Annotated in this window: 52 protein-coding genes and 1 rRNA gene (1 of these 53 running past the window's edge); 26 read left to right on the forward strand and 27 right to left on the reverse strand. The window is 41.8% G+C overall.

Annotated features, from left to right (window positions below; genetic code table 11):
- The 3 genes from rrf to trhA form a co-directional block, all read left to right on the forward strand.
- Positions 1-75 (forward strand): 5S ribosomal RNA (gene rrf, locus WAA86_RS15360); the annotation flags it as partial.
- A 298-nt stretch (positions 76-373) separates the two neighbouring features.
- Positions 374-1,486, forward strand: coding sequence for an amidohydrolase family protein (locus WAA86_RS05450; RefSeq protein WP_443217573.1), 1,113 nt, complete (start codon positions 374-376; stop codon positions 1,484-1,486).
- Positions 1,486-2,136 carry a PAQR family membrane homeostasis protein TrhA gene (trhA, locus tag WAA86_RS05455; RefSeq protein WP_337299981.1) on the forward strand — a complete coding sequence of 217 codons (651 nt, stop codon included), beginning with the start codon at positions 1,486-1,488 and terminating at the stop codon, positions 2,134-2,136. The genes WAA86_RS05450 and trhA overlap by 1 nt, the downstream gene beginning before the upstream one ends.
- Here the strand turns inward: trhA and WAA86_RS05460 are convergent.
- Positions 2,133-2,561: a DUF4268 domain-containing protein gene (locus tag WAA86_RS05460; RefSeq protein WP_337299982.1), complete on the reverse strand. Its 429-nt coding sequence runs from the start codon at positions 2,559-2,561 to the stop codon at positions 2,133-2,135. The two genes, trhA and WAA86_RS05460, sit on opposite strands and share 4 nt — an antisense overlap.
- Positions 2,562-3,233 carry a ZIP family metal transporter gene (locus tag WAA86_RS05465; protein ID WP_337299983.1) on the reverse strand — a complete coding sequence of 224 codons (672 nt, stop codon included), beginning with the start codon at positions 3,231-3,233 and terminating at the stop codon, positions 2,562-2,564.
- Positions 3,234-3,322: 89 nt separating this feature from the next.
- Between WAA86_RS05465 and WAA86_RS05470 the strand changes: the two genes are divergently transcribed.
- Positions 3,323-4,486 carry a THUMP domain-containing class I SAM-dependent RNA methyltransferase gene (locus tag WAA86_RS05470; protein ID WP_337299984.1) on the forward strand — a complete coding sequence of 388 codons (1,164 nt, stop codon included), beginning with the start codon at positions 3,323-3,325 and terminating at the stop codon, positions 4,484-4,486.
- Positions 4,487-4,488: 2 nt separating this feature from the next.
- The gene (locus WAA86_RS05475) at positions 4,489-4,719 is read left to right on the forward strand and encodes a hypothetical protein (RefSeq protein ID WP_337299985.1); all 231 of its coding nucleotides are present in this window, start codon (positions 4,489-4,491) and stop codon (positions 4,717-4,719) included.
- A gap of 1 nt (position 4,720) precedes the next feature.
- Here WAA86_RS05475 and WAA86_RS05480 read toward each other — a convergent pair whose 3' ends face one another.
- Genes WAA86_RS05480 through rlmD form a run of 3 tightly spaced genes read right to left on the reverse strand, consistent with a single transcriptional unit; the run spans position 4,721 to position 7,398 of the window.
- Positions 4,721-5,467 carry a DUF6048 family protein gene (locus tag WAA86_RS05480; protein ID WP_337299986.1) on the reverse strand — a complete coding sequence of 249 codons (747 nt, stop codon included), beginning with the start codon at positions 5,465-5,467 and terminating at the stop codon, positions 4,721-4,723.
- Positions 5,448-5,954: a DUF6452 family protein gene (locus WAA86_RS05485; RefSeq protein ID WP_337299987.1), complete on the reverse strand. Its 507-nt coding sequence runs from the start codon at positions 5,952-5,954 to the stop codon at positions 5,448-5,450. The genes WAA86_RS05480 and WAA86_RS05485 overlap by 20 nt, the downstream gene beginning before the upstream one ends.
- A 31-nt stretch (positions 5,955-5,985) precedes the next feature.
- A complete protein-coding gene (gene rlmD, locus WAA86_RS05490) occupies positions 5,986-7,398 on the reverse strand; it encodes a 23S rRNA (uracil(1939)-C(5))-methyltransferase RlmD (protein ID WP_337299988.1) in 1,413 nt (470 codons plus the stop codon).
- Positions 7,399-7,812: 414 nt separating this feature from the next.
- On the opposite strand from rlmD, the gene rocD reads away from it, so the two are divergent.
- The gene (rocD, locus tag WAA86_RS05495) at positions 7,813-9,099 is read left to right on the forward strand and encodes an ornithine--oxo-acid transaminase (RefSeq protein ID WP_337299989.1); all 1,287 of its coding nucleotides are present in this window, start codon (positions 7,813-7,815) and stop codon (positions 9,097-9,099) included.
- 84 nt (positions 9,100-9,183) lie between these two features.
- Here rocD and WAA86_RS05500 read toward each other — a convergent pair whose 3' ends face one another.
- From WAA86_RS05500 to WAA86_RS05510, 3 genes are all read right to left on the reverse strand, one after another.
- Positions 9,184-10,512 carry a carboxypeptidase-like regulatory domain-containing protein gene (locus WAA86_RS05500; RefSeq protein WP_337299990.1) on the reverse strand — a complete coding sequence of 443 codons (1,329 nt, stop codon included), beginning with the start codon at positions 10,510-10,512 and terminating at the stop codon, positions 9,184-9,186.
- 196 nt (positions 10,513-10,708) lie between these two features.
- The gene (locus WAA86_RS05505) at positions 10,709-11,275 is read right to left on the reverse strand and encodes a PepSY domain-containing protein (protein WP_337299991.1); all 567 of its coding nucleotides are present in this window, start codon (positions 11,273-11,275) and stop codon (positions 10,709-10,711) included.
- A 44-nt stretch (positions 11,276-11,319) separates the two neighbouring features.
- Positions 11,320-13,767, reverse strand: coding sequence for a M14 family zinc carboxypeptidase (locus tag WAA86_RS05510; protein ID WP_337299992.1), 2,448 nt, complete (start codon positions 13,765-13,767; stop codon positions 11,320-11,322).
- Positions 13,768-13,894: 127 nt separating this feature from the next.
- On the opposite strand from WAA86_RS05510, the gene bshC reads away from it, so the two are divergent.
- Positions 13,895-15,502, forward strand: a complete 1,608-nt coding sequence (bshC, locus tag WAA86_RS05515) for a bacillithiol biosynthesis cysteine-adding enzyme BshC (protein WP_337299993.1) — start codon at positions 13,895-13,897, stop codon at positions 15,500-15,502.
- Between the two features lie 38 nt (positions 15,503-15,540).
- Here bshC and WAA86_RS05520 read toward each other — a convergent pair whose 3' ends face one another.
- A complete protein-coding gene (locus WAA86_RS05520; protein WP_337299994.1) occupies positions 15,541-16,086 on the reverse strand; it encodes a pyridoxamine 5'-phosphate oxidase family protein in 546 nt (181 codons plus the stop codon).
- A 266-nt stretch (positions 16,087-16,352) separates the two neighbouring features.
- Between WAA86_RS05520 and WAA86_RS05525 the strand changes: the two genes are divergently transcribed.
- From WAA86_RS05525 to WAA86_RS05535, 3 genes are all read left to right on the forward strand, one after another.
- Positions 16,353-17,723 (forward strand): pyridoxal phosphate-dependent decarboxylase family protein, encoded by a 1,371-nt coding sequence (locus WAA86_RS05525; RefSeq protein WP_337299995.1) that lies wholly within the window; start codon positions 16,353-16,355, stop codon positions 17,721-17,723.
- Between the two features lie 74 nt (positions 17,724-17,797).
- Positions 17,798-19,330, forward strand: a complete 1,533-nt coding sequence (guaA, locus tag WAA86_RS05530) for a glutamine-hydrolyzing GMP synthase (protein ID WP_337299996.1) — start codon at positions 17,798-17,800, stop codon at positions 19,328-19,330.
- 44 nt (positions 19,331-19,374) lie between these two features.
- The gene (locus WAA86_RS05535; RefSeq protein ID WP_337299997.1) at positions 19,375-21,486 is read left to right on the forward strand and encodes an amino acid ABC transporter substrate-binding protein; all 2,112 of its coding nucleotides are present in this window, start codon (positions 19,375-19,377) and stop codon (positions 21,484-21,486) included.
- A gap of 82 nt (positions 21,487-21,568) precedes the next feature.
- Here WAA86_RS05535 and WAA86_RS05540 read toward each other — a convergent pair whose 3' ends face one another.
- A complete protein-coding gene (locus tag WAA86_RS05540) occupies positions 21,569-22,435 on the reverse strand; it encodes a hydroxypyruvate isomerase family protein (RefSeq protein WP_337299998.1) in 867 nt (288 codons plus the stop codon).
- Positions 22,436-22,484: 49 nt separating this feature from the next.
- On the opposite strand from WAA86_RS05540, the gene WAA86_RS05545 reads away from it, so the two are divergent.
- From WAA86_RS05545 to yidC, 3 genes are all read left to right on the forward strand, one after another.
- The gene (locus WAA86_RS05545) at positions 22,485-22,721 is read left to right on the forward strand and encodes a DUF3820 family protein (RefSeq protein ID WP_337299999.1); all 237 of its coding nucleotides are present in this window, start codon (positions 22,485-22,487) and stop codon (positions 22,719-22,721) included.
- Between the two features lie 60 nt (positions 22,722-22,781).
- Positions 22,782-24,398 carry a CTP synthase gene (locus WAA86_RS05550; protein ID WP_337300000.1) on the forward strand — a complete coding sequence of 539 codons (1,617 nt, stop codon included), beginning with the start codon at positions 22,782-22,784 and terminating at the stop codon, positions 24,396-24,398.
- A gap of 106 nt (positions 24,399-24,504) precedes the next feature.
- On the forward strand, positions 24,505-26,352 hold the full coding sequence (gene yidC, locus WAA86_RS05555; protein WP_337300001.1) for a membrane protein insertase YidC: 1,848 nt from the start codon (positions 24,505-24,507) through the stop codon (positions 26,350-26,352).
- Between the two features lie 397 nt (positions 26,353-26,749).
- Here the strand turns inward: yidC and WAA86_RS05560 are convergent, their stop codons facing one another.
- Positions 26,750-27,796, reverse strand: coding sequence for a fasciclin domain-containing protein (locus tag WAA86_RS05560; protein WP_337300002.1), 1,047 nt, complete (start codon positions 27,794-27,796; stop codon positions 26,750-26,752).
- A 312-nt stretch (positions 27,797-28,108) separates the two neighbouring features.
- Here WAA86_RS05560 and mnmA point away from each other — a divergent pair, with 312 nt between their 5' ends.
- From mnmA to WAA86_RS05575, 3 genes are read left to right on the forward strand one after another with little or no spacing between them, the layout of a single operon-like run.
- Positions 28,109-29,344 carry a tRNA 2-thiouridine(34) synthase MnmA gene (gene mnmA, locus WAA86_RS05565; RefSeq protein WP_337300003.1) on the forward strand — a complete coding sequence of 412 codons (1,236 nt, stop codon included), beginning with the start codon at positions 28,109-28,111 and terminating at the stop codon, positions 29,342-29,344.
- A 1-nt stretch (position 29,345) separates the two neighbouring features.
- A complete protein-coding gene (locus tag WAA86_RS05570; RefSeq protein WP_337300004.1) occupies positions 29,346-30,995 on the forward strand; it encodes a S8 family serine peptidase in 1,650 nt (549 codons plus the stop codon).
- Positions 30,995-31,936 carry an NAD(P)H-dependent flavin oxidoreductase gene (locus WAA86_RS05575; RefSeq protein WP_337300005.1) on the forward strand — a complete coding sequence of 314 codons (942 nt, stop codon included), beginning with the start codon at positions 30,995-30,997 and terminating at the stop codon, positions 31,934-31,936. The genes WAA86_RS05570 and WAA86_RS05575 overlap by 1 nt, the downstream gene beginning before the upstream one ends.
- Before the next feature lie 35 nt (positions 31,937-31,971).
- Here WAA86_RS05575 and WAA86_RS05580 read toward each other — a convergent pair whose 3' ends face one another.
- On the reverse strand, positions 31,972-33,285 hold the full coding sequence (locus WAA86_RS05580) for a Zn-dependent hydrolase (protein ID WP_337300006.1): 1,314 nt from the start codon (positions 33,283-33,285) through the stop codon (positions 31,972-31,974).
- Between the two features lie 171 nt (positions 33,286-33,456).
- Here WAA86_RS05580 and WAA86_RS05585 point away from each other — a divergent pair, with 171 nt between their 5' ends.
- The gene (locus WAA86_RS05585) at positions 33,457-34,509 is read left to right on the forward strand and encodes a GMP reductase (RefSeq protein ID WP_337300007.1); all 1,053 of its coding nucleotides are present in this window, start codon (positions 33,457-33,459) and stop codon (positions 34,507-34,509) included.
- 86 nt (positions 34,510-34,595) lie between these two features.
- Here WAA86_RS05585 and WAA86_RS05590 read toward each other — a convergent pair whose 3' ends face one another.
- The 5 genes from WAA86_RS05590 to WAA86_RS05610 all read right to left on the reverse strand — a co-directional run bounded on the left by WAA86_RS05590 (position 34,596) and on the right by WAA86_RS05610 (position 39,397).
- The gene (locus tag WAA86_RS05590; RefSeq protein ID WP_337300008.1) at positions 34,596-36,272 is read right to left on the reverse strand and encodes a sensor histidine kinase; all 1,677 of its coding nucleotides are present in this window, start codon (positions 36,270-36,272) and stop codon (positions 34,596-34,598) included.
- Positions 36,273-36,423: 151 nt separating this feature from the next.
- Positions 36,424-37,005 carry a tRNA-(ms[2]io[6]A)-hydroxylase gene (locus tag WAA86_RS05595; RefSeq protein WP_337300009.1) on the reverse strand — a complete coding sequence of 194 codons (582 nt, stop codon included), beginning with the start codon at positions 37,003-37,005 and terminating at the stop codon, positions 36,424-36,426.
- A 115-nt stretch (positions 37,006-37,120) separates the two neighbouring features.
- Positions 37,121-37,663, reverse strand: coding sequence for a DinB family protein (locus tag WAA86_RS05600; protein ID WP_337300010.1), 543 nt, complete (start codon positions 37,661-37,663; stop codon positions 37,121-37,123).
- A gap of 38 nt (positions 37,664-37,701) precedes the next feature.
- The gene (locus WAA86_RS05605; protein WP_337300011.1) at positions 37,702-38,106 is read right to left on the reverse strand and encodes a hypothetical protein; all 405 of its coding nucleotides are present in this window, start codon (positions 38,104-38,106) and stop codon (positions 37,702-37,704) included.
- 58 nt (positions 38,107-38,164) lie between these two features.
- A complete protein-coding gene (locus WAA86_RS05610; RefSeq protein ID WP_337300012.1) occupies positions 38,165-39,397 on the reverse strand; it encodes a pyridoxal phosphate-dependent aminotransferase in 1,233 nt (410 codons plus the stop codon).
- A 277-nt stretch (positions 39,398-39,674) separates the two neighbouring features.
- On the opposite strand from WAA86_RS05610, the gene WAA86_RS05615 reads away from it, so the two are divergent.
- The gene (locus tag WAA86_RS05615; protein WP_337300013.1) at positions 39,675-40,283 is read left to right on the forward strand and encodes a trimeric intracellular cation channel family protein; all 609 of its coding nucleotides are present in this window, start codon (positions 39,675-39,677) and stop codon (positions 40,281-40,283) included.
- On the opposite strand, the gene WAA86_RS05620 is transcribed toward WAA86_RS05615, so the two are convergent.
- Positions 40,276-40,998 carry a peptidylprolyl isomerase gene (locus WAA86_RS05620; RefSeq protein WP_337300014.1) on the reverse strand — a complete coding sequence of 241 codons (723 nt, stop codon included), beginning with the start codon at positions 40,996-40,998 and terminating at the stop codon, positions 40,276-40,278. The genes WAA86_RS05615 and WAA86_RS05620 overlap by 8 nt on opposite strands.
- Here WAA86_RS05620 and WAA86_RS05625 point away from each other — a divergent pair.
- The gene (locus WAA86_RS05625; RefSeq protein WP_337300015.1) at positions 40,997-41,638 is read left to right on the forward strand and encodes an NUDIX hydrolase; all 642 of its coding nucleotides are present in this window, start codon (positions 40,997-40,999) and stop codon (positions 41,636-41,638) included. The genes WAA86_RS05620 and WAA86_RS05625 overlap by 2 nt on opposite strands.
- A 39-nt stretch (positions 41,639-41,677) precedes the next feature.
- Complete coding sequence (locus tag WAA86_RS05630; RefSeq protein WP_337300016.1) at positions 41,678-42,481, forward strand: lysophospholipid acyltransferase family protein; 804 nt, start codon at positions 41,678-41,680, stop codon at positions 42,479-42,481.
- Here WAA86_RS05630 and WAA86_RS05635 read toward each other — a convergent pair.
- The 3 genes from WAA86_RS05635 to WAA86_RS05645 all read right to left on the reverse strand — a co-directional run bounded on the left by WAA86_RS05635 (position 42,478) and on the right by WAA86_RS05645 (position 45,164).
- The gene (locus tag WAA86_RS05635) at positions 42,478-43,119 is read right to left on the reverse strand and encodes a hypothetical protein (protein ID WP_443217574.1); all 642 of its coding nucleotides are present in this window, start codon (positions 43,117-43,119) and stop codon (positions 42,478-42,480) included. The two genes, WAA86_RS05630 and WAA86_RS05635, sit on opposite strands and share 4 nt — an antisense overlap.
- A gap of 7 nt (positions 43,120-43,126) precedes the next feature.
- Positions 43,127-43,621 (reverse strand): RNA polymerase sigma factor, encoded by a 495-nt coding sequence (locus tag WAA86_RS05640; RefSeq protein ID WP_062053298.1) that lies wholly within the window; start codon positions 43,619-43,621, stop codon positions 43,127-43,129.
- A gap of 115 nt (positions 43,622-43,736) precedes the next feature.
- A complete protein-coding gene (locus WAA86_RS05645; RefSeq protein ID WP_337300018.1) occupies positions 43,737-45,164 on the reverse strand; it encodes an amidohydrolase in 1,428 nt (475 codons plus the stop codon).
- A gap of 103 nt (positions 45,165-45,267) precedes the next feature.
- Here WAA86_RS05645 and WAA86_RS05650 point away from each other — a divergent pair, with 103 nt between their 5' ends.
- The gene (locus WAA86_RS05650) at positions 45,268-46,560 is read left to right on the forward strand and encodes an NAD(P)/FAD-dependent oxidoreductase (RefSeq protein ID WP_337300315.1); all 1,293 of its coding nucleotides are present in this window, start codon (positions 45,268-45,270) and stop codon (positions 46,558-46,560) included.
- A 36-nt stretch (positions 46,561-46,596) separates the two neighbouring features.
- On the opposite strand, the gene xerD is transcribed toward WAA86_RS05650, so the two are convergent.
- Complete coding sequence (xerD, locus tag WAA86_RS05655; RefSeq protein ID WP_337300019.1) at positions 46,597-47,493, reverse strand: site-specific tyrosine recombinase XerD; 897 nt, start codon at positions 47,491-47,493, stop codon at positions 46,597-46,599.
- Between the two features lie 169 nt (positions 47,494-47,662).
- Here xerD and WAA86_RS05660 point away from each other — a divergent pair, with 169 nt between their 5' ends.
- Both WAA86_RS05660 and aroQ read left to right on the forward strand, forming a co-directional pair.
- The gene (locus tag WAA86_RS05660; RefSeq protein ID WP_337300020.1) at positions 47,663-48,196 is read left to right on the forward strand and encodes a DUF3575 domain-containing protein; all 534 of its coding nucleotides are present in this window, start codon (positions 47,663-47,665) and stop codon (positions 48,194-48,196) included.
- Positions 48,197-48,286: 90 nt separating this feature from the next.
- On the forward strand, positions 48,287-48,715 hold the full coding sequence (gene aroQ, locus WAA86_RS05665) for a type II 3-dehydroquinate dehydratase (RefSeq protein WP_337300021.1): 429 nt from the start codon (positions 48,287-48,289) through the stop codon (positions 48,713-48,715).
- On the opposite strand, the gene WAA86_RS05670 is transcribed toward aroQ, so the two are convergent.
- From WAA86_RS05670 to WAA86_RS05690, 5 genes are all read right to left on the reverse strand, one after another.
- Positions 48,698-48,979, reverse strand: a complete 282-nt coding sequence (locus WAA86_RS05670) for a DUF3817 domain-containing protein (protein ID WP_337300022.1) — start codon at positions 48,977-48,979, stop codon at positions 48,698-48,700. The genes aroQ and WAA86_RS05670 overlap by 18 nt on opposite strands.
- Before the next feature lie 82 nt (positions 48,980-49,061).
- Positions 49,062-50,453: a dihydrolipoyl dehydrogenase gene (gene lpdA / locus WAA86_RS05675; protein WP_337300023.1), complete on the reverse strand. Its 1,392-nt coding sequence runs from the start codon at positions 50,451-50,453 to the stop codon at positions 49,062-49,064.
- Positions 50,454-50,710: 257 nt separating this feature from the next.
- Entirely contained in the window at positions 50,711-51,115 is a 405-nt protein-coding gene (gene msrB, locus WAA86_RS05680; RefSeq protein WP_337300024.1) for a peptide-methionine (R)-S-oxide reductase MsrB, read from the reverse strand.
- Positions 51,116-51,245: 130 nt separating this feature from the next.
- Positions 51,246-51,746: a peptide-methionine (R)-S-oxide reductase MsrB gene (gene msrB / locus WAA86_RS05685; RefSeq protein WP_337300025.1), complete on the reverse strand. Its 501-nt coding sequence runs from the start codon at positions 51,744-51,746 to the stop codon at positions 51,246-51,248.
- Between the two features lie 165 nt (positions 51,747-51,911).
- Positions 51,912-52,466: a collagen-like protein gene (locus tag WAA86_RS05690; RefSeq protein ID WP_337300026.1), complete on the reverse strand. Its 555-nt coding sequence runs from the start codon at positions 52,464-52,466 to the stop codon at positions 51,912-51,914.
- A 185-nt stretch (positions 52,467-52,651) separates the two neighbouring features.
- Between WAA86_RS05690 and glgB the strand changes: the two genes are divergently transcribed.
- From glgB to WAA86_RS05705, 3 genes are all read left to right on the forward strand, one after another.
- Positions 52,652-54,547, forward strand: a complete 1,896-nt coding sequence (glgB, locus tag WAA86_RS05695; protein WP_337300027.1) for a 1,4-alpha-glucan branching protein GlgB — start codon at positions 52,652-52,654, stop codon at positions 54,545-54,547.
- A gap of 99 nt (positions 54,548-54,646) precedes the next feature.
- Positions 54,647-57,046: a glycoside hydrolase family 31 protein gene (locus tag WAA86_RS05700; RefSeq protein WP_337300028.1), complete on the forward strand. Its 2,400-nt coding sequence runs from the start codon at positions 54,647-54,649 to the stop codon at positions 57,044-57,046.
- A gap of 40 nt (positions 57,047-57,086) precedes the next feature.
- Positions 57,087-57,671, forward strand: partial view of a M48 family metallopeptidase gene (locus WAA86_RS05705; protein ID WP_337300029.1) — the 5' portion only. It continues 225 nt past the right edge of the window; 585 of the gene's 810 nt are visible here — the first part of the coding sequence; the start codon lies at positions 57,087-57,089; the stop codon falls past the right edge of the window.

The raw sequence follows: 57,671 nt of genomic DNA on the forward strand, positions 1-57,671 counted from the left end.
TCCGAACAGGGAAGTTAAGCCCATCAGCGCCGATGGTACTGCTATACCAAGTGGGAGAGTAGGTCGCCGCCTTTTTTTGAGAATCCCGATCACATTTGTGGTCGGGATTTTTTTTTGTCCTATATTTAGGTATCACAATACCGTTCCAATGAACAGAAAACTCTTTTTCTTCCTAGTAATCTTTACTTCCCTTTTGTCTACAGCACAAGAAAAACAACTCAAAGCTCTGGTGGGGGGTACCCTCATCGATGGTTTTGGTTCCGATCCCATAAAAAACAGCGTAGTTGTGATTGAAGGCGAAAAGATTGTCGCCGTGGGAACCATGGCAGATACACCCATACCCGCCCATGCAGAAATAATTTCTACAGAAGGTATGACAGTACTTCCGGGGTTGTGGGATATGCATGTGCATACCATGATAAATGGTCATGCAGATTACGATTATTGGGACAGGACGTATCCGCCTTTGCTAAAAGATGTGATCATGCCCTCTTCCGCACATCAGCTCCTGATGGCGGGGGTCACCAGTGCAAGGGATCTGGGAGGTCCCCTAGAGGAAAGTATAGCAGTTCGTGATGCGATCAATAGAGGTGAAATTCCAGGTGCTACCCTATATGTTTCGGGTCCATTTATACAGCATAAGCCTTATCCGGGTACAGAAGATTTTAGATGGGGAGTGAACAATCCAGAAGACGGCAGGGCAAAGATCAGAAAGCTTGCCAAGGCTGGTGTAGATATGGTCAAATTGATAGACCATGACCAGATGACCATGGCCGTATTGGAAGCCGTCGTTGATGAGGCCCATAAAAACAACTTAAAAGTGGTGGCCCATGGCCATAGGCCCAATGAAATTAGAAGGGGCCTGCAAGTAGGTGTAGATTGTTTTGAACACACAGGACTGTCCTCAGCCCCCGAATATCCAGAAGATATCATTGTACAGATCAAAGAACGGACCGCTCAAATGAATTTGGGTCCTTTATTTTGGTGTCCAACCGTAGAAGGACTTTATAATTATGAGTATGTCAGGGACAATCCCGAAAAGTTGGACAACGATTCATGGCATTTAGGTTTGCCAGATAGCGTTGTCGTTGATATAAAGAACAGTATTGCGCATCCGGACCGTTTGCCATACTTTCAATTGACTCCTGTGAGAAGGCCAACCTTAAAAACTAAAATCAAGCAATTGATGGATGCTGGTGTGGTGTTGATGATAGGTACGGATAGCGGTATACCCATGAAGTTCCATAGTCAATCTACATGGAACGAATTGGATGTTTGGGTCAATGAATTCGGCATAGACCCCATGTACGCCATCAGGGCTGCAACCTATTGGCCTGCATTATGGATGGGAGTGGCCGATGAAGTAGGAACCATTACCCCGGGAAAATATGCAGATATCATTGCCGTGGACGGTGATGTTCTACGCTATATCAGCTTGTTGCAAGATGTTGATTTGGTGATAAAACACGGGAAACGCTATAAATAGTGGAAGGTAATAGCGATGCAACAAAGAATGTAGCTATAGCAAAAGTGGAAAGGCTCCATGCCTATTCCCATGCTCTTGGTGTATTTCTGGGATTGGTAGGTGCTGTTTTGCTGTTGTTCAAGAATAACGGTAAAACCCAATTTGCGACCCTTGCCATATTAATATATAGCTTCACGGTGATCCTATTGTTTTCTGCTTCTACCATGTATCATTATGTCACTAATTTGGAACTGAAAAGAAGACTCCGGATTGTAGACCATGTGAGCATTTACTTTTTAATTGCTGGGACCTATACGCCTGTAGCCCTTATATCCCTAGCCGAGGGCAATGGATTTTTGATCTTTTATGTGGTTTGGGGCATAGCAGCAATTGGCACTCTCTTTAAAGTATTCTATACCGGAAAGTTCGAATTGCTCTCCCTATTTCTCTACTTGGCCATGGGATGGCTTATTGTTTTGGATTACCCAGGGTTATTGGCGAATACTACGCCCATGGGAATTGATCTTCTCATTTCTGGTGGTGCATTTTATACCATTGGAATATTATTCTATGCCATAAGAAAGATACCCTACAACCATCTTATTTGGCACTTGTTTGTATTGGGCGGTGCCATCAGCCATTGGCTTTTTATCTATTTGGATGTGGTTTAGCTGATCAGAATATCCTCGTATTCTTCAAAAAATGCTTCAAATTGTAGCATTTTTTTATTTAAAAAGACCATGGTCTCTTGCCAGCTATTTTTATTGTGAATGGAAACGCCCTCCAAAACCACATAAATTCTGGATATTTCTTTTTGATTGTCGAGGATATAAGAGTCGTTGAAAATGGCATCCGGAAGATATTCCTCAATCAGAATAGATTTTAAGGAAAGTAGCTTTTCCCATAGTTCTATCCTTTTTTCCAAATCATGGTGATCCAAATCCAAGGAAACCATGGCAGATTTGGTGTCAAAATGAAATTTAAAGGCAAAATCCTTGACCCTGGTATTGTACAAGATCCATTTTCTTGGAAATGACTTTCCAAAGGATATCCAAAAGTCCTCCCGTAATTTACGTGATGCTTCCTTGCTAAACATTTATAAGAGATAGGCTATGGCGATCCCTATAATGATCACCACTAATTTTCGTAAATTAAACTTATGTCCCTCTGATGTCTCAAAAAGTATAACTGTTGAGATATGCAGGAAGATACCTATGACCACAGCCGAAATTGGTGCGTAGTACTCCTCAATAAATTGCATATTGGCGGCCATAAGGCTGCCCAGAGGCGTCATAATGGCAAACAGTACAATAAAAAAAATGGCATTGCTCATCTTGATCTTGGAATTGATCAAAAAGATGCTCAGAATGATGGCGATGGGTACTTTGTGCACCAGGATGCCATAGAGTATATTATGATGCTTTTCAATGGGAATCCCTTCCAAAAGGGAATGCAGCGATAGACTGATGAATAGCAGCCATGGGAAATTTGTTTTCTCCGTATCAAAATGTACATGACCGTGTTCTGCTCCCTTAGAGAAAAATTCAAGGAAAATTTGAAATAGGATCCCAAGCATCACACAGACCCCTATGGTTTTGGGATTGGAATCTTCATATACTTCGGGGAACAGTTCAAATACGGTAAGCGCCAATAGAAAGGCCCCACTAAAGGCTAAAACCAATTTAAAGGCCTCTTTGTTTTTTGGTTTTACTACTAGAACAAAGGCAAAACTTAATAATACCGCAAGAATGGGCAATAAATAGATCATGTAAATTTGGTTAGTGCTCGGTACTATTTGATTGTACTGTGTAATTGGGGCAAAATTAATGTATTTTTGCGGTATTCTTTAAAGTAAGTATGGACAATAATTATAAAATGGTAGCCAAAACCTTATTTGGTTTTGAGGAGATTTTGGCAAAGGAATTGCGCAATCTTGGTGCAAGCAATGTTGAAGAAGGGGTAAGGAGCGTTTCTTTTGAAGGAGACAAAGGTTTTATGTACAAGGCCAACCTATGTCTGAGAACAGCAATTAAAATTGTAAAGCCAGTGCATTCATTCAATGTCACTGACGAGAATGATCTTTATAAGAAAATATATCAGATGGACTGGAGTGAGTACCTCTCGGCGGACACTACTTTTGCCATTGATACCACTATCAATTCTGAGAATTTTACGCATTCCCTTTATGTTTCCCAAAAGGTAAAAGATGCTATTGTGGATAAATTTAGGGATACCGACGGACGCAGGCCCGATGTGGATATCAAGTTTCCCGACGTACGTTTAAATATACATATCCAAAAAGATCATTGTAACGTTTCTTTGGATACCTCAGGAAGATCGCTACATCAAAGGGGTTATCGTACGGCCACCAATATTGCACCCATCAATGAAGTTTTGGCCGCAGGCTTGTTGTTGCTTAGTGGCTGGGACGGACAGTGCGATTTTCTGGACCCGATGTGCGGGAGTGGAACCTTCCTAACCGAGGCAGCCATGATCGCCTGTAATATTCCAGCAAATATCAATAGAAAGGAGTTCGCCTTTGAAAAATGGTCCGATTTTGACGAAGAGCTTTTTGAAAAGATCGTAGATGCAAGTTTGAACAAGACCAGGGAGTTCCATTTTAAGATTGTTGGGTATGACAAAGCCCCTTCGGCCGTGGCCAAGGCAAAGGACAACGTTAAAAACGCAAACCTATCCGAGTATATCACGGTTGAAAGAATGAACTTTTTTGAAACGGAAAAGTTCTCCGACAAGCACTTGCATATGGTATTCAACCCTCCTTATGGGGAGCGTTTGGATATTGAAATGGAGAGTTTCTATGCCTCTATTGGGGATACCCTAAAACAAAAATACCCTGGAACCGATGCCTGGTTTATCACTTCCAATTTGGAAGCACTGAAGTTCGTAGGGCTTAGACCATCAAGAAAAATCAAGGTATTCAATAGTCATTTGGAATCCAAATTGGTGAAGTATGTGATGTATGAGGGCAGTAAAAAAGCCAAATATAACCAACCATCATAATCATGAAACCTTCTTTTAAGGCCTTTTTTTACAATTTTATCGGGTTTGGTATACTCTTCATTGTCATAAGGGCGATCATGTGGGTGGTATTGCCAGGTGACAGTATTCTTTTGGCTATAGTTGCAGCTATAATGGCTTCTGTTTTGTCGCCAAAATTTGCGGCTACAAAGACCAAGGATGGAGAGAAGCTTTTTATGAAGTGGCTCTTTATGAAAGGAATAAAGAAGTTTTAAATTACTTTTTGACCTCTTTTTTGACCGATTTCTTTACTTTTTTATAAAGGGGTATAAAATAGGAGATGGAATAGTTGTAACCGGCACCAAATTTACTGCCATCGGTGACCTTGTTGAATCCAGGGATCCAAAGATTTGGAAATTCATCAGCTTGTTTTTGGGTAACCAAAAATCCTAGGCGCACACTGGCCCCCAAATAGAGGTTGGCAAAGAGTTCCACCTTGGTGCCAAGTACCAGTTCTAACCAGGAGGCATTTAAACCACTGTATTCTTGGCCCGGGGACTGTCCGTCGGCAAAATTATCTTCGTTCCAGTATCTATTACTGTCAAATACGGAATAATCGTTCAAGGTTTGGCTAAAGGTGCTAATGGCATATCGGCCGCCCAAAAAAATGGTATTGTTCATCCCATACCAATTCTGGTAGGTGTTATAATCTACCCCTGCTTTTATATAACTGCCCGAAGAGGTGAAATTGTATAGATCTTCCTGTTTTGTCCTATCTTCATTGCCAATTTCGGCAGCAAGGTAGAGTTTTTGGGTAAGTCTGTAATCTCCGACAAGTTCAAGTCCCGTATAGTCTTCATTTAAAAACGAGAGTCCCAATCTACTGAGGTCTGCCCCTACACGTAGGCCATAGGATTCCTTTTTTATGGTGGTGTCCCTTGGTTGTAGATCGATGGATTTATCCTGGGAATGAACGGTAAAACAGACCAAAAGGAATAAAGCACTAATGATATATCTTGACATGGGCAGCTGCTTGATCGTTTATGGTGGTTTTGACTATCTCTACTCCTTGAATCCAATGGTCCGAATCGGATCCCAATGTTCCGCTAAGATTCTCATAATTGGCAATAAAACCGCAAGCCCTGGACACAAAAACCTCGTTGGTGTCATAATTAAAGGTTACGATATCAGCATTACCAGTTTCTTCATTGGAACTGTTAGTGGCCGAATTTGAGATCAAAACAAAAGAGGTATTTGGACTGTTGATCCGTAAGGGTATCTCAATGAGATCCAAATCGGTTCGGTCCGCTACAGTATTCACCGTGAATTGTTGATTTTCCCCGGCAACCCTTAACTTGGTTACTTTCTTGGCAGCTGTGGTATCATTGACATCGTAAAAGCCAATTACCAAGAGGGGCGTATCCCCATCTACACATATATCGTCTTTCTCACAGGAGGAAAAAGCTACGATTGTCATAATAACAGCGCCAAGGGCCAGAATTCTTTTCATGAACAATTTTGAATATTTCTTCAACTTGGGGTTAAGCACGTTTTTCCAAAAGTACAACATTTTCTACATGGTGTGTTTGTGGAAACATATCTACGGGCTGTAATTTGGTAATTTTATATTGGTCCTTCATCAATTCCAGATCCCTAGCTTGTGTGGCGCTGTTACAACTGACATAGACGACCTTTTTGGGCGCAATATTCAATATTTGTTGCACCACATCCTTGTGCATTCCATCCCTTGGTGGATCCGTGATGATCACATCCGGTTTGCCATTGGTAGCTATGAACCCGGCATTGAAGATATTTTTCATATCGCCTGCAAAAAATGCCACATTATCAATGTTGTTCAATTTTGCATTGGCTTTGGCATCCTCAATGGCTACGGGTACAGCTTCTATCCCAACTACTTTCTTGGCTTTTTTGGCCACGAACTGGGCTATCGTTCCCGTACCAGTGTACAGGTCATATACCAGTTCATCACCTGTTAGGCCTGCAAAATCCCTGGTGATCTTGTAGAGTTCGTAAGCCTGTTCAGAATTGGTTTGATAAAAGGATTTGGCGTTGATCTTGAACTTCAATCCTTCCATTTCTTCAAAAATATGATCCCGACCGGCATAACATTCAATCTTTTGATCATAAATAGTGTCGTTCTGCTTTTGGTTGATCACATACAGCAAGGAAGTAATCTCTGGGAAGGTTTCCTTTATAAAATCCATCAAAAGTGTCCGTTGTTGTTTGTTGTCATCAAAGAATTGTACCAAAACCATTATTTCACCATTGGAAGAGGTTCTGATCATAAGCGTGCGCAACAATCCTTCCTGGTTTCTAGGATTAAAAAAGGGAAGGTCATGTTTGTTTGCAAAATCTTTGATGGCCAATCGTATGGCATTGGATGGGTCGGCCTGAAGATGACATTTTTTGATGTCCAATATTTTGTCCCACATCCCAGGAATGTGGAACCCCAAGGCATTCCTATCCGCTATTTCGTCTTTGGAATTGATCTCCTCATAGGTCAGCCAACGGCTGTCGGAGAACGAAAATTCCATCTTGTTTCTATAAAAGTATTGTTTTTTGGATCCTAATATTGGGGTCACAGCGGGTAATTCCAAATGACCAATGCGGATCAAATTGTTCTCTACCTCCTTTTGTTTGTAGAACAACTGGTGCTCATAACCCATATCTTGCCATTTGCATCCACCACAAACTCCAAAATGCTGACATTCTGGTTTTGTTCTTTTATCGGATAGGGTATGAAATTTTATAGCAGTACCTTCAAAATAGGCTTTTCTCTTTTTTGTGGTCTGCACATCGACCACGTCTCCTGGAACGGTATTGGTTAGAAATATAACACGGCCATCAGGCGCCTTACCTATCGTTTTTCCCTTCGCTCCTGCATCAACTACCGTTACATTTTCGAAGATCTGTCTTTTGTTCTTTTTACGCATGTGGCAAAAGTAAAATCTTTTTACTGAACTACGGGGACCTAGGTAGTAAAATCTATCTAAAGTTTAAGAATGCTAAAAATCTGGAATGTAAGGGGTATGAAGGCATTTTATAAGCCTTTGTAGAGGAACAGGGGAAACCATGCACTGAACATGAAGTGGTTGCCGTTACATTTTTTATGGATGAAAAAAACAATTTTTGGGCCGGTTCCCATATAAGATATTTCAACAGGTTCAAATAAAAACTGAGTCGTGGAGCTTTCGCTCTGGAACCTTGGAAATAGCGGGTTTTTCATCACAACAAAGTGTGAATATTCTTTATATTCCACATTTTTATTCGTAATTTGCGACCACTTCATAGGATGATTTCTCTCCTTAAGCAGGAATCACATTAGTTTTATTTAAAAAGTAGAGATCATGTCAGTTTTAGAAATATTAACTTCTGAGGACGCCATAGCATTGGAGAATGAATACGGAGCCCATAATTACCATCCATTACCTGTAGTTTTGAGCAGGGGTGAAGGTGTATACGTATGGGATGTTGAGGGTAAGAAATATTATGATTTCCTCTCGGCTTATTCAGCAGTAAACCAAGGTCACTGCCATCCTAAAATCGTAGGTGCGATGGTAAACCAGGCACAAACATTAACATTGACGTCCAGGGCATTTTATAATGATATGCTCGGAAAATTCGAGAAATACGCGTCCGAAACTTTTGGATTCGATAAGTTATTACCGATGAACACAGGGGCGGAAGCAGTAGAGACCGCTTTGAAAATCTGTAGGAAATGGGCATACGAGAAAAAGGGTATTCATGAAAATGAAGCTGAAATAATTGTATGTAAGAACAATTTCCACGGGCGCACCACAACAATCATTTCTTTTTCCAATGATGAAGTGGCCAGAAAGAATTTTGGACCTTACACGCAGGGCTTTATCAAAATAGAGTACGATAACCTACAAGAATTGGAGGCGACGCTAAAAAGCAATAAGAATATAGCAGGATTCCTCGTAGAGCCCATCCAGGGGGAAGCTGGGGTTTTTGTCCCTTCTGAAGGTTATCTTGCCAAGGCAAAGGCCTTATGTGAAGAACACAATGTTCTTTTTATTGCCGATGAAGTACAGACAGGAATTGCAAGGACAGGAAGGTTGTTGGCCACCTGCGGCAACTGTAGTTGTACGGATAAGCATTGCAGTGGAACGCCGGAAGTAAAACCGGATATATTAATTTTGGGAAAAGCACTTTCCGGAGGGGCTTACCCTGTTTCCGGAGTTTTGGCAAATGACAATATCATGGGGGTAATCAGACCTGGAAACCACGGAAGCACATTTGGTGGTAACCCTGTGGCGGCAGCGGTAGGAATTGCTGCGTTGGAAGTTGTCAAAGAAGAAAATCTGGCCCAGAATGCCTTTGATTTGGGAGTGTTGTTCCGCGAGGAAATGAACAAATTTATTCCAAACTGCTCTTTGGTCAATGCTGTAAGGGGTAAAGGCCTATTAAATGCTATTTTGATCAACGATACGGAAGAAAGTACCACTGCTTGGGATATTTGTATGGCCCTAAAGGAAAATGGACTGCTAGCAAAACCGACCCATGGTAACATCATTCGTTTTGCACCACCTTTGGTTATGAACAGGGAACAGTTGTTGGATTGTGTATCCATTATAACCAGAACCTTGGAAGATTTTGAAAGTAAATTATAGTCTTTAAGATAAATTAAAAGCCGCTATCCCAAAAGATAGCGGCTTTTTTGTGTTCATACCCAACTTTGAGCGTTGTAAAGGGGCCTAAAAATTTTCAGAAACATCTTTGGACCGCGCTCTTCGCAATTGCCTTTGTATTTTTTTAATGGCAGATTCAATGGATTTTTCGGGTTCTATAATATTATATTCACCCCAAAAATCAGGATCTGAAAAACCACTGGCCTCATCGCTCAATATAATGCGTGACTTCATTTTTTCCCTGGCTTTTAAATTGGCCTTCTCCGTATTTATTTCCCAATCGGTCACCGCCATTTCGGCCGTCATGCTGTATACGGAATTGAAAAATCGGTCATCCCAGTTGATTTTAAACTCCAACAATACATTACTGTATCCATAGTACCATCTACCGTCTTTTTCTCTATAATCTACCCTATAGGCTACATCTGTGGGCCAAACATTGGCATTTGCAGGTTTCTTTCGTACAAATAGTCTGGATGCCTGGGCAACATCGGTAATGTTTAAGGAGTATATGGCACTGGTCAGTACTTTCTTATCTGAATCTATATAGAGTTTTCCTCTGTATAAAGGCTCGTTGATATAATTGTGTTGTTGAAAATTTACCACATAGATCAGTCGGTCATTGACCCTGGTGGACTGGTCGAAGCTAAAGGCATATTTTGATATGTCCTCATCGGTAAATATAAATTCTGGATATTTCATAATATCCACGTAAAGCGTGTTGAACGGGCCTCCTTCCAATTTGAGGGCCACGGTGTCCAATTTGCTGTAATCTGTGCTCTTGCGTGCTTTGTACAGTTGTACGGCATCTCTTTTTGGGGTGCCATATGGTGCTTTGTAAATAGTGACCACTGCTTCAGAAAGGGATACGTTTTTTCTCCTTTTTTTTATGGTCTCCCTATAAAAGGCTGTCATAATGGTGGGGTCCTTAAAATAATTCTCTCCTTTTTTGGCCAAAGTTTCCCGGACAAGACCTTCAGCACTTTTGGGCACCGTTAGGTTTACCTCGGTAAGTTCGATACTGGCCATGTCCAGCGTGATTTCATTTTTTTCTGACCTAAGGTCGGTCAATGGCACCACCTTCGTCTTATAGCCCAAAAAAGAAATGCTGATATTGCCTTCAGCGGTAGTTTTTGGAATTTTCAATGAGAACATTCCTTCCGTATTGGTAACGGTACTGATATTGGTCCCTTCTAAGGTCAAGGTGGCAAAGACCAGTGGCTTTCTAGAATCGCTATCCAAGACCTCCCCGCTGTAGGTGTTGTAATTAACGTCTTGCAGGACTTCTTGGTAATAGGGGTGGGCAAAGGAGCTTGCGTGAGTTCCTAGGGAAAGCAAAACTACGATTGCCAGGATCAGGTAATTTCTTGGAAATATGAGTTTATGGCATAACATGATAGCAAATTTTTTTAGAAGCAAAACCCCTCCTGATAAGGAGTAGTATACTTACTCTAAGTTAACGAAAAATGACCAGTTTTGCTATTAATTATGCTGATTTCTATGTGTATATAGACTATAGTGGATAAATTTTACCATTCGTTAAGATCAGTGCCTTAGTGGTGGCCTATTTAGTGATACCATGTGTTCATCATTAATGTCTGCGCATTCTTTTTGGGCCATACCACAACCAAAATCCGGTCGTTGTAAAAATGAACAAGGCTATGCCCATCACGGTGGTATAAAACAATTTGAACTGTCCGTGTTCGGTTTCAAAATAATAGTCGAGCAAAGAACCATCATGCATCTTTTCAATATAATCCCCTCGCCGTTTTTCGATCAGTAGCAATTTTCCGGTTGCGCCATCCAATTGAATGCCCCAAAAATCGTCTTCAAAGGTAAATTTGATGATCCCTTTGTCATTCCTAACCTCCATTCGGTCAACTTTGACATTGGCTCTCGGGGAAATTGAATCGCGATAGATCTTTAATGCTTCGCGGTTCAGTTCATCCAAAGGTTTCCAGTCGGCCAAATTGGTTGAAACACCTTTTTGCGTCTCCGCCAATATATAACCGCCACTATTTTTTTTCCATCCCAATAATAATCCGGATATGGATATGATAAAGAAGAAAGAAAATAGTAAAGCACCCATGGTCCGGTGCACCTTTCTAAATATTCGTAATATCTGGGCTTGTTTCTGTCTTTTTGTAGGGTTGGACATGTAGCGAATTGAAAAATTAGCGAAAGGGCTTTAGAAAAAGTGCCTTAATTGACCATGAACAGGGCGTTTACAAAAAAGAGCTTTCCATTTTCCCAAAAACCTCTGAACAAAGGATTGTCTACCATATAGATCACCTGGCCTCTTCCATAGTTTTCAGCACCGAAAATTAATGTCTTTCCAATTTTTTTCTGTGCTTCACTACCGGCAAACCCTGCCACCGGCATGGTATCATTATCCAAGTATACTGCTGTGCCATTTTCCAGGTATTCGTAAGCATCATCGCCTAATTTCAAAGAAAAATAGGTGTCTTTATAACCATATGCCAAAGGGTGTGTGGTATCTACCTTGGTCTTGAAGATGGCGCCGGTAATGGCATTTTTAATGCCCTCCCTTTCAGAGATATCATAAGATTCCATAATTAGGGTCGTGTCTTTCTTTATTTCCCTGGCTTTGATGCCAAAACCCTTTTCACCATCGATACCATTAATGGCACCGCCCATGGCAATTAGTTTTCCGCCATTTTTGACCCATTCTTTTAATCGCTGCATTTGATCCTCATCAATGGAGCTTCCATACCACCCATCGGGGAGCACAAGTACATCATATTTGGACAGGTCCACCTGTTTCCAATATTCACTGTCCAAAATGCTCACCGGATAGTTGAGCTGCTGCTCAAAAAAGTGCCAAATTTCCCCAAATTGAAGCGTACTGGTAGGTTCCCCGGAGAGCACTGCTATTTTTGTGTCAGAAATCATCTGCACGGAAGAGGAACCAAAATCTTTTCCACTGTCCACAAATCCCGTGGCCGTGGCCCTTATATGCTTGTTGTTCCTTTTGGCCGACGCTTTCAAAATGTCTAGAAAACCATTCTTGTTTTTGTTGTCGGCACTGGTAATGATCAAACTTCCTCTTTCGTATTTTTCTCCATGTATTGTAAACGGTTTTTCTGTGTACCGGACACGGATACCTTCTTTTAATAGTTCTGCCAGAAAGCGTGCATCGTCCATACTGTTCCAGTCAGTAATATATGCGTAGGCATTCCTGTCAATTTCTAAGGTCAATTCGTTGTCCGTGGAAGGTTTCCCACTCCCCACCAAACTTTCGGAGGCAAGGGCATCCAGTCCGTAAGCATAAGGCAGGGACCAAGCGGTGATATCATAGGTAAGGGAGTCACTCAATTGGGCATTGGGTTCAAATAATACTTTAACCAATGTTCCCTTGGTTTGGTTTGTACTTACGACCAGGCTATTGGCGGTGGTTTTGGTACTGCCCGACTTTCCCGAGGAATAATCATATCCTTTTGCGGTGGCGCCACTTCCTGTGCTGTATGCAATCTGATGCTGGTCCAAAAGTGCGGTAAGTGCATTTATTTTATCTCGGTCCCCATTGAGAATGTAACTCTTGTACTTGAAGTTTTTTGGTTGGTAAAATTTCTTGAACTCCTCATTTAATTTTTGGGCATTTCCTGCCGCTACTTCAACCGTGGATATCCCGGTTGTAAAATGGTGCTCTATTCTGTCCTTTAAGGTGAGGGTATCCCCAATGGCAGTAATTATGCCCAGACCTGCACGGCCACTACCGCCTTGTTCATAGGTCATTCCAATAGATCCATTGTACATAGGGTAAGTGTCTCCATAGCTTGGATACAATAGGTCAAAAACTTCCTTGGTAAAGTAGAACCAACCTTTGGCATCGAAATATTTTGCATGGTTTTTACCAATGGTCACCTGAAAATCGCGTTGGAAATCCGTGATTACCTCATGGTAGGGCTCTGAAGCCGGGGCAAAATAATATGGGTTGTTGACCCCTTGTTCATGAAAATCGACATGGACGTGAGGTAGCCATTGATTGTACATTTTCAAACGCTGTTGGCTTTCCACCTGGGTGAGCCAGGCCCAATCGCGGTTAAGATCGAACATATAATGGTTGGCGCGTCCACTCAGCCAACCTTCATGGTGTTCCTTGCTATTCGGGTCCACATTGTTCGGGGTATTTTTGTTTTCATTGTACCAGTTTACATATCGGTCACGTCCATCTGGATTGATACAGGGATCCATGATGACCACCGTATTTTCCAAATATTCCGTTTTATTGGTCAAGAGCTCAAAGATAGTCTGCATGGAAGCTTCTGTACTCACACTTTCATTGCCGTGAACATTATAGCTCAGCCAAACGATGGCTTTTGAGGCCTCTCCGCTGCCGGAGGTGCTTTTCAAGTGCTCTTTTCTGATGCTTTCCAAATTATTTATATTGTCGGCCGAGGATACATAGGCCAATAGCAAAGGTCTGCGCTCATTGGTTTTTCCGTAGGTGGTTAACTGTACCCGATCCGAAGCCACATCGGCCAAATATTCGTAGTAGTCCACTACTTCGTGATGGCGGGTAAATTGTGTGCCCAGTTCATAACCTAAAAATTCCGAGGGTGATTTGATTTCCTGGGAAATTGCAAAAAAAGAAAAGAAAAAATAGGCGGCGAGTAATATTTGCTTCATAGTGGGCAGTGTGGTTTGTTATTTTTCAAATCTAACAATAACTCTACGAATTGTAAACATCTTAACGTATTTTTAGGAACTCAAAATTTCAATAATTTTAACTTTACCCAGATTTTAAGCTGCCTCTATGAAAAGCGACTGCATACCCTTTAAAACAACAGGTTATTTTTCCAATTTGATATGTGATTACTTGGATGAAAGGAAAAGCCTTAAGCCGTTTTACCATAGATTTTCCAAGCTAGTTAATTTCAAGGAACAATTACTGGAAAAGCAGGCCAATTTCCCAATGGAAAATAGGGTAGTCCTTCATCGGGCAATGAAACGGCAATATACCAATACAAATATTTCAAGATCTACAGAACTGCATCTTGAACTATTGAAGGACCAATCTACCTTCACGGTAGTAACTGGCCATCAATTGAACCTTTTTACGGGCCCCCTGTATTTCTTGTACAAGATTATTTCGACCATTAATTTGACCCAGCAGTTAAAGGAGGTTTATCCCAACTATAATTTTGTGCCGGTGTATTGGATGGCCACAGAGGATCATGATTTTGAAGAAATCAATTACTTCAACTTTAAAGGGAAAAAGTTACAATGGAACAAAACAGCCTCTGGGGCTGTAGGTCACCTGAACACAAAGGGGCTGGAGAATGTTTATGAAATGTTGTCCATGGAAATAGGTATGGGCAAAAATGCAGAGGAATTGAAAATGTTGTTCAAAAAGGCATATTTGGAACACGACAATCTAACCGATGCCACCCGATTTTTGGCCAATGAACTATTTGGACAGTACGGGTTGGTCATTGTAGATGGTGATGACAGCGAGCTGAAAAAATTATTGGTGCCCTATGCCAAAAAGGACATCCTTGAAAATGCCGCTTTTAAGTCGGTTACGGATACCGCCCAAAAGTTGGAACAGTTATCGGAAAACTACGGTATTCAGGTAAACCCCAGGGAAATCAATTATTTTTATTTGAAGGACGGACTACGGGAACGTATTATTGAAAAAGACGGTTCGTATCACATCCATGATACCGATTTGCATTTTACCGAAAAGGAACTAATGGAGGAGCTTGACAAGCATCCAGAACGATTTTCTCCCAATGTAATTTCAAGGCCATTGTACCAGGAAGTCATTTTGCCAAACCTTTGCTATATAGGCGGAGGGGGAGAACTGGCCTATTGGTTGGAATTAAAAACCTCCTTTGAAACAATGGGCGTCACCTTCCCGATCTTGCTTTTAAGGAATTCGGCATTGGTCATTACCAAGAAACAGGATGAAAAACTACACAGACTTGATCTGGACATTAGTGACCTATTTTTAAAGCAAAGCAGTTTTATCAACAAAAAGATCAGGTCCATATCCAATATTGATATCGATTTTTCTCCTCAAAAACAGCACCTTGAAGAACAGTTCAAAGGATTGTATGAATTGGCTGAGCAGACTGATAAATCTTTTTTGGGTGCGGTCAAGGCACAGGAGGTAAAACAGATCAAAGGGTTGGAGAACTTGGAAAAACGCTTATTGAAAGCCCAAAAGCGCAAGTTGAAGGATCATGTGGTGCGCATGACGGAAATTCAAAATGAACTCTTTCCCAATAAATCCCTTCAAGAACGAAATTTGAATTTTTCGGAACTTTACTTGGAATATGGGAATGAATTGATTCCTAACCTGATGACAGTCCTAAAACCACTATCAGGTGAGTTTACCATATTGACCATGGATAACTAGTGCTGGGGCATACCAAACAGTTAGTTGCAGATGTTGGTTTAAGGCACCAAAAAATCACCTTCCCAATCAGTTTTGTTCTTGGAATATCGGACCCTGATATGGTTGGGCCGTTTGAGCTTTAGGTATTCAATTTTAAAAGGATGGATTTCCACAATACAGAAATGATCCTCATCCTTCAAATATTCAATGACGTCTGGATCTTTTATTTCCTTACCAGGGGCCTCTGAGGTAGTATAATCCTTTCTTGAAGCTTCGGGAATAGAATCCCACAAAAGTTTTTTACTCTTGATATCATTGTTCACCACGGCCAATCCTTCTATTCTAATTTGCATCAGTTTTTCAGGATGGTAGAAAAGAAGGCTCACCTTTTGGTTCTCTTTTATGTGGACGACCTTTTTGGAACGCTTATCGGTAAAAAATGTAAGCATCAGGTCTTCAGTGGCCTTGCGCAGTACAATGGTCCTTAGTCTGGCAATGTTGTCCAATCCTACGGTGGCCAAGGTACAGTATCGAAAAGGATGCCCTTTGTCAGATGCCCCTTTTTTCAATTCTTCCTTCAGCTCGTTAAAAAATGTTGCTTTCATATTTCAGCCATTTTCTAAGTTAAAGGTAAAAAATAAAAAAACATGGTAGGGTTTTTTGTTTATAAGTTGTTTAAGGTATAGACAGTGCAAGTAGTATAGGTTTAAAATAATAGTAGTTAGGTTAGTTTTCCCGAGTTACATCGGGATCGATTTGAAAGCTCGGTGTGGTTACCGAGCTTTTTTTATTGGGATAGTAGGAAATCAGCGGTGTTCTGTCATTAAAAAAGTGGATCAAAATACTACCTTTGCCAAAAGAAAAAGACCAAATGCATAACATAGATATAGAGCTGGTGGAAATGACTTTGGATGTCATGAAATATGTCATCAATAGAATCACCAAAACGGCTCCTGAACTCGGGCAACCCAAAAAGGAAGAGGAGCTTCGAAGTATGGTGGGGGATACCATTACATCAGCTGGGATAGGAGGGGAAAAAGCTTTTGACCTGTTCAAGGACGTTCTGATAAAGGCCACGGTCCCTATTGATCATCCCAGGCATTTGGCTTTTGTACCGGCATCTCCCACAAGAGCTGCAATCATGTTCGACTTGGTCACTTCGGCCTCCAGTATCCATGGCGCCTATTGGATGGAAGGAGCAGGGGGTATCTTTTGTGAAAATGAGGCCATGAAATGGTTGGTTTCCCTGACCGGTCTGCCAGAACCTGCTTTTGGGGTTTTTACAAGTGGAGGGACAGCTGCCAATCTATCGGCTATGGTCACGGCCCGTGAGGCGTGGAGAAAGAATACAGACAATATCAATGAAAAGGCCTTGATAATCACATCCAGTGGGGCGCATTCCTCCATAAAGTCTATGGCAAAGGTCATAGATGCCGATGTTGTTCTGGTGGAAACCGAGGACAGTATGTCGGCCACCATGTTGGTCAATGCTTTGAAGGGTCTCACGGAACACCAAAGAAAAAGACTTTTTGCTGTAGTGGCAACGGGAGGTACTACCAACGCGGGCATTATAGATGACCTGGACGGTATTGGGTCTATCTGTGAGCAGGAAGGTTTGTGGTTTCATGTGGATGCTGCCTATGGTGGCGGGGCCTTGGCCTCCAAACAGGCGAGACCTCTTTTTAAAGGTATAGAACGAGCCAACAGTATTACCATAGATCCACATAAATGGTTGTTCTCACCTTATGATTGCGGGGCCATTATCTATAAAAATCCGGAACTGGCCAAAGAAGCACACTCCCAAGAAGGGTCTTACTTGGATATTTTTAAGGATGAAGGTGCGCATGGATTCAATCCTTCCGATTATCAGATACAGCTGACCAGAAGGGTCAGAGGATTGCCATTGTGGTTTTCATTGGCCATGCACGGAACGGATAAGTATGAGTGGGCCGTGCAACAAGGGATAGAGCTGGCCAATTTGGCCGGTAAGATTATTGGGGAAAATCCAGTGGTGGAATTGGTAAGGGAGCCTAGTCTTTCTTGTGTACTATTCCGCAGAAAGGGATGGACGCCGGATGACTACAGAAATTGGACCTACAAAAACCATAGGGACGGATTTGCCCTGGTCACGCCGACCAAATGGAAAAATCAAGGGGTCTACGAAACGGTAGCCCGATTCTGTTTTATAAACCCGGATACCACCGAATCCGACATAAGGGCCATTTTGGATTCCATGAAATAGTCAGTCTCGGGAAAATTACCAAAAATTATTGCACTCTAAACTTTCCATTTTTCAATTTAATACTATTTTTGCCCATGCAAAATAATGTCCTCATTTTAGATTTTGGTTCCCAGTATACACAGCTCATCGCAAGAAGGGTGAGGGAACTCAATATTTTCTGCGAAATTAAACCGTATAACCATTTACCTGAAGACCTTTCGGAATACAAAGCGGTCATCCTTTCTGGATCTCCTTTTTCCGTTAGGGGGGAGGATGCTCCTCATCCAGATCTATCTCAGATAAGGGGTAAAAAACCGCTTTTGGGGGTTTGTTACGGAGCCCAGTATCTGGCACATTTCAATGGAGGAAGTGTAGAAGCTTCCAACACAAGGGAGTATGGTAGGGCCAAATTGTCCTTTGTGAAGGATAACGAACCTTTTTTTGATAAGATCTCCAAAGGGAGTCAAGTTTGGATGAGCCATGCTGATACCATAAAAACGCTTCCGGAGAATGCCATTAGACTGGCCAGTACCCATGATGTGGAAAATGCTGCCTACAAGTTTGACGGGGAGGAGACCTATGCCATACAGTTCCATCCAGAAGTTTACCATTCTACAGACGGTAAACAATTGTTGGAGAACTTTTTGGTTCATATCGCTGGGGTCGCACAGACATGGACACCCGATGCATTCGTAGAGACCACTGTAAAGGAACTGAAAACAAAAATAGGAAAGGACAAGGTAATCTTGGGGCTTTCCGGAGGAGTTGATTCTACGGTGGCTGCCATCTTGTTGCACAAGGCCATAGGGAAACATTTGCATTGCATTTTTGTAAACAACGGACTCTTGAGGAAAAATGAGTTCGATGCCGTATTGCACCAATACAAGGATATGGGGCTCAATGTCAAGGGCGTTGATGCTTCGGCACGCTTTTTGGACGCATTGGCTGGTGAGAGCGATCCCGAAAGAAAAAGAAAAGCCATCGGAAGGGTTTTTGTCGAGGTCTTCGATGATGAATCCCATATGGTGGAAGATGCCAAATGGTTGGCCCAAGGAACTATTTATCCGGACGTGATAGAATCTGTTTCAGCAACTGGAGGTCCTTCGGCAACCATAAAGAGTCATCACAACGTTGGGGGATTGCCCGATTATATGAAATTGAATGTGGTGGAACCCTTGCGCATGTTGTTCAAGGATGAAGTACGCAGGGTAGGGGCCAGTATGGGTATCGATGAGACATTGTTGGGAAGGCATCCCTTCCCAGGTCCAGGATTGGCCATACGTATCCTTGGGGATATCACACCTGAAAAAGTAGCCATTTTACAAGAAGTTGATGCCATTTTTATCAATGGATTAAAGGAATGGGGACTTTATGACAAGGTGTGGCAGGCCGGAGCCATACTTTTGCCCGTAAATAGTGTAGGGGTGATGGGAGATGAGCGGACTTATGAAAAATGTGTAGCTTTAAGAGCGGTAGAGAGTACGGATGGAATGACTGCAGACTGGGTCAATTTGCCTTATGAATTTTTGCAGAAAACATCCAATGATATTATTAATAAGGTGAGGGGGGTTAATAGAGTTGTTTATGACATAAGCTCCAAGCCACCTGCAACCATAGAATGGGAATAGGAATGAACAGTACACGTTTTAAAATACTTTTAACAGGCTTCTTCATGCTGTTTTTATGTTTTAGCATAAATGCACAGCAATTTACAACACATGCAGTGAAGAAGGGGGAAACCTTGGAGGGTATTGCAAAACAATACAAGGTCACCCCTTTCAACATTTTAAAATACAATAAGGAAATAGTCCAGGGGAAGCCTTTGGTAGCCAATACGGTTCTTGTAATACCGGTTGAATCAAAATCTGTGGAGCCCAATGTTCCCAAGGTGAAGAGCAGCACAAAGGAGGTTGTCAAGGAGAATTCCAACGACCAAGAAAATCCAATAGGTTTTACGAGCTACAAGGTAAAACGAAAGGACACCCTATATGGAATCGCTCAACGGTTCAATGTTACGATAGAGGATATAAAACGCTATAACAAGGAATTGTACTCTGGAAACCTCAAAAAAGGGATGAACCTTAGAATACCAAAGTTCAGACGTGTGAAACAAGAGGAGGCGGACAATAGCGAAGATGATTATGAAATATACACCGTAAAGCCCAAAGAAACCAGATGGAGCATAGCCAATGCCTATGGTATAACCATCGATAGGATGTTGGAGTTGAATCCGGAACTTTCCAAGACCAATAACTATCTTATGGAAGGCCAACAGTTGAAATTGCCAAAAATTGCCGGTAGTACTGTTGAAAATCAAAATATACAGCTTTATACGTCGTATGTTGTTACTCCCAAACAGACTTTCTATAGTCTGGAAAAACAATTTGGGGTTTCGGAAGCCGAAATAAAATCTTTAAATCCTGAGGTAAGAGTACGGGGTCTGCAAGAGGGGATGATTATACGCCTACCAAAAAAAGAAGGCGTAAAAAAGGAGGTTGTCAATACAGATAAATATGTTTTCTATGAGGTAAAACCACAAGAAACTGAATTTAGGTTGACCCGAAAGCTGAATGTAACCTATAAGGAACTATTAATGCTCAATCCTGAACTTAACGATGGATTAAAAGCAGGGATGGTACTCAAGATCCCAAAGGAAAAAGCCCAAGATCTGGAAATAAAAAATTCTTTGGTACTGGATAGATTCAGTCTAATAGACAGTATCCAGACCAAAAATAAACCCAATATAATCTTCTTGCTGCCCTTTAGAACGGATAAGATAGATGTTAGCAATAGAGAATCGGCAAAAGATTCCATGGCGGGAAGAAAGGATACCAAGTACAGTCTCGGAATTTATACAGGTGCATTGGTGGCCTTGGATTCCTTAAAGAAATTGGGGGTTTCCGTAAAGGTAAAAACGTTTGATACCCAATTGAACGCTGCAAGGGTAAAGAATTTTATGTTGCGTGAAAACCTTAACAATGTCGATGCAATTATTGGACCCTTGGATGGCAAATCATTAAAGGAGGTTGCCTTGGCCGCTGCCCAGTATGACGTACCCGTGATTGCTCCAATTGCCTCTGAAAGCGACATCAGTTTGCGGAATGTGTACTTTACCATTCCAACCGAAGGGGTTCTGAGAAATAAGTTGATCTCTTACGTGAAGGAAAGAAGAAAGGGAGAAAATATGGTCATCATTGCCGATGACAATAACAAAGGAACTCAGCGTTTGCTTTTGGAAAAATTCCCTCAGGCTAAAATTCTTACCTTAAAAAACAATATTTCACTGGACATTGAAAGGGTGAGGCAGGTCATTTCAGCAAAACAAAATTGGGTGTTCCTGGAATCTGATAACTCCAATACCATTTATCATGTGAGTTCTGTCTTGAATTCTAGAATTACAGATTCTGTAAAGGTGAAAATGTTCACGACCAATAGGAACAAAGCTTTTGAGAATGATGTCATATCTAGTTCCCATCTGTCCAATTTAGGGTTTACCTATCCATCAGTTGAAAAAGATGTTACTACGAATTCATTTGTCAAGATGTACAGGAAAAAGTATGGAATGGAGCCTGATCGATTTGCGATTCGTGGATTTGATATCACATTTGATATCATATTGAAGTTGGCCTATAAAAACAATCTTTTCGAAGCCAGTAAAAAAATAGGGGAGACCTCTTATAATGCGAACAAATTCAACTACAGAAAGGATCCGTCTTCAGGTTTTTTTAACCAGTCGGCCTATATTGTATCCTATGATAAAATGATGATCATAGAGGCAGAGTAATGCGTCTTATTGCGAATTTGCGGTTTTTGTGAAACATGCAAGGCCAGTATTGATGGCTCCTGCAAAGTGTTGATTGAGAATCTTAGACATCACAGATTAAAAATCCCTGTTTCAAGGCCTCGATTTTATCGTCCTTGGCAGGGATAAATTCTTGGGCCACATACCCTTTGTAACCCGTATCCAAAATGGCCCTCATGATAGCCGGGTAGTACAATTCCTGACTTTCATCAATTTCATGTCTTCCGGGTACTCCGGCCGTGTGGTAATGACCAAAATATTGGTGGTTGTCCTTGATGGATTGGATTATATCCCCTTCTTGGATCTGCATATGGTAAATGTCAAATAGGAGCTTGAAGTTTTCCGAACCAATTAGTTTGCACAGCGCTATGCCCCAAGCAGAACGGTCTCCCATATAATCTGGATGGTTCCTCTGGTTGAACAATTCCATTTGAATTACCACACCGTGTTTTTCAGCCAAAGGCATTAATTTTTTTAATGCGGCAGCACAATTTTGTAGCCCTGTTTCATCATCCATTCCCCGGCGGTTGCCACTGAAACAAATCAAATTGGTATATCCTGCCGATGCTACCATGGGGATCATTTTGGTGTAATTGTCCAAAAGGGTGTCGTGGTATTGCGGGTCGTTGAATCCCTCGGTCAAGCTTATTTCGGCCCCATTGCACATGGAGGAGTGAATATTATACTTTTTTAATAGGGGCCACTCCTTGGGTCCCATCAAGTCGATGGCCTTGATGTTCAGTTCATTGAGCTTTATCAAAAAGGCTTCCAGGGGAATATCGGAAAAACACCAATGGCACACGCTATGGTTGATGTTGTTTTTAAGTTTAAATCCCATATCTTGCTTTTTTTCTTGGGCGTTTATGGATTGATAAGCCAAAACTCCAACAGTAGCAGCAGCGGAAGTGCCAATAAAAGTGCGCCTTTTCATAATTTCGAGTATTAAGTAAGTATAGAAAGATAAGTTATAGTTCCTACATATGAACATATATCCCGACAAAAAGCAGCTGATAGAACTGGCGCATTATAAAATGCCCTTTGGAAAATTCAAGGATAGATATCTCCTAGACCTTCCTGAGCCCTATTTGGTGTGGTTCCAACAGCAGGGATTTCCCGAAGGAAAACTGGGAAATTTATTAAAAGCCATGTTGGAGATCAAAATAAACGGGTTGGAGGGATTGATCAGGAAAATTCAAAAAGATTTTCCAAGAGATTAACAGTGTTATCGGACTGCAATTTGTACTTTTGCCTGCGTTAAGAAAAGAACCTAACGCTTCATGTCACAGACGAAATATATTTTTGTAACCGGTGGGGTTACATCTTCTCTTGGAAAAGGGATTATTGCAGCTTCATTGGCCAAATTGCTTCAGGCCCGCGGTTACAAAACAACTATTCAAAAACTGGATCCTTATATCAACGTAGATCCAGGAACCTTGAACCCTTACGAACACGGTGAATGTTATGTAACCGATGATGGTGCGGAAACCGATTTGGATTTGGGGCATTACGAACGTTTTTTGAATGTTAGGACCTCCCAAGCGAACAATGTCACTACGGGAAGGATTTACCAAAGTGTCATAGAAAAAGAAAGAAGAGGGGAGTTTTTGGGCAAAACGGTTCAGGTAGTTCCCCATATTACCAATGAGATCAAGGAACGAATTCAGATCCTTGGTAAAAGTGGTGAATATGATATCGTGATTACAGAGATCGGAGGAACTGTCGGGGATATCGAATCCTTGCCTTATATAGAGGCCGTAAGGCAATTGCTGTGGGAATTAGGTGATAACAATGGCATTGTAATACACCTAACCTTGGTTCCTTACCTCTCCGCTGCCGGAGAACTTAAGACCAAGCCTACGCAACATTCTGTGAAAACCTTAATGGAAAGCGGGATTAAGGCCGATATTCTGGTATGTAGGACAGAGCATCAGATATCGGATGATATCAAGGATAAATTAGCACTTTTCTGCAATGTGAAGAGAGATGCCGTAATACAGTCCATTGATGCCTCCACCATTTATGATGTGCCCATCCTGATGCAGGAGGAAGGACTGGATACCGTGACCTTGCATAAATTGGCATTGCCAGACACTGTTGTTCCAGATTTGACCAATTGGAACGAATTTCTGCACAAGCATAAAAATCCGAAAGAAGAGGTCAATATCGGACTGATCGGAAAATATGTGGAATTGCAGGATTCTTACAAATCCATTTTGGAGGCTTTTATACATGCCGGTGCGGTCAATGAAGTGCGTGTCAAAATAAAATGGATCCATTCGGAACATATTACCGATCGCAATTTGGTGAACAAAATGAAGGATTTGGACGGTATTCTTGTTGCTCCTGGATTTGGTGAAAGAGGAATCGAAGGAAAAGTCAAGGCCGTAAAACATGCCAGGGAGCATAATATCCCATTCTTGGGCATTTGTCTGGGAATGCAAATGGCGGTAATAGAATACGGTAGAAATGTACTCAACCTTTCCGATGCCAACTCTACGGAAATGGACGCTAATACGGCGAATCCGGTTATTAGTTTGATGGAAGAGCAAAAGACCATTACCAATAAAGGGGGTACGATGCGTTTAGGGGCATGGGACTGTGATTTGAAAGATGGGAGTTTGGTGCAAAAGGTCTACCACGGTGCTAAAACCATCTCCGAAAGACATCGCCATCGCTACGAGTTCAACAACCAATACAAAGAGGCCATGGAAAAAGCAGGTTTGGTGGCTTCAGGTATCAATAAGAAAACAGGACTTGTGGAAATTGTGGAATTGCCAACCCATCCTTGGTTTATTGGGGTACAATACCATCCAGAGTATAAGAGTACGGTTGCCAATCCACATCCTTTATTTGTTGGATTTGTAAAGGCAGCTCTTGAACATAAGATAAAGTAATTTGATGTCCCATAGGCATGGAATACAGATTTGAACATATATTAGCAAACTAAATTTTAAACAAGCCTGCAACCATAATTTTGAAGGTATTGTAAATTATACGTAGATGGAAGAAAAAAAAATTGATGTTAAATCTATAATTGGTTTTGTACTGATTTTCGGTATCCTGATTTTCATGTTTTACCAGAACCAGCCAACCCCTGAGGAGTTAGAGGCTCAAAAGGCAAAGCAAGAGCAGGTAGAGGCCCAGAATAAGGCTGCTGAAGTGCAAAAGGAGATTCCGGCTGCAGAGCCAGCTATTAATATGCAGGACTCCACTTCGGTTGCCGGCTATAAAAATGCCATGGGCGCTTTTGGATTTAATACCCCATCTGAAGCTACAACGGTTTTGGAAAATGATCTGGTTGTTTTAAAAATAAGCAACAAAGGTGGACAGATCGTTGAGGCCAAAATGAAAGAATTTGTCACCTACGATTCCATTCCGGTCTATTTGGTGAAGGATGGCAATGCTACATTCGACATTACCTTTAAAACCAGCGATAACAGGTCCTTGAACACCAAGGATTTGTATTTTGAGCCAACTATGACCAATAATGGGGACATTCAAGTGCTTTCCATGAAGGCCAAAGTATCTCCCACCCAGTATTTGGAATATCGTTATGAAATGAAACCTAATGACTATTTGGTTGATTTTATGGTGAGATCACAAGGGCTTAATGGAATAATCAATCCCAGTGGAGGCATAAACCTTGAATGGAAACTTAAAGGGATCCGTCACTCAAAAAGTATTCAATACGAAAACCGTTACACGCGTCTTACCTATAATCACGAAGATGGAAAGATCAGTAAACTTTCAGAGAGCAGTGATGATGAGGAAACCGAAACGGATGTTAAATGGCTATCCTACAGGCAACACTTTTTCAGTTCCATCTTAGCTACCAAAACACCATTTGAGTCGGCAATATTGAAATCTGTCAATCTGGTTGAAGAAGAAAGTAAGACCGCTGGATATACCAAGGAATACAGTAGTGTGGTTCCAATGGAATTACAGGGAGGGGAACTTTCCTATAACATGGACTGGTATTATGGCCCAACGGATGTTAAAGTTTTATCACAGTACAAGGAACTGGGATTGGAAGATTCCATTCCGTTCGGTTGGGGAATTTTTGGTTGGATCAACAAGTATATATTTACGCCTGCCTATACCTTTTTGAGCTCGTTCCTTCCATTTGGTATTGCCATTGTGGTGATGACCATCTTGGTACGATTGCTCATGTCACCGGTGACGTATAAGTCCTATCTCTCACAGGCTAAAATGAAGGTATTGAAACCGGAAATAACCGAGCTTAATGAGAAGTATAAGGACAATGCCATGAAAAAGCAGCAAGAGACCATGAAACTGTACGGTAAGGCAGGAGTGAGTCCTATGAGTGGTTGTTTGCCCGCATTGGTGCAGCTTCCTATATTCTATGCGCTCTTTATGTTCTTCCCAACATCATTTGCCTTGCGTCAAAAATCATTTTTATGGGCAGATGACCTTTCTTCCTACGATACGATAGCTCAGTTGCCTTTCAGTATTCCATTCTACGGGGATCATGTTAGTTTATTCCCAATTTTGGCGTCTGTTGCCATTTTCTTTTATATGATGATGACCACAGGACAGAATATGCCGACACAACCCGGGATGCCCAATATGAAGTTCATTATTTACTTATCGCCATTGATGATGTTGTTCTTCTTCAATAGTTATGCGAGTGGATTGAGTTTGTACTATTTTGTATCCAACCTAATTACCATTTTTATCATGTTGGCCATCAAGAAGTTTATTATTGATGAGGACAAAATACACGCGCAGATTCAGGAGAATAAGAAGAAGCCAAAAAAGGAAAGCAAGTTCCAGAGAAAAATGCGCGAGATGATGGAGCAGGCAGAGGCCCAAAAGAAAAACAAATAATTGAATAGGATCCAAAATAAAAAAACTCCCACTGCTTGGGAGTTTTTTTTTGCTCTTCAATTTCCCATAAATTGGAGGTCCAATAGCAAAATAGTGGGGTATCCTCAAAAAAAAGCTCCCTGTTACAGGGAGCTTTTCGCATGATATAGGTTTAGTTTGGAAAGATTTGGGACTGTAAATATCAGGGATAAGTACGCGCTTTTAAAATTATAGTTGTAAAGCGTTCATTTTTGTATGTTAAAGGAATATTCTGTGTTGTTACCAAGATCAAGTACACCCCATGGAGATAAAAAAACCACACTGTAGCGCAGTGTGGTTTAATACTAGATTCTAAAAATGTCCTAGTCCATAGCTAATTCATAAAAGAATTAATCGGGGCAATAGTAGGTAAATTATGTTATAGGGCGTCCAATACTTCTTGCGGCAACAATACCTTGTTGATCACATGAACGGCACCATTTGTTGTTGCCACGTTGGCAATAACCACTTGGGCGTCTGTATCGGTGGCATCTCCAATAAATACACCCCCAGATAAACCAATAGAAACATTTTCTCCCTGTACAGTTTCAATCATCATGCCATCATTTAGGTTAGTGGAATAAGCGGCTGTACCGGAGACTACATGGTATGTCAATACCTTGGCAAGCAATGCCTTCTCTTCTGGAGTATCAAATTCGCTCAAGCTGGCATATCCCAAAGTGTTTAAAAGAGCTTCAAAAGCGTCGTTTGTTGGTGCAAACACTGTAAAGGGGCCATCGCTGCTCAAAGTGGCCACCAAGTCCGCATCTGCCTGGACAAGGGCATCAACCAATAAACTTAAAGCGGCAGTGGCCTGAGCTGTTTCTACAATATTTTGTGTAGGAGGCGCAAGTGCATTCAAAACTTCTTGGGGCAATAGAACTTTATCAATTACATGCACCACACCATTGGATGTGTCCACATCCGGTATAACAACCGCTGCACTGGCATCTGTTGCGTCTCCGATGAAAACCCCACCGTTTAGATCAACAGAAACATTTTCACCTTGGAATGTTTCAATTCTCATGTCTTGGGTTAAATCAGTTGACAGAGCCGCAGTTCCTTCCACAACGTGGTAGGTCAGGACTTTTGCCAACAATTCTTTTTCTTCTGCCGTGTCAAAATCTGCCAAGCTGTTGTAGTCATCTCCTAATGCTTCGAGCAAGTTCGCGAACGCTTCATTCGTTGGTGCAAAAACGGTAAATGGTCCGTTTGCGCTTAAAGTGGCCACCAAATCGGCATCTGCCTGAATCAAAGCCTCTACCAAAAGACTTAGATCGGAGGTCGCTTGGGCCGTTTCAACGATATTGAGTTCAGTGGACATTTCTTCTTCCATTATATTGCTGTCGTCATCATTACAGGATAGTAAGAACAATGAAAACAAAGCCATGAAGGCTAGGGCATTTAATCTGAATAATTTTTTCATAATGTTTTTAGGTTTTAAGGGTTATGCTAAAATTGAATGAATAGGTAGTCAAACGTCTAACACGTAATCTCATGTGGTGAAACTAACTTTTGGTCACACATATTGACATATTTTCTGTTTAATAAATTGAGTAAATATTTAAACATTTCAAACTTAGGCAAAATATATTTTTGTTTATGTTTATTTAAAAAAAGTTTAACAAAAATGAATTATGTTATGTAGAGGTGATTATTTCGACCAAGGCAATTCATTGTTTGCAGCGTTTGATTTTCTTTTGATTTTTGAATTAAATAGGTGTTGCCAAAAGAGATCATGACATCTGCGAATTTTGTATTTTTGCATATTGATTTGAAGAAGATGAAAAAAGTTGTAGTTGGACTTTCCGGGGGAGTAGATTCTAGTGTAACCGCTTATTTGTTGAAAGAGCAGGGTTATGAGGTAATAGGCTTGTTTATGAAGAATTGGCACGATGATTCCGTGACCATTTCTGATGAATGTCCATGGTTGGAGGATAGTAACGATGCTCTTATTGTGGCTGAAAAGTTGGGAATTCCCTTCCAGACCGTTGATTTGAGTGAACAGTACAAGGAGCGTATAGTTGATTATATGTTCCATGAATATGAAAAGGGAAGAACCCCAAATCCGGATGTGTTGTGCAATAGGGAGATCAAGTTTGATGTCTTTATGAAAATAGCCATGCGTTTGGGGGCAGATTATGTGGCCACGGGTCATTATTGTAGAAAGGGCACCATTATGAATGAAGATGGATCCGAAACCTATCAACTATTGGCCGGAGTGGATGGCAATAAGGATCAGTCTTATTTCCTTTGTCAATTGTCACAAGGGCAATTGGCCAAAACGCTCTTTCCCATAGGAGAACTCACCAAGCCAGAGGTACGCAAGATCGCTGCTGACAATAATCTGATTACCGCCGATAAAAAGGATTCACAAGGACTCTGTTTTATTGGAAAAGTGAGGCTGCCAGATTTTCTGCAACAGAAATTGAAACCTAAAAAGGGCGTAATTGTTGAGGTGCCCTCCTCCTTGCCACAATACCAAACCAATAATCCCATCTTCGATTCCAAGCGGGAAGAGTTGGCGTTTAATGCCATAAAACCAAGATATAATCTTGAAGATGGTAAGGTGGTAGGAGAGCATTTGGGGGCCCATTATTTTACAAAAGGTCAGCGAAAGGGACTGGATGTTGGGGGAACTAAAGAGCCATTGTTTGTCATAGAAACTGATGTAGTGGACAATATCATATATACGGGGCAGGGAAAGAGCCATCCTGGATTGTATAGACGTACCCTTTTCGTTAGCAATGAAGAATTGCATTGGGTGCGTACAGATTTGGCCTTAAAGCCGGATCAGACCATGGAGGTCATGGCCAGGATCCGTTATAGGCAGCCATTGCAAAAGGCAACCCTATACCAAACCGAAGCTGGCATGTATGTAGATTTTGAGGAAAAACAATCGGCAATTACCGAAGGACAATTCGTGGCCTGGTACTTGGAAGATGAACTAATTGGATCAGGAGTGATCTCATAATATGGTAAAATACATCCTTGTCATATTTTTTCTTTGTGGTATGTTGGGGGCAAGGGCCCAAGAACATGCTTGGGTATATTTTAAGGATAAGGACAAGGTGGCTGAATCATTGGCAGCTCCTGAAAATATTTTAACAGCAAGGGCACTGGCCCGTAAAGAAAAGTTTAATGTTCCTGTGGACGAAAGGGATGTCCCGGTAAACCAGTCTTATATTGATCAAATCAAGCTTCAAGCCGGTATTTTGGTCAAGGCAAAATCCAAATGGCTCAATTGTGTCCATGTCATAGGTAGTGGCAATGCTATTGCAGCCCTTTCGAACCTCGACTTTGTAGATAGGATTTCCTATGCCGATCGGAGTCTGAACGCAAAGAACAAGCGTACCGCCCTTACTAAAGATCAGCCAGATAACCACACTCATAAGTTTTTATCCCAAGAGGCCAATTTTGTCTATGGACAAAGTCAGGCCCAAATCTCACAATTGAAGGTTGAGGCCCTGCATCGATTGGATTATACGGGGGAAGGCTTTTGGATCGCAGTGATGGACGGAGGGTTTCCCAATGTGGACAAGCTCGGAGTTTTTTCACGGTTGCGTGCAAATAATGATTTGAAGGGTGGCTATGATTTTGTGGATCGGAACACCAATATTTACCGTGCCGATGGGGATAGCCATGGTACAAGGGTCTTATCGGACCTAGGAGGATATATTGATAATCAGTTTGTGGGTACTGCACCAGATGCCAGCTATATACTCTTTAGAACGGAGGACGGGGCTTCAGAAACCCCGGTGGAAGAAAGTTATTGGGTCGAAGCCGCTGAAAGGGCAGATAGTCTGGGGGTAGACCTTATTAATACCTCCTTGGGCTATAGCACTTTTGACAATCCAAATTATAATTACAGTCCGTCCGAAATGGATGGGAACACTACCTTTATTTCCAGAGGGGCCAACATCGCCACAGAAAAGGGAATGTTGGTGGTAAATTCAGCGGGGAATTCTGGAAGCACCACTTGGGGGGTGATCACAGCTCCTGCAGATGCGAACGTTTTCACCGTGGGCGCTGTGGATATCAATGGGGCTTATGTAAGTTTCAGTTCCCGTGGTCCCAATGCAAATGGAATTGTAAAACCAGATGGCATGGCTCTGGGAAGAAATGCTGCTGTAGTGGATGAGAACAACGCTATTGTCTCCAACAATGGCACCTCATTTTCATCTCCAATTATGGCGGGTGCCATTGCTTCTTTTTGGGGTGCTTTCCCAGATAGGTCCAACTTGGAGATCATGCAGATGGTCCGGGAGGGGTCTTCCCTGTTTACGGACCCTAATTCCCAAATGGGGTATGGAATCCCAAATTTTGAGCTGGCATTGACATTAAATGGTGTGGATGTAGCTGAAGAAGAGGAGATTGTCACAGAGGATGACCTGGACTATATTCTATTTCCAAACCCTATGGATGTCTCGGTGCAGATCCAACTACCTCCGGGGGCAACATCGGCTATCCTAAGGTTGTACGATAGTTATGGAAAACGTATCTTGGAAAGGCAAATTTCCGAAACGGACAATCAAATCTCCGTGGAGCAATTGAGTAGGGCTATGTATATCATTCAATTGGAAATGGATGGCATCAATAAGGAATACAAGTTGATAAAAAAATAATGGAGAATAGGATCACAGAACTATTTAAAATACAGTATCCCATTATACAAGCTGGGATGATATGGGCCAGTGGATGGCGATTGGCATCTGCTGTTTCCAACGCCGGTGGTTTGGGTATCATTGGAGCCGGTTCCATGTATCCGGAAGTGTTACGGGAGCATATTCAAAAATGTCAAAAAGCGACCAAGAAACCTTTTGGGGTAAATGTGCCCATGTTGTATCCGGACATTGACCAATTGATGTCCATCATTGTAGAACTTGGAGTGAAAATCGTCTTTACTTCGGCCGGTAACCCTAAAACCTGGACCTCCCATTTAAAAGAAAACGGTATTACCGTGGTACATGTGGTGAGCAGTGTGAAATTTGCAGTGAAGGCCCAAGAAGCCGGTGCTGATGCCATAGTTGCCGAAGGTTTTGAAGCCGGGGGACACAATGGAAGGGACGAAACAACCACCCTGACCTTGATTCCCGCTGTCAAGGAAAAAATTGACATACCGCTGATCGCTGCCGGAGGGATCGCTACAGGAAGGTCTATGTTGGCCGTCATGGTCTTGGGTGCCGATGGGGTGCAGGTTGGGAGTAGGTTCGTTGCAAGTTTTGAGGCGTCATCGCACGAACTTTTTAAACAAAAGGTAGTGGAAGCGGGAGAAGGGGATACCATTTTGACCCTCAAAGAATTGGCACCCGTTAGATTGATAAAGAACAAATTCTTTCAGGATATCCAAAATTTGTACGCCCAATCACCAACGGTGGAAGAGTTGAAACAATTGTTGGGCAGGGCAAGGGCCAAGCGCGGCATGTTCGAAGGGGATCTTGAAGAGGGGGAGTTGGAAATAGGTCAGGTTTCAGCCATAATCCATGATATCAAACCTGCCGCAGAAATAGTTGCGGATATGGTTTTGGAGTTTGAGACGGCAAAAAAGGCCGTATCACACTTATAATACAGCTTTCCGGGATACCCTTTGTTGAGGGCTATTTATTTGAGTTCCCGGTCCAATACCAATATAGTCTGTAATAGTACATTGGCTCCATTGGCCATGTCCTCAGCTGAAGTAAATTCATTTGGGGAATGACTAATACCATCTCTACTGGGCACAAAGATCATTCCCGCTGGGGCAATGAGTGCCATATCTTGGGCATCATGGCCTGCACCACTTTGCATTTGTTTATGGGACAATCCCAATTTCTTTGCGGAAACGGCAATGGCTTCCTGAATGGTCCTATCTGTTAGGGCGGGTTTTGCATTGGCATCAATGGGATGAAATTCAATGGCAGTATTGGAATCTTTGGCTATTTCCGCAGCCCTTTTTTGAATCCCTTGGAATACCAGTGCTATTTTTTCAGATGATAGATCACGTATTTCCAAACTTAGGAGAACTTTACCTGGAATTACATTGGGCGCACCCGGTTCAGCGGCAATCCTCCCTACAGTACCTACTTGTTTTCCCTCAAAACTGTTGGTCACTTCATTGACTGCTATGATGAATTTGGAAGCGGCCAAAAGGGCATCCTTTCTCATATTCATCGGTGTGGTCCCGGCATGGTTGGCGAATCCGGTTATCTCTACATCCCACCATTTGATGCCAACAATACCCTCTACGACACCAATATCAATGTTCTCAGTATCCAAAATACCACCTTGCTCAATATGCAATTCTAAAAAAGCGGCCAAATCCCCTTTTTTTCTAGCGGCCTGATCTATTTTTGTCACATCTCCCCCTAACCTATTTGCACCTTCCCCTTGTGTAAACCCTGTACTATTTTTAACCAAGAGTGCTTCCGGACTCAATGCCCCGGCCAAAGCCCTGCTGCCCAATAGGCCCCCTTCCTCGTTGGAAAAAATAATGACTTCCAGGGGGTGCTGGGTTTCCACGTTATTTTCAAAAAGGGTAAGTGCCACTTCCAGGGCGGCCATAGACCCGACACATCCATCGTAATTGCCACCGTCTGGGACAGTATCCGTATGGGAACCAAAAGCAATAGCTTTCTTGGTCCCATCATTACCTTCCCGCCTGCCAATGATATTGCCGGCATAATCAATATGCACCTCCAATCCCGCATTTTTCATAAGATTGATGAGATAGGTTCTGGAAGCAATATCGGCATCACTAAAAGCGACCCGACTAGTTTCCCCATTGTCTTTCATGCCGAATTTTGCCAATTCGAAAATACTTTTCTCCAACCTATCTTGGTCAACGGCCAGTTCTGATGCTTTGTTGATAGGTGGTTTTTGGCCATAGCCGGATAGAGAAATAAGCAGCAAAAAAATGGAGAGAAATTTATAGGACATATCTGGTTTTTTAAGGTTCAGTAAGATAGCTAAAAAACAAATACCTTAAAATCCTAAATGAGGGTTAAAGGCAATTCATCCAGTTGCTTTGGAGCACCTAATTACCAAAAATTGTGCTTTGTTTTTGAGAAGTAAATTGTACTTTTAAAAGTAACCCAAAAGTATTTTAGGATGCGGATAGAACAAGATATAAAACTAGGATTCAAGGATGTTATGATCAGGCCAAAAAGATCTAACCTAAAGAGTAGGTCCCAAGTGCAACTGGAACGGGAGTTTAAATTTCTTCACAGTAATTCTCATTGGTCAGGTATTCCCATTATGGCTGCCAATATGGATACGGTAGGGACTTTTGATATGGCATTGGCCCTGACCGAAAATAAATTGTTCACAGCCATCCATAAGCATTATACCCTTGCGCAATGGGTTCAGTTTATGGCAGGTGCACCAAAGGAGATTGTGGATTATATCGCGGTCAGTACCGGTACAGGTCCCATGGACACCAAACGTTTGGCTGCCATTTTCAACGAGTTTCCAAAGTTGAAATTTATATGCATTGATGTTGCCAATGGCTACTCGGAACATTTTGTGAATTTTGTTAAGCAGACTAGGAAGCAGTATCCGGAAAAGGTCATTATTGCTGGAAATGTGGTTACCGGGGAAATGGTGGAAGAATTGCTTCTCGCCGGTGCCGATATTATAAAAGTGGGCATCGGTCCCGGTTCTGTCTGTACCACGAGAATAAAGACCGGCGTAGGTTACCCCCAGCTATCGGCTATTATAGAATGTGCCGATGCAGCACATGGGCTAGGGGGACAAATAATAAGTGATGGCGGCTGTACTACCCCAGGTGATATCGCTAAGGCCTTTGGGGCCGGAGCAGATTTTGTAATGCTCGGGGGGATGCTGGCCGGTCATGATGAAAGCGGTGGCGAATTGATAGAACGCCATGGTCAACCGTACAAACAGTTTTATGGGATGAGTTCTACCACGGCCATGGACAAACATGTAGGTGGTGTGGCAGAATACCGTGCCAGTGAGGGCAAGACGGTAGAGGTGCCTTACAAGGGAAAGGTGGAACATTCACTGCAGGATATTTTGGGAGGTATTAGAAGTACCTGTACGTATGTGGGGGCCCAACGCCTAAAGGAGCTGACCAAACGTACCACCTTTATTAGGGTGGCAGAACAAGAAAATAATATTTATTCGGACGGGAAACCCTCATAAGGTTGAGGAATGTTCCTTTTCTAATCAAGCGAATGAGCAGCAAAAACGTAATGGGCGTGCTGGAATTTTAATCGATGTTCTGGCGCTTATGAGCCCACGGTCATCTCATCCTTCATGGGGATGGTGAAGAAAAAGGAACTGCCCTTGTTTGGTTCTGAATCTACCCAAATCTTTCCGCCATGGAGCTCCACTATTTTTTTGCAATGGGAAAGCCCTATCCCATGTCCGTCTTTTTTGCTGGAACTTCCCAACCTTTTGTAGATTATAAAAATATCCTTCAACTCTTCCTGGGGAATGCCAATACCGTTATCACGGAACTCAAAAAGCCATTCCGTATCATTTGACGTTGCCGAAATATCGATGATTGGTGCTACTCCTTCTCTTTTGAATTTCAGGGAATTGGCAATAAGGTTTTGAAAGAGCAATCGGATATCAGTTTCCCCACCATAAATTTTGGGCAAAGTGCCGTTTTTAAATGAGGCATTGGTATCATTTATTACAAAGGAAAGATCTTGTTTTGCCATTTCGAGAACCTCATTACAGTCTATCCATTCTGGTTTTAGATTGGTGCCTACTCTGGAATAATCCATTAAAATCTTTATCGTCCTATACATTCTGTCGGACGACTTCTTTATGAACTGAATATATTGTTGTCCCTTGGGATCCAATTTTTCCTGGTACCTATCCTCGAGAAGCTCTGTAAAGCTCGATATGGAACGCAAGGGTTCTTGTAAATCGTGTGATGCAATGTGGGTATATTGCTCCAATTCCTGATTTTTCAGGGTCAATAACTTATGGGCCTCGTCCAAATCAACCAACCTCTTCTCGGCAACCCTATATGTTTTTATATAAAAGATGCCCAATCCCGCAAAGGGAATCAGATAGGAGATAATTTTGAGAAAATGACCAATGTTGAAATGATGGTCATATAAATCGATAGAACCAAATGTCATGTGCAATTGGGTAGCAAGGGCAGGAATCATGCTCCACATGAGTGACTCGGTAAAAACACTCTTCTCCGATTTGTGAAATGCAGGTAGCACGAACAGACCTAGAATGGAATAAATGATCAGGGGTAAAATGTCATATGGTCTAGAGATAAAATTATCAGGGTATACCGTTACCGGAAATACCTCACTTTGCACGCATAGTTGAATAATGATATAAGATAAACTTACAAATGTAACTCCCACAACAGCGACCAGCGTATTTGATTTTCTGTATTGAGGGATTAATTTGTTCTTCACAAGAAATATACCCACACCTATCAGTAAAATCAAGGAATTGAACAAACGTGACAGAGCCCAGGTAAAGGGGCTGAAATTTGCAATTTCTGCATCGGAATGGATTAGGTTGGTGGCAGCTAGGGCATGGAAAGCATCTATGCTTCCTGCGCAAAATAGGGCTATTCCCACGATAGAAGTGACAGGATTGCCGGTAATTCTATATTGAATCAAAGATAGGGAACCTATTCCAAATGCAAAAGCAACAGCGCTCCACTCCATAATGGAATGTAGTATGGACCCGCCTAAACTACGTTGAATTGTGTTTTCAAATTCAGAAGGGGTCATGGATGATAATTGCCCCATATCGATGGGAGGCGATTCATACCCAAAATCAAAACCAAATATCGTTAGAATCAACGGCACGATGCTTATACCGATGGTTCCAACTATAATCCACAAAGGTAATTCACCCTTGAAATTAGTAGTGCTTTTTAACGGGTACTGTTTCAAATTTGGTACATAAAATAAAATTGACATGAAAAGTAAGCTAATTTTGTTACTTAATCAATGAAGAGAGGAATTAAGTTATTGATGTTTTTAAGTTTTAAAATCTAGGGTCCAATGTGCGACCCAATAAACATAGTAGCTTTCTATAATTACAATTGCCAAAATTCCATTTTTAATGTGATCAACCGTGAATGGTCTCGGATTTTCCGTAATTTTTGATTACTTCCCCTTCAAACTTGATCAGCTCTGCCCAACGTTTGTTTACGTCAAGTCCTTCCCCATAGCGTCTTGCAAAGCCAATAAAAGTAGTGTAATGCCCAGCTTCGCTGATCATAAGGTCATGGTAGAACTTGGCCAATTCCGGATCTTTTATTTTTTGTGACAAGAGTTTAAACCGTTCACAACTACGAGCCTCTATCATGGCAGAAAATAAAAGTCTGTCCACCAAGCTCTGTTGATGTGTTCCCCCTTTGATCATGAATTTATAAAGCTCATTTACGTAACTGTCCTTTCGCTCACGCCCGAGGGTATAACCTCTTTTTTTAATGAGCTCGTGGACCATTTCAAAATGTTGCAGTTCCTCTTGTGCCAGGGTCAATAAATCGGTGACCAAATCAGTATGTTCAGGATTTTGGATGATAATGGTTATGGCATTGGTAGCAGCCTTTTGCTCACACCAGGCATGATCGGTCAATATTTCTTCAATGTTCGATTCTACAATATCGACCCAGCGAGGGTCTGTTTCCAATTTTAAGCCTAGCATCTGTAACTTTTTAAGCTGCTAAGGTAGTCAATCTAAACTGCTTTAAAAGTATTGCTAGTTTTAGGGGTGTCATATTTAAGAGTCCGGTACTGTACTAGTTGCTTTTTTTTGGTCATCATTCTTTTTTTGAAGTTCCTTGGTACTCGTTAAGAACACTCACCGTAACCAATAATTGACCAATATGTCGTTGACTGTGCTCCGCAGCATGAAATAGGAGGCCCAAAACTGTAGAGGGTAATTTTTTCCGACCTACGGTTCTCTTATGGGTCAATTCACTTTCAGGTATCGTTCTGAAATATTCCAATGCCTCAGCTACTTTTACATTGAAAGCCTCAACCAATTCCATGGTATTGGATAATGTGTTAGGATTGCCTTCATTCTTTAGGTATGAAAACTGTTCTTCGGTTAGGGATTTTGATTGGGTGTAGGTAAGCATCCGGTCCAAAACGCCCGTAAGATGCTGAATGTGAAAACCTACAGACGCACGGCCGGATAATTTGGTCCAAAGTAGGTCTTCATTAAAACCGTGTGTGTAATTAGTCAGTTCTCTTCCAGATTGCAAAAGGGCATGGGCCGCGGGTTGTAAAAGGGGCGTTATTCCGGGAATAGGGCCAGACAGCCAGAATTCAGGGTCTTTGTCCATGGGAATTTTCAACATAGTTAAACAATGGTTTGGGTTGTTGTCAGATAAGGCGGTTACCTTTGTTGATCTGTATAAAAAAGTTGTTTGACATCAGGTTTCATTAATTCTATAATGGTAAATATGCCCAATAGGATACCCAATATTCCGGTGAGACAATTGATAACGGCCATTACAAAAATGAAATTATAATTCTTGGTGTCCCTCAAATATTTGGAGGCCATCAAGGTAAGTATTCCCATGATGATGGATATTATTACCCCTATGGCCCCAATAGCGATTATTATGATGGCAGGATTAATGGGCAACGAATCGGTTTCATACCTCCAATCATCAGAATTGCCTATCACAAATCCAATAAAGACATAAAAGACAAAAAATAATGAAATGCTCAAGGTCAATATGCCCTTGACCAAATAGAGGATACTGAATGTGTTTAGGTTGTTATTGGTCCGTTCCATGTTTTTGGTTTAACGTGTCCTTAAAATCCCGAAGGGGTTGTTCATTTTAAAATTACCATTAAATTCTATAAGATTCAATCCATTCAACGATAAGTTCAATTCCTTTTATGACCCTGGTACCATGTTTTTTTAAACTAAATTCTTCTTGGGGGACGGGCTCATCAAAGTCAACAAAGGCAAGTCTGGCTCCCAAATGATCCGTATTGAATCCGAAGGCAGAACTGGGCAAGATCATGACCCCGGTCTCCTTTAAAAGTTGTGCACAAAGTTCGTTGGATGTAGTAATCCCCTTCTGTGATAGGGTATCCTTGAACATTGTAAAGTCCAAAAAAATATAAAATCCCCCTTGGGGCGGGGTAACGAGAATGCCAGCAGCATTTAATGTGGTTGCGCAGAACATACCAATTTTTTGAAGGATTTTAGTTTGGTACGATACATACTCTGATATACCATTGTAATCTGCATAGGCTTCTTTGGCCGCCATTTGTACAGGTGATGGGGCACAGGAATAGGTCTCTGAGCCAATACCTATCAGGGCCTGTTTAAATTCTTTTTCAATGCCATCGTATAAGAAGGCGGCCCCCAACCGCCAGCCTCCTGCACCGCACCATTTGGATAGGCCTGTAGTAGTGATGGTTCTCTCAGGATAGTAGTTGGCAAATGATGCATGTGGTCCATCAAAGCTAAGAAGGCCATAGATCTCATCGGAGATGACCAAGATATTGTGCTTTTTGGCAACTTGTGCAATGGCTTCGAGTTCTGACTGGGAATAAGTAAGGCCGTCCGGATTTCCGGGATAGTTCAATAACATGATGGTATCTTTGTGATGTTTGCCCTTTATGGCTTCTTCCATAATTTTTGGGGTAATCCGCCACCTTTCTTCATAAGTAGTGTTTAATTTAATCAAATGATGTCCTGCCAGGTTGGCTTGTGGGGCGTAGGAAACCCAAGACGGTACCGGCATTAGAACATCGGCCTGTTCAAAAGCAAGCATTATGGTGTATAACAATATTTTTGATCCCGGAGCCACCAGGATATTGTCCGGATCAACTTTAAGGCCGTTGTGTGCCATGTGGAAGTTAGACATCAATTTTCTGAGTTCCAAATCTCCTTGAACTGAGGAATACTCCTTTCTATGGGCAGCCTCTTTTAGTGCATTTATAACATGGTTCGGAGGTAGAAAAGGAGACTGGCCAAATCCAAATTTGATCACCTCTTTGTTTTGGGATTCCATGGCCTTGGCCTGGGTATTTATCAATAAGGTTTGGGATTCTTCTACTTTTCTATACATGGTGTTTCGTGTTTTGCATTCGATCTGAACAAAAAGATATCCAATTCAAATAGTTCTACAGCCATTCTAAGATAAGACATTGTGATGTTATTTTGCACTTTTAGAGGAGGTTAGCTTAGCAAAATCACGGGCAAATCGTAATAAATTGGAAGTTAATCACTCACCTTTTACATTATGCCGGCCATTTTTCTTTATTTTGTCAGTACAGAGGATTTGACGAAAATTTCACCTCTCCAATTAGAATTGAATTATGTACCAGATAACCAGGCGTTAATCCATGTTTTATTTCATCATAGATATTTTAGGTACTATCGCCTTTGCCATTTCTGGCGTATTGGTGGCCATTGATAAAAAGCTCGATCTTTTCGGAGTTTTTATCATTGCATTTGTGACCTCGGTAGGAGGGGGGACCTTAAGGGATCTTTTGATCGGGAATACACCGGTTTTGTGGTTGCGCGATCCGGTTTATCTATATACTATTTTTGGGGCCGTAGTCTTTGCCGTAATTTTTAGGGCACGCTTAAAATACATACGCAAATCACTATTTTTATTTGATACCATTGGGATTGGACTATATACCATGGTGGGTATTGAAAGAGGTTTGTCTGTTGGGCTTTCTTCTATTATGTGTATAGGACTGGGTACCATGACCGCCTGTTTCGGAGGGGTCATCAGGGATATTCTTTGTAACGAGATTCCGGTGATCTTTAGAAAGGAAATTTATGCCACTGCCTGTATCTTGGGTGGATTGGGCTATTTTTTGTTGAGACGTCTCCCGTTTGATGATGCCTATGCCTATATAGCCGGCATTGTAATTGTCATTGGAATACGATTGATAGCGGTCCGCTTTAAAATAGCATTGCCCAGTATCTATAAAACTACTTAACTACTTCAGCTTTTAAAATATAAATGTTCTGTACAGGCCAATCTCCTTGGCCAACAGGCTGACTATTTATTTTATCTACCACATCCATGCCGTCTATCACCTGGCCAAAAGGGGTGTAGTCCCCGTCCAAATGATAGGACCCAGGTTTTGTGACCACGATAAAAAACTCGAATGGGGAAGCCAACATATGTGGATTGTCTATTTCGCTACTGGGCATGGAAACAATGCCCCGGTGGTGCTTATGTCCTTTCCTAGTATCCGGTGGTAGCAAATACCTTCCTATTTCACTTCTCTTCCTTCCGGTTTCAACATTATCGGCATTGCCTCCCTGGATGATAAAATTTTTAACGATCCTATGGAAAAAGGTGTTGTCGAAGTACCCTTTTTTGGTCAGGTAAATGAAGTTTGCCTTATGGTAGGGGACATTGTCAAAAAGTTCTATAGTGATATCCCCAAAATTCGTGGTCAATTTTACGGTATTCTCCTTTAAGGTCTTGTTATAATTGAAAAAGAATTCGATGGCGTTTTCCTCAGTAAGCACAAACTCTTCTTTCTCTTTCTCTTTCTCTTTCTTTTCCTCAGCCACAGTAATGGTATCCACTACTTTGGTTTTTTGAGGTTGCTCTGGTGCTTTTTTTGTATTGGTCGTATCTTTGCAAGAAGTCAGCAGAAATAGTGTTAGTATTGTATAGAATGTGATTGGTTTCAGTGTCATGGATTTTAAGGATTTTTCTAAGCGTATATCAAAAATAAAAAATCTCCCACTTCCGGGAACGGAATCCCATTATAAAATGGCGCCGATGGAGCGGATCAATAGCTTGCAAGCTATGGAAATAAAAAGGATAAATGCCAAAAAAGCTGCTGTGATGGCCCTTTTTTATCCCAATCAAAGTGCAGCCACCAATTTACTGCTCATATTGAGAAAGTCGTACAAGGGCGTCCATTCAAATCAAATAGGTTTTCCTGGCGGTAAGGTGGAAAAAGGCGATAAGGACCTGTTGCATACAGCCTTAAGGGAAACACATGAAGAGGTTGGGGTAGAACCTCGGGCAGTACATGTTATTAGGTCGTTAACTGAGCTATATATACCTCCGAGTAATTTTGAGGTACATCCCTATATTGGCTTGTATCCCGAGGTATCCCCCTTTAAGATTCAGGAAAGCGAAGTAGAGTCGTTGGTTGAGGTTTCTCTGGATGAATTTATGGACGATAAAACCATTATTTATCAAAAATTGACCACTTCCTATGCCCAGAATATAGACGTACCTGCCTTTAAATTAAATGGTTATACCGTATGGGGCGCCACGGCCATGATGCTGAGCGAAGTTAAAGAGTTATTTAAACAAGTACTATAATGTCATATTTCGTAATTTTGAATCCTATAACCACTAATTATGACCTTTTTTAAAAGAAATCCTTTCGGACATATTTTATTTTTAAAGAAATGGCTAATCCGCATCATGGCGGTTATTACCCATCAGAGGTATAAGAAATTCAATAAGTTGGAAATTGAAGGTTCTGAGATTATCAGAAGCCTTCCGGGCCGGAACGTGCTCTTTGTGAGCAATCATCAAACCTATTTTGCCGACGTGGTTGCGATGTTCCATGTTTTCAATGCCAGTCTTAGTGGCAGGGAAAATAGTATTAAGAATATTGGATATATTTGGCAGCCGAAATTGAACATGTACTATATCGCTGCTGCGGAGACCATGAAGAAAAGTCTGCTGACCAAAATTTTCGCCTATGCCGGGTCAATTAGTATAGAACGGACCTGGAGGGCAGAAGGTAAAGATGTCAATAGACAGGTAAAAATGAGCGACATTTCCAATATTGGAATTGCATTGAACGACGGCTGGGTCATTACTTTCCCACAAGGGACCACCACCCCATGGAAGCCTTTGCGCAAGGGAACGGCACATATCATTAAAAAATACAAACCCATTGTTGTTCCCGTAGTTATTGATGGCTTTAGACGTTCTTTTGATAAAAAGGGCCTGCGTGTAAAGAAAAAGGGAATCTTACAATCCATTGTGATCAAGGAGCCATTGGATATTGACTATGAAAATGAGTCCTTTGAATCCATCATTGAAAAATTGGAATACGCCATTGAGCAACATCCATCCTTTTTAAAAGTAATTTCAAAAGCAGATTTATTGGCCTACGAAGAGGAGAACAAACAAAGAAAATGGAAGGTTTAGACTTCCAATTGTTCTAGTTCGCTGTAGTTCTTTCGCAATCTCTTTAAAAGGATGCCATATAGCAATTTGTAAAATAACCAGATTAAGCCCAACAGGACGGCGACTGCCAATATGCAGATACCTACTATAATGGTCCAAAATAGGGTTTCGTTCCCTGCCTCGGAGGCTGCATTTATAATTTTATCACTATCGGGGCCGTACCTGAGGCTTCCATAAATACCAGAGATCAAAGAGAGGGAAAAAATAATCAAATTGAACCAGACATATTGGGTCACGGTTCTTTTCACCTTTAAAATTGCCTTCATAAGATCTTTGGAAGAATCGGTGAAGGATATTTTTCTGTAATTCACATAGAATTTATAAATAAAATATAGGAGGATGGTATAGTTGATGACCATAAGGCTCACGGTAAACTCATAGATGTGCCATGATTTGATAAGATCCCACGACTCACCATCTGTAAAGAATATATTGATGGCCGTCCAAAATGCAAACTCCAAAATGCTGATATAGAATATCCATTTCACGATGGAAGAGGATTTTTTCCAAATCATCTTATAGATATCCGCATAGGATACTTTTGGAAGATGTTCCTCCTTTTTCTGCCAGTCCTTTTTTAATAGCTCCAGTTCGTCCATCATCATTTTAAGGATTAAGTATGGTTCTTAATTTATTTTTTACCCGGTTCATTTTAACCCTTGCATTTACTTCGGAAATACCTAAGGTCTCCGCTATTTCGGTATAGTTCTTGTCTTCTAGGTACAGGAATACCAATGCTTTGTCTATATCGCCCAATTCTTTGACGGCATTGTACATCAATTTCAGTTGTTGCTCCTGTGTCTCATCGTATTCATCGGCCTTAATTTTAAAAATGACCGACTCGTAGTCTTGGGTCTTTATGCTTTTTTTTGACTTCCTGTACAGTGTTATTGCCGTGTTCAAGGCAACGCGGTACATCCAAGTGCTAAATTTGGACTCACCCCGAAATTTGGGATAAGCCTTCCATAGTTGAATGGTAATTTCCTGAAAAAGGTCTTTATGGGAGTCCCGGTCATTGGTATACAATGAGCATACTTTGTGAACAATATTTTGATTGTTCTCCAGTTCGCTAACAAATTGATGTTCCTGGTCCTTCGTCACTTTTTAATGGTCGGTTACCTATTGGTGTAAGGAAGTTGATTTTTGTTACAGCACAACATGAAAAAAACCGACAATAAAAATAGTATCGGTTTCAGATCATGTCATGGGTTCTAGTTTATTTCCTGTAATCCAATGCTGGGGCCCTATCACCCAATAATGGAATGTACTTAAAGTCCTTTCCCCTTCTGTCTATCAATTCCTGTTGCGCTTTTACAACAATATCTTTGTTCTTAAGAATATCTATGGCGGTCAGGGTTAGGGTTTTGGCGGCCACCATCATGCCTTTTTTACTGAGGGAAGTACCACCCGCGGCAACAGCTTGCCAACTATGTGCAGGAGTACCAGGTACCCATGTGGCGGTACCCAAACCAACCGTAGGGACCGTATAGCTTACATCACCTACATCGGTGGACCCATAGGCTTTGGCTTCGGTCTTGTATGGTTCAATGTTCTTGGCCACCTCCAAGTTCGCCTTTTCATACCCCAAGCTTATGGCTATTTTATCGGCAAATGCTTTTTCTTCAGGCGTATAGGTGACTCCGCCAACTTTCACTAGGTTGTCGTACATCAATTTTTGAAGGGTCAGGTTGGGCAATAATTCATGGGTACCCCCAATCATTTCGAAGTCCATCGTAGTTCCAGTTCCCAAGGCCGCTCCTTCGGCAGCTTTTACAATTCTATCGAATATATCAATGACCACATCCCTTTGTCCATGTCTGGCATAATAGTATACTTCTGCGAAATCCGGTACCACATTCGGGGCTTTTCCTCCTTGGGTGATCACATAGTGTATACGTGCCTCAGATGGGATATGCTCCCGCATCATATTGACCATCATGTTCATGGCTTCCACACCATCCAAAGCCGAACGGCCTTTTTCCGGAGCTCCTGCCGCATGGGCTGAGACCCCATGGAACCTGAATTTGGCCGATTTGTTGGCAAGTGCAGCTCCCGCGCTTGCCTCATTTTCTGAACTTGGGTGCCAATGAAGGGCAACATCAACATCGTTGAACAAACCTTCCCGTACCATATAGACCTTTCCAGAACCTCCCTCTTCAGCAGGGCAACCATAGAACCTAATAGTTCCATTTATATTATTGGCCTGCATCCAATCTTTTACGGCAATGGCCGCAGCTGTAGAGGCTGTGCCAAACAAATGATGCCCACATGCATGACCTGCCGCTTTTCCGGCAGACAGCTTTTCAGCAACGGCTTGTTGGGAAAGTCCGGGCAAGGCGTCATATTCGCCTAAAATGGCTATGACAGGACCTCCATTGCCATATTCCGCAATAAAAGCGGTTGGTATTCCGGCTACTCCTTTAGTTATGGAAAAGCCCTCATCACTTAAAGTTTTTTGGAGCAGTGCTGAACTATTTTCTTCCAAATACCCCATTTCTGCAAATTCCCAGATATTTTGGGCAATGGTGCCATAGGCCTCACTTTTCTTTTCCAAATTCTTAATAATGTCCTGGGGAGATTTCTGGGCATGGCCCACATAGGCGAAAAGGCCTGTAAATGCCAGGCTGAATAGTAATTTTTTCATAATTGGAAAGATATGTTCTTGGTTTTGATAAATATAATAAAAACTACAAATGGAATGGGGAGAGAAGCCAATGAATGTTTAATTTAGGCATATGAAATGTGACATGAACATATCAAGGACCAGTTTTCCACGCATTGTAATTATTGGCGGTGGCTTTGCAGGGGTTTCCCTGGCAAAAAAATTGAGCAATAAAGAGGTGCAGGTCGTCCTGTTGGACAAGCACAATTACCACACCTTCCAGCCTTTGTTGTACCAGGTGTCTACAGGGGGACTGGAGCCCGATTCCATTGCTTATCCGATCCGTAAGATATTGAAGGACTATCACAATTTTATTTTCAGACTTGCCGAAGTCAAGGAGATAGATACCACTACAAAGAATGTAATGACCAATATAGGGAGCATCAATTATGATTTTTTAGTGCTGGCCACAGGTTCGGAAACCAATTTTTTTGGAAATGTGGAACTGGAAAAGCACAGTATGGCGATGAAGTCCATCATCCAATCCCTTAACCTTAGGAGTCTGATCCTAGAGAATTTTGAACAGGCCTTATTGACCGATGACCTTCATGAGCGCGATGCCCTGATGAATTTTGTGATTGTGGGAGGAGGGCCCACAGGTGTAGAGCTCGCCGGTGCCCTTGCAGAAATAAAAAAGGGGATCCTTCCCAAGGATTATCCCGACTTGGATACCCGAAGGGCGCAAATCCATTTGGTACAATCCGGACCGCGAATTTTAAAGGAGATGAGTGAGAAGGCATCCGAAAAAGCTGAAGAGTTTTTGGAAGGATTGGGGGTTCAGGTATGGAAAGAAACCCGTATCACCAATTATGATGGTAAGATTGCCACAACCATGACCGATCTGATTTTTGAAACCGCAACCCTAGTTTGGGCGGCAGGAGTCAAAGGGGCATTGATCAAGGGAATGGATGCTAGGGAACTGACCGTTCCTGGAAACCGACTGAAAGTCAATCAGTTCAATCAAGTGGAAGGGGTAGAGGATGTTTTTGCCATCGGAGATATAGCATGTATGGTTACGCCCGAATACCCAATAGGCCATCCCATGATGGCACAACCAGCAATGCAGCAAGGTGCCAAGCTGGGGGAGAACCTTATCAAACTATTGGAGAACAAACCACTGGATCCTTTTGAATACAAGGATAAGGGCAGTATGGCTACCGTAGGGAGAAACAAAGCCGTGGTAGATCTAAAAAACTATAAATTCCAAGGCGTCTTCGCATGGTTTGTTTGGATGTTCGTTCACCTTTTCTTTCTGATAGGATTTAGGAACAGGATGGTGGTCTTTGTAAACTGGGTTTACAATTACATCCGCTTTGATCGGGAAGCTCGACTCATCATAAGACCTTACAATAAGGATTATAGCAGGTTTGAAGATTAAAAGGATGCCTAGGGTCTTTTGTGAGTTGAGGTCTGGCTATTTTCTGGGATGGAACTCATTAAGGACCTCGGAAAGTTTGGTCCTGTCCAAATGCATGTAGATTTCTGTGGTGGTGATGCTCTCGTGTCCCAACATCTGTTGTATGGCCCTAAGATCGGCGCCATTGCCCAATAAATGTGATGCAAAGGAATGCCGAAAAGTGTGCGGGCTTATGGTTTTGTTCAACTCTATTTTCTCCGCCAATTGCTTGATGATGGTAAAGACCATAGCTCTGGTCAATTGTTTTCCCCTACGGTTTAAGAAGAGGATGTCTTCATGGCCTTTTTGAATAGTTAAGTGAACCCTTTTTTCTTTCCGGTAAATATCAATGTATTTTTTGTTGATATTGCTGATAGGTACAAAACGCTGTTTATCCCCTTTTCCAGTCACCTTAATAAAATCCTCCTCAAAGTACAGATCTGAAATCTGGAGGTTGATCAATTCTGATACCCGTAATCCACAGCCGTAAAGGGTTTCCAATATGGCCCTATTGCGTTCCCCTTCGTCTTTGGAGAGATCTATGGCCGCGATAAGATCATTGATCTCATCTTCCGAGAGCGTATCCGGAAGTTTGCGACCCAACTTGGGAGATTCAATTAAATCCATGGGATTATCAACCCTATAATCCTCAAAGATCAAAAAATTAAAAAAACTCTTTAAACCCGATATAATCCTGGCTTGGGATCTTGGATTGACCGCTTTTGCGATTTCGTAAATGAACTGTTGCACGGTTTCCCTGCCGATAGTGAGGGGTTTTTCTTGGATATTGTTGGTTTCAAGGAACAAGATCAGTTTTTCAACATCCAGACCATAGTTCTGAATGGAGTTCTTGGAAAGTCCCCGCTCTATTTTGAGGTAATCTTGATAATCTTTGAGCCCTTGTTGCCAATTCATGGGCTAAAGATACATCATGATTTGGGATCATGTAACAGGCTCAATTATTAAGACCTCTAAAATAATACGTTTAACCACCACAATACACCGTTTGACAACATAAATTATAGAAAACAATCATCATGCGTTAGGTTCGCACCAACTTAAAAACAACCTAAAATTTTATTACATGAAAAAAGTATGTATTGCAGTATTGGCCCTTGTTGCCTATGTCGGAAATGTGAACGCCCAAGAGAATGCCGTAAAGGCAAATCCACTTGGTCTGTTATTTGGAACGGCACAATTTGGTTACGAACGGGCCATTACTGAAACAACTTCCCTTGAAGTTTCTTTGGCCTACGCCAGTGTAAGCGCTACGGTAGATAATGATGAAACCAAGGCAACTGGTTTTGGTGCGGAAGGAAAGTACAAATTTTACTTCTCTTCATCCCAACAAGGTATTAGAGGATGGTATGCGGCACCAACTGTAGGATTCAACAGTGCCAAGGCTACTTCAGGAAATAGTGAAGGAAAACTATCTTGGGTTGCTGGAGGTGCAGTAGCTGGCTACCAATGGGTTTTTGGTGGCGGCGATAGCGGTTTTGCTTTGGATCTGAATTTTGGAGCCCAATATGTTTCTGCCAAAACTAGTGGAGATATTTCTGGGGTGACCATTGATGGGATACTTCCAAAATTAGGATTGTCCCTAGGATACGCTTGGTAAGATAATCTAATATTTAATTTTTGATTGAGGACCAGAGATTTTGAAGTCTCTGGTCTTTTTTTATGGGTTACAATTTGCTACATTTAGCCTATGAAAATTATCATTATCAACGGACCCAACCTTAATCTTTTGGGGAAAAGGGAACCCGAAATCTACGGCAGTGCCACATTTGAGGATTATTTTACAGAATTGCAGTTCAAATACAAGTCGGTGCAACTGGAATATTTTCAAACCAATATTGAAGGGGAGATCATCAATAAATTGCACGATTGTGGTTTTGAAGGCTATGAAGGCATTGTCCTAAATGCCGGTGCCTATACGCACACCTCCATTGGTATCGGGGATGCCATCAAAGGCATTAAAACCCCGGTGATAGAAGTCCATATCAGCAATACGTTTGCACGGGAGGAATTTAGGCATGTCTCCTATATCTCACCGGTTGCCAAAGGTGTCATCCTTGGCTTTGGACTGCAGGGTTATGATCTGGCCATACAGAGTTTCCTAGACAGAAGGCTTTAAGTATTTCTTGTCGATATAGAATGTGCCGAATGGGAGTAGGGAGGCTGTAAAAAGGATGATGAATTTCTTTAGGCCCCATTTCTTTTCCATGGTCAATAATAGGGCAAGTACCGCATAGCCAATAAATAAAAATCCGTGGGCATAACCAATGTATATATTGGGTTCAGGAATACCGCCTTTATACTTTAAGGGCATTCCCAATCCAAATAATAAGAGGAAGGATATTCCTTCCAGAATGGCAATAATTCTAAAAATTTTCAACATTACTTCCGCGAATTTTTAAAAGAAAAAAGGATTACAGCGGTTTTGGTCGATATAACCAACTGTAATCCTTTTGCATTAAATACTATAGGTGTATTACCTCGCCATAGGCATCGGCAACGGCTTCCATTACCGCTTCACTCATGGTTGGGTGTGGGTGAACCGCTTTTAGGATCTCATGTCCGGTAGTTTCCAGTTTTCGGGCAACAACGGCTTCTGCAATCATATCGGTTACTCCGGCGCCAATCATATGACAACCTAACCATTCCCCATATTTGGCATCAAAAATCACTTTTACGAATCCGTCTGGGGTTCCGGCCGCTTTGGCCTTACCACTTGCAGAGAAAGGAAACTTACCTATTTTAAGCTCGTATCCCTTTTCCTTGGCTTGTTTTTCCGTAAGTCCCACAGAGGCTATTTCCGGAGTGGCGTATGTACATCCTGGGATATTGCCATAATCCAATGGCTCTACATGCATTCCAGCTAGTTTCTCCACACAAAGGATCCCTTCGGCAGAAGCAACGTGGGCCAAAGCCTGTCCCGGAGTAACGTCCCCAATGGCATAATAGCCAGGAATATTGGTCTGGTAGTAATCATTCACCAAGATCTTATCACGATCTACGGCTATTCCTACGTCTTCCAATCCGATATTTTCAATGTTGGACTTGATTCCCACGGCAGAAAGAACAATGTCTGCCTCTATGACTTCCTCTCCCTTACTGGTTTTTACTGTAACTTTTACACCTTCACCAGATGTGTCAACCTTGGTCACCTCTGAAGAGGTCATGATTTTTATACCCGATTTCTTGAAGTTGCGTTCCAGTTGCTTGGAGATATCCTCATCTTCAACGGGTACAACATTTGGCAAAAACTCTACTACGGTCACCTCTGTTCCCATGGAGTTATAGAAATAGGCGAATTCTACCCCAATAGCGCCACTTCCTACAACAACCATTTTTTTAGGTTGTTTTTCCAAGGTCATCGCTTTTCTGTAGCCTATGATTTTCTTGCCATCTTGTGGTAGACTAGGTAGTTCCCTACTTCGCGCACCAGTGGCGATGATGATATTGTTTGCACTGTATTCGGTTTCCTTACCATCGGCATCGGTCACCTTAACTTTCTTGCCCGGCATTAATTTGCCAAAACCGTCTATGACTTCAATTTTGTTCTTTTTCATCAAGAATTGAACACCTTTGCTCATCCCGTCAGCTACGCTACGGCTTCTTTTTACAACGGCTTCGAAATCCTTATCGAAACCGTCCACGGTAAGTCCATAATCTCCGGCATGTTTTAGATATTCAAATACCTGAGCTGATTTTAACAATGCCTTGGTTGGGATACACCCCCAGTTCAAACATACACCACCTAGATTTTCTTTTTCAATTACAGCGGTTTTAAATCCTAATTGAGAAGCTCTAATGGCTGTTACATAACCACCTGGACCACTACCCAAAACAATAACATCGAAATTGCTCATTTATATCTGTTTTAAAATATCTAATTTTTGAAGTGTCAAAGTTACAAAACCAAACCTAAACCCCATAGCAGGGTTTTAAAAAATAGTGGACCATTTAATGTATTGCATGTTATCCGTTAATTATTGCCTTTTAATCCTATCCATTAGTGCTGGATATCCACCATGTTATGGTAAAAGAAAACCCACCGCTTCCGCTGGGGAAGGGGTGGGTCTTAGGTGTTAAGAACACAGTTCGCAATTAGTCCATTGCTTTGGATCTATTTTTTGGGATCAAATCCGATACTCACGGAATTGATGCAATAGCGCTGGCCTGTGGTCTCTTGAGGACCATCATTGAAAACATGTCCCAAATGACCACCACAATTGGCACAGACCGTTTCCGTCCGGACCATTCCGTGCGTATGGTCACGGATATATTCAATGGCCCCTTCCACGGCCTGGTCAAACGATGGCCAACCACAACCACTGTCAAACTTGTTCTGGCTTTCAAAGAGCTTGGCATTACAAGCTTTACAATGGTAGGTACCATCCTCTGCATGGATGTTGTACTTTCCGGTATGTGGGTACTCTGTTCCTTTTTTTCGCAGTATTCTATACTCTTCGTCCGATAATTGTGCCTTCCATTCAGCTTCGGATTTTTCTATACTATATTTTTTATCCATTTCTACTGGTTTAGGATCGTAATAAATTCATTTAAAAGTTTCTCATTGGCCATGAATGTAGCATGTTCGACAAGAATTAAATTTCTTGCCATCAACCATCAACCATCAACCATCAACTGTCAACCATCAATTACTTAGCAGGAACAAATTTCAAGGCCGCACCATTGATACAGTGCCTTTTGCCTGTAGTTTCCCTTGGGCCATCGTCGAATACATGGCCTAAATGCCCACCGCATACAGCACAGTGCTCCTCCGTTCGTTTGTAGCCAATTTTGTAATCCACATCATAGGCAACATTACCTTCGATGGCTCTGTCAAAACTGGGCCATCCTGTACCAGACTCAAATTTGTGCTCCGATTTAAATAATGGGGTGCTGCAGGCTGCACAAACATAGGTGCCTTTTCTCTTTTCTTTGAGAAGATCACTGGTAAATGCCCTTTCGGTTCCTGCCTGCCTTAGCACGTAATATTGAATATCGGTTAGCTCCTTTTTCCAATCTTCGTTGGATTTTTCCACCTTAAAGGTTTGGGCAGTGCTCTTACTGCTATTGTTGGTTTGTTTTTTTTCTTGGGAATTTCCGTTACATCCAGTCAGGACAATACAGAAAATTAAAATTAGATTCTTGATCATAGCGCTTTTTTTGTTTTTTTAGACGAAAAAATTCTTTTTTACTTTCAAATTTAAAGTACCTACGTCAATTTGTGCGTTAAGGTTTTGCCAAGTTGAAGGGATAAAAAAGCAAAAACCCCAATATCCGAAGTGGATTTGGGGTTTCGTAGGTTAATTCTTGTGGTACTAATCTATTTGTACGCGCTGTATATCCTTTTCTTCAACGCCCAAGGTCTGCATTACAGATTCTATATTGTTTCTGTCAAATTTGCCACTGGCAAAATCTGCAGGCATAATCGCAATTCTAAAAACTTGGTTGTCCGTATCTCCCGGGGCCAAGGTTCCCAGATCAAAATCAGATTCCAAGAAAATACTTACATCCAAAAAGGTATGGTCATAATTGTATTGTAAAATCCCTTGGTTCAATAATCTGGTTTGTGGCAAGAGTCTCCAAATATCAACGGACTCACCATTGCTGTCGGTAGTTTGGTCCCATAAAATGAACACCAATACGATATCGGATTCGAAAACCTCCACCGTCTGGGGAAATTCATAGAAGATAGAATAATTGTTCCCCGGCGTGAAATCACCTTCGATCTCCAAGACCTGTCCAACTACATTGACCCCGTCCAGGCCATCCCTACCGTCCAAACCGTCAAATCCTGGAGGCCCTGCAGGTCCTTCACATGCCATAATAAACAAAGCCATAAATGTTCCTAATGCTAAACTGATTTTTTTCATAATGTAAGGTTTAAAGTTTTTATATTTATCAAGGACGTGTCCCAGCTTAAGAATTCTTTTAGACAACGTTTCAAAAAGCGTTCCACTTTTTAAAAAACGTAATAAAAAGATAAAAGTTGTTCTTAATTTTGAGCGCCCAAAGGAATTGGCCAAACTTGTTTTATATTGCAATAAATAACCAAACCATGCCACCAGTAATTGCCCATAGTCTATTTTCTAGTTTTGACATTCATTTATTTAAATCGGGAAAACATTATCGACTTTATGAGAAATTAGGATCTCACCCTATAGTGGTCGACGGTGTAGAAGGCACCTATTTTGCGGTATGGGCACCTTCCGCACATGCAGTGTATGTGGTAGGAGATTTTAATTTTTGGCAAGAGGAACACAAATTGAATGTGCGTTGGGACGAAAGTGGTATTTGGGAAGGATTTATTCCGGGTACCGGGAAAGGCACATTATATAAATACAAGATACATTCCAACAACCATGGGGTCGTCACCGAAAAAGCAGATCCATTTGCCAGGTGCTGCGAGCAACCTCCCAAGACAGCTTCGGTGGTTTGGGAAGGCGAGCATCAATGGAAAGATACCCATTGGATGGAGGAGAGGGAATCCAAGAATGGCCTTGATTGTCCATTTTCTGTCTATGAGGTGCATTTGGGATCTTGGAAACGTAAAAATCATAATGAATTTTTGTCCTATAGGGAGCTTGCCAGCGATTTGGTGGCTTACGTGAAGGAAATGAATTTTACCCACGTGGAATTTATGCCCATCATGGAATATCCATATGATCCGTCCTGGGGATATCAACTAACGGGATATTTTGCTCCTACATCAAGATTTGGCAGTCCTGAGGACTTTAAATTTTTAGTGGACCAACTGCACCAAAATGGAATTGGGGTAATCCTGGATTGGGTGCCCTCCCATTTTCCAGAAGATGCCCATGGTCTGGGTATGTTCGATGGTTCGCATCTTTTTGAGCATCCGGATAGAAGAAGGGGTTATCACCCTGATTGGAAGAGTCTTATATTTAACTACGGGAGAAATGAGGTGCGTGCCTTTCTGATCAGTAATGCCATATTCTGGTTAGACCAATTCCACGCAGATGCACTTAGAGTAGATGCTGTAGCCTCCATGCTCTACTTGGATTATTCCAGGGAAGAAGGGGAATGGGAACCCAATATGTACGGGAATAATGAGAATTTGGAAGCTATTTCCTTTATAAGGGAACTTAACGAGGCTGTCTATTTAAATTTTAACGGGGTACAGACCATAGCAGAAGAATCCACATCTTTTTCAATGGTTTCTCGTCCCGTAAGTATAGGTGGATTGGGATTTGGAATGAAATGGATGATGGGGTGGATGCATGATACCTTGGAATTCTTTAAAAGGGAACCCATCCACAGAAGGCATCACCAAAACGATATTACCTTTAGTATGACGTATGCCTTTACCGAGAACTTTATGCTCCCCTTTTCGCACGATGAGGTGGTATATGGGAAACAATCATTATTGTACCGTATGCCTGGGGACGAATGGCAACGATTTGCCAACCTGCGTTTGCTTTACGGATACATGTTTACCCATCCTGGGGCCAAACTATTGTTTATGGGAGCTGAATTTGGACAATCCTCTGAATGGAATTTTCAAGGCAGTTTGGATTGGCATTTGTTGCAATACGAGGTACATGCAGGAGTTCAACATTTGATCAAGGATCTCAATACCTTATATAAAAACCATCCAGCACTATACGAAAAGCAATTTTCAGAGGAGGGGTTTCAATGGATCGATTATGGAGACCACGAAAATTCGGTACTTACCTTTATGCGAAAGGGAAAAAATAAAAAGGACGATCTGATCATTGCTTGTAATTTTACGCCCATACTTCGACTCAACTACCGAATTGGGGTTGAAAAGACCGGAAAGTTGAAAGAAATATTCAATACGGATTCCAAGAAATACGGAGGTGGTGACAGTACAAAAAATAAAGCGCTAAAGGTGGAAAATATCCCATGGCATGGCTATAAAAAATCCATGGAGATGGATATCCCTCCTTTGGGTGTAGTAATAATTAAATAACTCCTTGAATCGCGAGGAGGATTAAAAAGGTCTAGGTATAAATACTATCAATTTAGTATTTATCGTTAATGTTTTTTTTGTTTATCAAACCAACTAATTATGATTACCAATACCGAACTCGAATATAAAGGGAACTTATACCCCAACAATATAACAGAATTTAAAAGGGAAGCAGATAAACTATATTTCACTACCGAAAATGGCGTCATTCTGGAAATCACCGTTCTTAGAGACAGTATATTGCGTTTTAGATATGCTACGGAAAATATTTTTGAACCTGATTTCTCCTATGCCATCAGTGAAGATGCCAGTATAGGGTACAATGAGCTGGAATTGGAAGAGACGCCTACGGAATACCTGATCAGGACTGCCAAATTGAAAATTCTGGTAGACAAGCAAACCGTAAGGATTCAAATTTCCGATCTGGAGGGCAATATCATTAATGAGGATGAGCTTGGCTTTCATTGGGAAGAGAATTATGAGTACGGTGGAAATACTGTAAAAATGAGCAAGATTACCCAATCTTCAGAAAGTTTTTACGGTTTGGGTGATAAAGCAACCCATTCCAATCTAAAGGGCAAGAGGGTCACCAACTGGGCCATGGACCAGTACGCATTTGCCAAGGATCAAGATCCACTTTATAAGGCCATTCCGTTTTATGTAGGACTTCACAATAATAAGGCCTACGGTGTCTTTTTCGACAATTCTTTTGGTACCACCTTCGATTTTGCCCATGAAAGAAGAAACATTACCAGTTTTTGGGCAGATGGAGGGGAAATGAACTACTACTTTTTCTATGGCCCCAAAATCCCTAATGTGGTGAAGGCCTATACGGACCTGACCGGGAAACCGGAACTGCCACCCTTATGGGTCTTGGGATTTCACCAATCGAAATGGAGCTATTTCCCGGAGAGCAGGGTCATGGAAATTGCCAATAAATTCAGGGACCTGAAAATCCCGTGTGATGCCATTTATTTGGATATCGATTACATGGAGGGCTTTCGCTGTTTTACCTGGAACAAAACTTATTTTCCCGAACCAAAAAGGATGGTAAAGGAATTGAGCGACAAAGGATTCAAGACCGTGGCAATCATTGATCCAGGAATCAAGGTAGACAAGGACTATTGGGTATACCAACAAGGGATGGAAAACGACTATTTCTGTAAAAGGGGAGATGGTCCCTACATGCGAGGTAAGGTATGGCCTGGAGAGTGTAATTTTCCCGATTTTACCAATCCTGAGGTTCGGGAATGGTGGGCCGGACTCTACAAGGAACTGATCGCCGAAATAGGGGTCAAAGGCGTTTGGAACGATATGAACGAACCAGCTGTCATGGAGGTCCCAACCAAGACATTTCCTTTGGACGTGCGCCACGATTATGATGGCAATCCTTGCAGCCACAGGAAGGCTCATAACGTTTATGGGACGCAAATGGCCAGGGCTACCTATGAGGGTGTGAAAAAATTCACCTATCCAAAAAGGCCATTTGTCATTACGAGGTCCGCCTTTTCCGGTGCACAGCGATATACTTCCACATGGACCGGAGATAATGTGGCCACATGGGAACATTTATGGATTGCCAATGTGCAGGTTCAGCGTATGTGTATGAGCGGGATGTCCGTTGTTGGTTCCGATATTGGTGGCTTTGCGGAACAGCCCAACGGAGAGTTGTTTGCTAGGTGGATCCAAATGGGAGTATTCCACCCGTTTTGTAGGGTGCATTCCAGTGGGGACCATGGGGACCAGGAACCTTGGTCATTTGACAAGGAGGTAACGGATATTGTGAGGAAATTTATTGAGTTGAGGTATCAATTGTTACCTTATTTGTATACCATGTACTGGAAGTACTTTAAGGAAGGTACGCCCATGATTCAGTCTTTGGTCTATTTTGATCAAGAGGACCATCAGACGCATTTTAGAACAGATGAGTTTATTTTTGGGGAGCAGATTTTGGTTTGCCCCGTTCAGGAACCAAACGCCCAAGGAAGAAGAATGTACGTGCCCAGGGGGAAATGGTATAATTATTGGACCGATGAGATGGTAGTAGGTGGGAAAGAAAAATGGGTGGTCGCCGATATTGATAAGCTTCCTTTATTTATCAAGGAAGGGGCGTTGATCCCCAAATACCCGGTTCAACAATATGTTGGTGAAATGGTAATCACAGAATTGGTTCTGGACGTCTACTTTAAGAAAGGAACAGAGGATTCCACAGTATATGAAGATGGGCAGGACGGCTTGGATTATAAAAAAGGTAGGTACAGTCTTAGGAACTTTAAACTGAGGGGGAAAGATGATCAATTGATCATACAACAATTCAAGGACGGAAGCTTTATGACTTCCTATGAAACCATCAAATTAAAGTTTCACGGCTTGCCTTTTCAAATCAATAGCATCCAACTGGATAATGAGGAGGTGTCATTTGAAGATGTGCAGTTAAACGGTAGCAATTCGATTGTTTTGAGCAAAGATTTTACTGTTTTAGAGTTAACGGGGATTTAAAATTTTTGTAATTTCAATCTCGAAAAAAAGAACATTAATCATGAAAAAGATAGTATGGGTAGCAGCCCTTTTATTAATTGCCTCGGCTTGTAAAACAAATCCGTTTACCGGTCAGCGAACATTGAATTTTTATCCTAACAGCCAAGTGTTTCCAACAGCTTTTGCGCAGTACGACCAATTCTTGGAAGAGAACAAGGTGGTTGAGGGAACGGCAGAAGCCAAAATGGTCACCAAAGTAGGCCAGCGTATTGCGGCGGCTTCGGAGCGTTGGTTGACCGCCAATGGTTATCCTGGATATTTGAAGGATTATAAATGGGAATATAATCTGGTTAAGGATGAAACTGTAAATGCTTGGTGTATGCCCGGCGGCAAAATCGTTTTTTACACTGGAATTTTGCCCATTTGTCAAGGAGAGACCGGAATTGCAGTGGTTATGGGTCATGAAGTGGCCCACGCCTTGGCTGATCACGGTGCACAGCGCATGAGCGCTGGAACTTTACAGCAATTGGGAGCCGTAGCCGGTAATGTTGCCATAAAAGATGAAAGCACCTTGGCCATTTTCAACCAGGCGTATGGTATCGGAACCACAGTGGGGGGAATGCTTCCCTTTAGCAGAAGCCATGAA

This window comes from Sediminicola sp. 1XM1-17, from assembly GCF_037203765.1.
Lineage (GTDB): Bacteria > Bacteroidota > Bacteroidia > Flavobacteriales > Flavobacteriaceae > Sediminicola.

Coding starts and splice junctions, on each gene's coding strand:
- WAA86_RS05525 (WP_337299995.1), top strand. CDS start 16,353: ATGCATAACATAGATATAGAGCTGGTGGAAATGACTTTGGATGTCATG.
- WAA86_RS05595 (WP_337300009.1), bottom strand. CDS start 37,005: ATGCTAGGCTTAAAATTGGAAACAGACCCTCGCTGGGTCGATATTGTA.
- WAA86_RS05545 (WP_337299999.1), top strand. CDS start 22,485: ATGAACATATATCCCGACAAAAAGCAGCTGATAGAACTGGCGCATTAT.
- guaA (WP_337299996.1), top strand. CDS start 17,798: ATGCAAAATAATGTCCTCATTTTAGATTTTGGTTCCCAGTATACACAG.
- WAA86_RS05590 (WP_337300008.1), bottom strand. CDS start 36,272: ATGTCAATTTTATTTTATGTACCAAATTTGAAACAGTACCCGTTAAAA.
- WAA86_RS05630 (WP_337300016.1), top strand. CDS start 41,678: ATGACCTTTTTTAAAAGAAATCCTTTCGGACATATTTTATTTTTAAAG.
- WAA86_RS05650 (WP_337300315.1), top strand. CDS start 45,268: ATGAACATATCAAGGACCAGTTTTCCACGCATTGTAATTATTGGCGGT.
- WAA86_RS05600 (WP_337300010.1), bottom strand. CDS start 37,663: ATGTTGAAAATTCCCATGGACAAAGACCCTGAATTCTGGCTGTCTGGC.
- WAA86_RS05690 (WP_337300026.1), bottom strand. CDS start 52,466: ATGAAAAAAATCAGTTTAGCATTAGGAACATTTATGGCTTTGTTTATT.
- aroQ (WP_337300021.1), top strand. CDS start 48,287: ATGAAAATTATCATTATCAACGGACCCAACCTTAATCTTTTGGGGAAA.
- WAA86_RS05625 (WP_337300015.1), top strand. CDS start 40,997: ATGGATTTTAAGGATTTTTCTAAGCGTATATCAAAAATAAAAAATCTC.
- WAA86_RS05635 (WP_443217574.1), bottom strand. CDS start 43,119: ATGGACGAACTGGAGCTATTAAAAAAGGACTGGCAGAAAAAGGAGGAA.
- glgB (WP_337300027.1), top strand. CDS start 52,652: ATGCCACCAGTAATTGCCCATAGTCTATTTTCTAGTTTTGACATTCAT.
- mnmA (WP_337300003.1), top strand. CDS start 28,109: ATGACATCTGCGAATTTTGTATTTTTGCATATTGATTTGAAGAAGATG.
- WAA86_RS05535 (WP_337299997.1), top strand. CDS start 19,375: ATGCTGTTTTTATGTTTTAGCATAAATGCACAGCAATTTACAACACAT.
- WAA86_RS05460 (WP_337299982.1), bottom strand. CDS start 2,561: ATGTTTAGCAAGGAAGCATCACGTAAATTACGGGAGGACTTTTGGATA.
- rlmD (WP_337299988.1), bottom strand. CDS start 7,398: ATGCGTAAAAAGAACAAAAGACAGATCTTCGAAAATGTAACGGTAGTT.
- WAA86_RS05585 (WP_337300007.1), top strand. CDS start 33,457: ATGCGGATAGAACAAGATATAAAACTAGGATTCAAGGATGTTATGATC.
- WAA86_RS05570 (WP_337300004.1), top strand. CDS start 29,346: ATGGTAAAATACATCCTTGTCATATTTTTTCTTTGTGGTATGTTGGGG.
- WAA86_RS05465 (WP_337299983.1), bottom strand. CDS start 3,233: ATGATCTATTTATTGCCCATTCTTGCGGTATTATTAAGTTTTGCCTTT.
- WAA86_RS05505 (WP_337299991.1), bottom strand. CDS start 11,275: ATGTCCAACCCTACAAAAAGACAGAAACAAGCCCAGATATTACGAATA.
- lpdA (WP_337300023.1), bottom strand. CDS start 50,453: ATGAGCAATTTCGATGTTATTGTTTTGGGTAGTGGTCCAGGTGGTTAT.
- WAA86_RS05500 (WP_337299990.1), bottom strand. CDS start 10,512: ATGTTATGCCATAAACTCATATTTCCAAGAAATTACCTGATCCTGGCA.
- bshC (WP_337299993.1), top strand. CDS start 13,895: ATGAAAAGCGACTGCATACCCTTTAAAACAACAGGTTATTTTTCCAAT.
- WAA86_RS05510 (WP_337299992.1), bottom strand. CDS start 13,767: ATGAAGCAAATATTACTCGCCGCCTATTTTTTCTTTTCTTTTTTTGCA.
- WAA86_RS05560 (WP_337300002.1), bottom strand. CDS start 27,796: ATGAAAAAATTATTCAGATTAAATGCCCTAGCCTTCATGGCTTTGTTT.
- WAA86_RS05660 (WP_337300020.1), top strand. CDS start 47,663: ATGAAAAAAGTATGTATTGCAGTATTGGCCCTTGTTGCCTATGTCGGA.
- WAA86_RS05450 (WP_443217573.1), top strand. CDS start 374: ATGACAGTACTTCCGGGGTTGTGGGATATGCATGTGCATACCATGATA.
- rocD (WP_337299989.1), top strand. CDS start 7,813: ATGTCAGTTTTAGAAATATTAACTTCTGAGGACGCCATAGCATTGGAG.
- WAA86_RS05645 (WP_337300018.1), bottom strand. CDS start 45,164: ATGAAAAAATTACTATTCAGCCTGGCATTTACAGGCCTTTTCGCCTAT.
- WAA86_RS05605 (WP_337300011.1), bottom strand. CDS start 38,106: ATGGAACGGACCAATAACAACCTAAACACATTCAGTATCCTCTATTTG.
- WAA86_RS05620 (WP_337300014.1), bottom strand. CDS start 40,998: ATGACACTGAAACCAATCACATTCTATACAATACTAACACTATTTCTG.
- WAA86_RS05475 (WP_337299985.1), top strand. CDS start 4,489: ATGAAACCTTCTTTTAAGGCCTTTTTTTACAATTTTATCGGGTTTGGT.
- WAA86_RS05470 (WP_337299984.1), top strand. CDS start 3,323: ATGGACAATAATTATAAAATGGTAGCCAAAACCTTATTTGGTTTTGAG.
- WAA86_RS05610 (WP_337300012.1), bottom strand. CDS start 39,397: ATGTATAGAAAAGTAGAAGAATCCCAAACCTTATTGATAAATACCCAG.
- WAA86_RS05580 (WP_337300006.1), bottom strand. CDS start 33,285: ATGTCCTATAAATTTCTCTCCATTTTTTTGCTGCTTATTTCTCTATCC.
- WAA86_RS05700 (WP_337300028.1), top strand. CDS start 54,647: ATGATTACCAATACCGAACTCGAATATAAAGGGAACTTATACCCCAAC.
- WAA86_RS05480 (WP_337299986.1), bottom strand. CDS start 5,467: ATGTCAAGATATATCATTAGTGCTTTATTCCTTTTGGTCTGTTTTACC.
- WAA86_RS05520 (WP_337299994.1), bottom strand. CDS start 16,086: ATGAAAGCAACATTTTTTAACGAGCTGAAGGAAGAATTGAAAAAAGGG.
- WAA86_RS05485 (WP_337299987.1), bottom strand. CDS start 5,954: ATGAAAAGAATTCTGGCCCTTGGCGCTGTTATTATGACAATCGTAGCT.
- WAA86_RS05615 (WP_337300013.1), top strand. CDS start 39,675: ATGTTTTATTTCATCATAGATATTTTAGGTACTATCGCCTTTGCCATT.
- WAA86_RS05670 (WP_337300022.1), bottom strand. CDS start 48,979: ATGTTGAAAATTTTTAGAATTATTGCCATTCTGGAAGGAATATCCTTC.
- msrB (WP_337300025.1), bottom strand. CDS start 51,746: ATGATCAAGAATCTAATTTTAATTTTCTGTATTGTCCTGACTGGATGT.
- xerD (WP_337300019.1), bottom strand. CDS start 47,493: ATGAATTGGCAACAAGGGCTCAAAGATTATCAAGATTACCTCAAAATA.
- msrB (WP_337300024.1), bottom strand. CDS start 51,115: ATGGATAAAAAATATAGTATAGAAAAATCCGAAGCTGAATGGAAGGCA.
- yidC (WP_337300001.1), top strand. CDS start 24,505: ATGGAAGAAAAAAAAATTGATGTTAAATCTATAATTGGTTTTGTACTG.
- WAA86_RS05550 (WP_337300000.1), top strand. CDS start 22,782: ATGTCACAGACGAAATATATTTTTGTAACCGGTGGGGTTACATCTTCT.
- WAA86_RS05575 (WP_337300005.1), top strand. CDS start 30,995: ATGGAGAATAGGATCACAGAACTATTTAAAATACAGTATCCCATTATA.
- WAA86_RS05540 (WP_337299998.1), bottom strand. CDS start 22,435: ATGAAAAGGCGCACTTTTATTGGCACTTCCGCTGCTGCTACTGTTGGA.